The organism is Paenisporosarcina sp. TG-14, assembly GCF_000297555.1.
In the GTDB taxonomy this organism is placed as follows: Bacteria; Bacillota; Bacilli; order Bacillales_A; family Planococcaceae; genus Paenisporosarcina; species Paenisporosarcina antarctica.
On sequence record NZ_AMGD01000006.1, the window covers coordinates 1 to 57,671 of the forward strand.

The window sequence follows — 57,671 nt, forward strand, 5'->3', positions numbered from 1 at the left end:
TTATTGTGTGGGCGATTATTTATGAAACCAATACCGAATTGAACTATTGCTTACATGCCCCAGTTTCCGAAACAATCGTGAAATTAGATACATTCATGAGAGTTCAAACTAACATATTTGTTTTTGACACAAGGACGCTAGGTTTAAAAAGCGGTATTCTCTTTACCTACCAATCAATGTGATTATTTTAGATACAGTGTCAATTTAACTAATAACATAAAAAATATTCATGCTATTCGACAAGAAAATACAAAGTATTAAGAATAATTGTGTTAGTTTACAAGTAAGGAATGTCAATTCATTGTGATAAAAAAAGATTTAATTGTTAAATAAACAAATGTGTAATTATGATTATAGTGATAAAGATTAACTAGCTATATTTTCATCTATCTATAAATATTCAAAACTATTTGAAGGGCTTGTGAAGAAATTGAATACTAATCTGCCTAATCATGTGTTGAAATTCATTCAAGATTGTATTGCATTAGTCCCTGTTATCGTATTAGGAAGTGGAGCTTCAGCGGCATACGGAATTGCCGGAATGACGGAACTAGCCGACTATTTAATTAAAAAAATTGTTCCCAGTGATTCTGAAAAAGACCAATGGGAGTTGTTTAAAGGTGAACTCAGGAAAGGAACAGATTTAGAACAAGCGCTACATCTTATTGATCTATCTTCCAATTTAGAAACAGAAATAATATTAATAACAAGGGAATTAATAAGTACTAAGGATTTAGAAATACGAAGACAAGTTGCTATGAATGAAATTGATCTACCACTTAGCAGATTGTTAAACTATCTTAATGTTACTACTTCTCCTTGCATCAAATTAGTAACTACGAACTATGATCGATTAGCGGAATATGCAATTGATCAAGCTAGTCTTAATCCTTATGCTGGATTTGAAGGACATTATATAAAAAGATTTAATGGACAGATTAGAAGAGAAGTTAGAAAGACAAATACGGTTGAAGTTCTTAAAGTGCATGGGTCAATTGATTGGTATCTTTCCTCCGATTTACGAGTGATGTCGTTACCAGATGACTTTCATGGCATAAGTGAACTCACCCCTGTAATGATTACGCCTGGGAAGGGGAAATATCAACATACGCACGATGATCCTTTTAGAAGTCTCATAACTAGGGTCGATGAATTATTTGCTAAATCCAAATCAATTTTGATAATTGGATTTGGTTTTAATGATGCGCACATCCAACCAAAGTTACTAGATAAAATGAGGACAACCCAAACACCTATTTTAATAATTTCGAAGGAATTAACTGTCAAAGCGAGAGAATTTATTAAAAGTAATATACACGCAAAAATTTTGGGAATTGAAGAATATAAAACGGGTTCAAAAATAGTTTTTCCAAATACTGATGATATTGAAGTAGAAGACTCTATTTGGGATTTAAACGAATTACTGAAATTTATTTTATAGGAGGAGAAAATTTGGGGATATTTGATTATCAAGAAAGAGATTCCTTAGGGAAAGTTTTCGCTGTGGATACGGCTAGTGTGATTTTAAATGTTGATAATATTGAAAAATTACGTAGTATGCAAGTGAATCGTTTAGTAGCACTAAGAAGTAGTAGGGCAGGACAACATCTAATTGGAATGGTAAATAAAATCGTACGTAAATCTGTAAATGAATTACCAGCGGAAGAGACTGATGAAGAAGAAGAAATATATCCAAATGAGAGCAATTCAGTAAGAATTACTTTAATAGGTACTTTTTTTGATAGAGTTTTAGAACAAACAAATGTTTTTAGAAGGACACTTGAAACTGTTCCAGAAATTGATGCGAGTTGCTTTCCTATAGATGGTGTAAAGTTAACTTCTTTTATGACTGCTATTTCTTTTCAATCTGGTGAAGAAAGGAATGCATTAAGTCTAGGGAATTATACATTAGATGATAATGCAATTGCATATTTAGATGCTAACAAATTCTTCCAACGTCATGCTGTAATTGTTGGGAGTACAGGGTCAGGGAAATCTTGGACAACGGCTAAGCTTTTAGAGCAAGTTGCAACTTTAGATAATTCTAATGCAATTCTTTTTGATTTACATGGAGAGTACAAGACGCTAATAGATGATGGTATTAAGCATTATAGAATTGCTGGACCAGGTGATATCGAACTTGGAAAAGATATTGAAGATGGAATCTTATGTTTTCCATATTGGTTATTAGGCTATGAAGATATGATGGGTATGCTAGTAGATCGAAGTGATCAGAATGCCCCAAACCAATCAATGGTATTATCAAGGACTGTTATAGAAGCTAAAAGAAAATTTTTGGAGGAAATTGGAGAAGAAGAAATTCTTAACAATTTTACAGTAGATAGTCCAGTTCCTTATAATTTAAGTGAAGTGCTAGATGAATTAATAAGGTTAGATACTGAGATGGTACCTGGGGCGAAGAAAGATACTGTTAAACAAGGTGAATTCAATGGTAAATTAAGCCGATTCATTGCTAGATTAGAAAATAAAGTTTCGGATAAGAGGTTAGCATTCATGATGAATCCTCCAGAGAGTGTTAATGAATGGGGGTGGATGAATCGACTTTCGAATGCATTGTTGTCGGGCCGAGATCATCAATACTTAAAAAAAGGTGGGGTAAAAATAATCGATTTGTCTGAGGTACCTTCAGATATATTACCAATGGTAATTGGAAGAATAGCGAGTTTAATCTTTTCACTCCAACAATGGACAAAAAAAGAGGATCGTCATCCTATTGCTTTATTATGTGATGAAGCACATTTGTACATTCCCGAAAACGCAAGATCATCTGGAATTACAGATTCTGCACAAAGAAGTTTTGAGAGAATTGCGAAAGAAGGAAGAAAATATGGTATTGGTTTAGTTGTCATTAGTCAACGACCCTCTGAAGTAAATAAGACAATATTGAGCCAATGTAACAACTTTATTTCTATGAGACTATCTAATGCAGAAGACCAAAATGTCATTAAACGACTTTTACCTGATAACTTAGGCGGATTTACAGATTTGCTTCCTGTACTAGATCGAGGAGAGGCATTAATCGTGGGTGATGCAAGCTTATTACCAAGTCGTGTAAGAATATCAGAACCAAATAATCGTCCAGACAGTGGCACCATAGATTTTTGGGATGAATGGATGAAAGTCGATAAAAATAATTCTGTTGAAGAATCTGTAAAATCATGGCGTATGCAAAGTATGATAACTAGAAAATTGGTGGAAAATTGATTATTAGTTATTCAAAAGAAAAGACGGACTTCGTTTGAGGAAGTCTGTCTTTCTTATTGCAAAATAAGTGAGAAAAATTTTACTAATAATTAAAATTTATGAATTATATGGAGGTATTTTATCATGGCGATGCTAAGTTGGAATGAAATTAGAGCTAGGGCAATTAGTTTTACTAATGAATGGAAAGATGAAAAAAATGAGAATGCAGAAGCGAAATCTTTCTGGAATGATTTTTTAAACGTATTTGGTATATCTAGAAGGCGTGTTGCGACATTTGAAGAACGAGTTAAAACTTTAGATGGACGAAATGGTTATATCGATCTTTTGTGGAAAGGCGTTCTTGTGATCGAGCATAAGTCTAGAGGCAAAGATTTAGAAAGAGCATACAAACAGGCTAAAGATTATTTCCCAGGCTTGAAGGAATCTGAATTACCTAAATATATATTGGTTTCTGACTTTGAAAAATTTGTACTATATGATTTAGAAACAGATGCTAAAAGAACATTTTCCATTGAACAGTTTCATCAAAATATTGAACTATTTGGATTCATAGCTGGTTATCAAAAGCAAGATTACAAAGAACAAGACCCCGTTAATATTAAAGCAGCTGAGAAAATGGGAGACCTACATGATAAGTTAAAAGCAATCGGATATGTAGGGAATAATCTCGAAGTGTATTTAGTTCGATTACTTTTTTGTTTATTTGCAGATGATACAGGTATCTTTGAAAAGAATTTATTTCGAGATTATATAGAACAGGATACAACTGAAGATGGTAAAGACTTAGCGTTACATATTGAAAATATTTTCAGCACATTAAACACACCTGATGCAAATCGTTTTAAAAATATTGATGAAAATCTTAATAAATTCCCTTATGTAAATGGAGGACTTTTTGAAAAACATCTACCCCTTGCATCTTTTGATTCTGAAATGAGAAATTTGTTATTAGATTGCGCCGCTTTGGATTGGGGAAGAATTTCCCCTGCCGTATTTGGCTCATTGTTTCAAAGTGTAATGAATAAACAGCAGAGACGTGAGTTAGGTGCTCACTATACAAGTGAAGAGAATATCTTAAAGGTTATTAAACCACTATTCTTGGACGAGCTGTGGAGAGAGTTTGAAAGTGTAAAAGGGAATAGAAGGAAGCTTGAAGATTTTCATAAAGGGCTAAGTACATTGAGTTTTCTTGATCCTGCGTGTGGTTGCGGTAACTTCCTAATTATTGCATATAGGGAGCTGCGACTGTTAGAACTTGAAATATTAAGAAAGCAATTAAGTGGACAAATGGTTCTCGAGATTGATTCATTAGTCTTGATTGATGTAGATCAATTTTACGGGATTGAAATTGACGAGTTTGCTTCTCAGATTGCTTCTGTAGCATTATGGCTTATCGACCATCAAATGAATATGGCAGTAAGTAATGAGTTTGGAGAATATTTTGTCCGATTACCATTAAAGAAAAAACCCAATATTATTTACGGAAACTCATTAAAAATAGATTGGAACGAAGTAGCATCAAATAAAAAACTGAGTTTTATTTTGGGTAATCCTCCGTTTATTGGTTCATCTATAATGACTGATGAACAAAAAGAAGAAATGAATCCTATTACTGGTGTGATTAAAAAATCGGGTTCTCTTGACTATGTTGCTGCCTGGTACATAAAAGCCGCCGATTATATTCAGCACACAAAAATTAAGGTAGGCCTTGTGTCGACAAACTCGATCGTTCAAGGAGATCAAGCTATTATCTTATGGCATTATTTATTCAATACAAAAAGAATCACTATTCACTTTGCCCATCAAACATTTAAATGGACTAACGAAGCAAGAGGAAAAGCTGCTGTTTACTGTGTCATTATTGGTTTTAGTAATCATAATGATTTAACAAAATCACTTTATTCTTATCCAGATATAAGTAGAGATCCTACAGTTTTAAGTGTGAAGAACATAAATCAATATTTGTTAGATGCACAAAGTATATTTATAGAAAAACGTTCAAATCCAATAAGTGACGTACAACCAATGCTATATGGGAGTAAGCCGGCAGACGGGGGGTATTTTATTTTTACTGAAATAGAAATGGAAGAGTTTATTAAACTTGAACCGTTATCTGCTAAATATTTTAGACCATGGGTTGGAGCTAGGGAATTAGTAAATAATATTAAAAGATTCTGTTTATATTTAGCTGATTGTCCACCTCCAGAGCTTAGAAAAATGCCGTATGTAATGAGAAGAGTTGAAGGAGTTCGGAAAATGCGATTGGAGAGTAAGAAAGAATCTACGCGTAAATGGGCTGATGCCTCAAGTAGTTTTACTGAAGATCGAGTTACCAACGGGAATATTCTCATAATTCCAAGGGTTACATCTGAAAACCGAAAATACATACCAATTGGATACTTTGAACCACCAACTGTTTGTAGTGATGCTGCTTTTCAAGTTGTTGATGCTTCGCTGTATTTGTTCGGTAAATACACGGAATGTTCGAGTCATTCAACTTTCTGAATATCACAGAATCGATAAAAGTAAAAAAGCTCCTAACTGATGTATTTTCTGTTGCTGCAGTTGTGTAATTCAGTTAAATAATTCAAAAAAGGGGAACTTAATATATGGGCTGGTTAATCATTGGTGTGATTGCATATTTGCCGATTATATATAGAATAAATAAACGACTGAATTATTTAGAAAAAGAAGTGAAAAGATTAAATGGAGATAATGAGGATATTTAACTAGTGATTTTTCTATGCATTTTGAAAATAACCAATCACATCCAGGGATGAAAACGACTCAATTCTGTATATGAGGTGAAAATCGATTCCCATTTGGATTCTAGTTATGCTATTCAATAAACTCCGCATGAATAGAAAAGCGTTTTAATTGGGCTCAGTCTTTTTAGTTTTAACAGGACTTGTGCCATCCCCTTTTGCTAAAATGATCGGGCTATATGAGCTTTTAAATTAATATATTGAAAAAATTAGAAGACACCCCTAAAGCTACTATTAGCTTTAGGGGTGTCTTCTGTTTACAAACTCGATTAACGAAATAGTAATAATTGTTCCTTTCCTAGGAATGGGGAAATACAAGAGCAGCTGAAGTGTATCTTCCTAAGCTGAATATATTGCGCTGTGTTGGATACTAGTAGCAACCTTGTTAAACTCATTTCCAACAACCTAGCCTGTTTTCATTTCGACTTCTAAATTAGTCATTATCATAGTCTTTATCGAGAAAGGAAGGTTTCTTATCTTCCTTAATTTCTAACTTTGCCTTTATTTCAGATAATTCTTTTAGGATAATCTGAGTATTCAACCATGCTGCAATTGAAGAAAAAATAGCCAAAACTAAACCAAGTGTGATTAAAACATTAATTAACAGTATACTCACCTCAATAGATATTATTTTTACTAATATTACCATAAAAAATAAAGTGATATACGATATATAAGCAATTTCCGAAGAACCTTATGTTGATGACTTAGTCATTGAATCCTACGTTCTTTTGTTTGATTAAGTAAACCCTAACAAAGAGAAGACTTGTACCATCAAGCGATATTTTCTAAATAACCTACACTTGCACAAGTAAATAATAACACAAGACAATTTCTTCAATATTAGAAAGAAAGTTGCTATATACCTAACCAGTATCTAAAATAGATATAAGAAGAAAGTCCCTGATAATTAATAGAATGGAGGTGGCAAGATGAAACTAAATATGGAGCAAAGAAGGATTGTAGAGCTCGAACCAAACGGTCATATGATGGTTAAAGGTGTTGCAGGGTCAGGCAAGACGACTGTGGCAATTAGACGCATTTCCTTTTTGCAAAATCATTATAGTCATGAAGAAGATGATACGATACTTCTCGTCACTTACAATAAAACATTACTACAATACATAAAATATCAATATCAAAAACTTGCCGATGAAGAGCAGGAAAAATATGAACAATTATTCGCCAAGGATAGTGAGGTTGAAATTGTAACGATTGATAGCCTCATGTATAAATATTTTACACAGCACATACGCCGTTTGAACCTTTCATTGAAACCCTCTAATAGTATGTTAGATCATAAGGTAATGATAAAGGCGATCCACCATGTGCAACACAAATACCCGAAGAGTAAAATAATATCTCCCAAAAATAGTCTGTTCTTATTGGATGAAGTAACTTGGATTAACGCCTGTCAGATTGAAGATGTAGCCACGTATCAACAAATTGATCGAACAGGCCGAGCATCGGGTGGGAGTGGGGCACCTCAAAAACTTTCGAGAAACTCAGATCTTCGTGCAGGAATCTTTGAATTGATGGAGACATTTAACGAATTACTTGCCAAAGAAGGTTATTTAACCTTTAAACAAATGAACTTATTGGCTTTGCAAGAAGCCCAGCAAATGAATCACGGGAAGTATACGCATGTGATCATAGATGAAAGTCAAGATTTGACGAAAGTGCAGCTAGAGTTTCTAAAATGTATATATCAGGAGAAAGCATATTCGTCGATTATGTTTGTTGCAGATAATACACAGAGTATTTATTCGCAATCATGGCTCGGAAAAGGAAGACCCTATACATCAATAGGGTACGATATGAGTGGGAAATCCAGAATTCTTAGTAAAAATTATCGTACGACGACTGAAATTTCAAAGGCAGCCTATCAGCTCATTGAAAATGATTCTTCTATTAATACGAATGTAGACTTTGTAAAGCCTTCATTAATTGATCGGCATGGTCATCCACCTATATATCGTTTTTTTACGTCAAGCCAAAATCAAATCAACTTTTTAATTAAAGAAATACAGACGCTTACAAATGATTATCGATTTGCTGAAATATGTATTGTAGCTAAAGAAAAACGAATTATTGAGAGCGTGAGCCAAGGATTGAAGAGTGGGGGAATTGCATGTGAAATCCTTCAGTCTTCGGAAGCCAATTTCGAGTCTGATAAAGTGAAATTGGTGACCATGCATTCGATTAAAGGGCTAGAATTCAAAGTCATCTTTTTGATTGATTTGAATGAAGGCGTCATCCCGAATACGCGACTTTATGATTTGGATGAAGAAGAGTTGATGGATTCAGAAGATCGTAAATTGTTGTATGTAGGGATGACGCGGGCAAATGAATTGTTATATATGTCTTCTGTTAATAAGCCAACTAAATTTATTAAAGAAATGAATATGGAATATCTTCGGATGCAAAGAGATTGTCAATTGCGTCCTTTCCAATCCATTGGAATTCAAGGGTATAAGCTAACAAACCAAGTGACTGATCTAAATTCTAAAGAAGAAGTTGTCCGTCAATGGCTGATACGTGAGCTTTATCAAACGTATGGATATCCACTTGATTTATTGGAACTGGAGTTTCCGGTACAGCAGTTTTCAAAAAAAGGCTATATTGATATTGCTGTGCAGATCTATGCCAAAGGTGAAATAGTTCCGTATATCTTCGCTGAAGTGAAACGGTTCGGAAGTGGAATTCAAGATGCCACCCAACAATTGAAATCGTATCTAGAAGCAAATTCACGTGTCCGTTATGGAATCGTTACGGATGGCATCGATGTGATTTGTATGGATCGCTCAGGTGAGGTTCTCAATGACCTGCCGAAATGCCAACCGCAATTTCTACCTGAAACGAAAAACAGAAAATTGTATGTAAACTTGAAAAACAATAAAAAATATAGCATGTCCACAGAGTTAGACAATGAAAATATTGTTGAAATTACGGACGTAGAATCAGGCTTATTGGTGAATCTTGATATGAAATGTAAGATTCCCCTTATTGGCGATGTGGCAGCAGGCGTTCCAATATCCGTCAATATTGTTTATGATTCTGTCCTTACTCTGCCTAAAGAATGGGTTGTATCTGAATCAAACTCATTTGCACTCATTGTTACAGGCGATAGTATGAAGGATGCAGGTATTGATAAAGGGGATGTCGTCATCGTCAATCGTCAGCAATCTGCTTCCAATGGGGATATTGTCATTGCCATTATTGACGAAGAAGCGACCATGAAGAAATTCATGCCGATGGGTGACTCCATCTTACTACTTTCTGAGAACGCGAAATACGAACCGATCCAGATGAAGAAAGAAGATGTGTTAATTAACGGCAAGGTTATTGGATTTATGAAGAATCAATAAGTCTCATTTGCAGAAATTGATTAAATTAATGAATAAAGCGACTGAAATTAAATTTCGGTCGCTTCAACTTTTTTACGGGTTTGAAAACTTTTAAACAAAAAATATGGGTGGCACTTTTTCGTCAAAAATGCACAGGTACCAACAAAGGAAAAGGTGCCACCCATAGAAAAGGGACAATGATAAACTATTTATAGAGGGAGGTTATCATAATGAAGTTTCAGATTGAAGAGGCAATTGAAATACTCGAACGTACACCAAAAGTACTTAGTAATTTGCTCTTTGGATTATCGAATTCATGGACTGTTTGTGATGAAGGAGAAGAAACTTGGAATGCCTTTGATGTAATTGGTCACCTTATCGAAGGGGAAAAATATAACTGGATTCCTCGAATAGAAATAATTATTTCAAAGGGAGAAACGGAAACCTTCCCTGTATTTGATCGCTTTAGTCAACTTCACCAAAACTCAGAAAAAACTATTGAACAATTACTTAGTGAGTATACAGAGCTCCGTGTGAATAGCCTAGAAAGGTTAAGTAGTTTAATTAATGCTCTTACAGATTTAGAACAAACGGGTTTACATCCGGAATTTGGACGTGTAAAACTTAGAGAACAAATATCAACATGGGTTGCCCATGATCTTGATCATATATCCCAAATTGCCAGAGTGATGGCAAAAAGGTATAAAGAAGATGTTGGACCTTGGAAGGCTTATATTCGTATCATGAATCAATAAACTCTTGAAAAACTTTTAATAGGACCAGAATGCTAGATGAGATAGATTAATTGCATGAACAAAGTAGGAATCTAGCAACTAAGCTAGTAGCTGGATTTTTATAATAATGGTTATTCAAATGATGAAAAATACAAGGGAAGACACCTATAAGCATCGCAGATTATTGTAAATTCCATACATACGATACTCAAGTAATGAAATGCTCCTTCCCAAAGGAAATAATATTTCAAACTGAAGTAACGTACTACAACTGCCGTCTGCAAGTAACACTCTGACATTATCAGTATTTTATAAAAATAAGAGAGGACGATCCTATAAGTCAGTAAATAATGACTTATAGGATCGTCCTCTTTTCTATCCGAAAATAGCTTTTGTCATTAAATACAATACAGATGGAGCCAATAAGACGCCGAGACCTGTATAAAATGTTGCAGTGACAGCACCATAAGGTACTAATTTAGGATCTGTTGCAGCAAGACCGGCGGCAACACCGCTTGTTGTTCCCATCAACCCTCCGTAAACCATGGCTGAGCGAGGATTATTTAAACCAATGTACTTAGCAATAAACGGGGTGCCAATCATTGTTAAGATTGATTTCACAAGTCCGGCTGCGATACTGATCGTAATAACTTCAGAGCTCGCCCCAATTGCAGCCCCAGTAACGGGACCGACAATATAAGTTGCTGTGCCTGCACCAATAGTTGTGAGACTGATAGGATCCCTATAGCCGAAAGCATAAGCAATAGCGACACCGACAACAAAAGACAATATGACACCAATGAACAGAGCTGCAACACCGCTCTTTCCAGCTTTTTTAATTTCATCGAAACTTGCGCCGAACGAAGTAGCGACAATTGCAAAATCTCGAAGCATTCCACCGCCCATTAAACCGATTCCAGCAAAGATGCTAATATCCGATAGCCCTTTTTCGCCCCCTGTTAGCACTCCTCCTATATATGCCAGTAATAAACCGAGAATAATGGCAATTGCTGACCCGTGGATTCGTCCTTTTGTTAATTTATCAGAAAGAACGTATGCGACGTACATCGTTATACCAATGACTGCGAATGAAACTATCAGTGGATTATTTGAAAAAACTTTACTTAATGTTTCGAGCATTGTAATCTTCGCCCCCTATAATAATAGTTTTTTCTTCTACAGTTTTATCAATTGCTGTCTCAGATCCACCCTTACTTAAAAGAGGAACAAGCATCCAACTAATTACAACAGCTACAACCCCTGCCATAATGGCGAGCGGGCCGCCGTCAAGTGCACCAGCAACATTTTGATTAGCCGACATGGCAATGACAATTGGAATGTACATGGCACTCCAAAAACTGAGACCTTCTTGAGCCGGCTGACTAAGTTTGTCACGTTTTTTTAAATAATCAACGAGTAGAATGAGTATTATCATCGCAAGCCCTATACCGCCTACATTTGCTTCAATACCAATGGAGAGACCTAATATTTCACCCAAAAAAACACCGATTAGCATACAAATTGCCAGTAATGCTACACCAAAAATAACCATATTTACACCTCACTGTTTTATTTTTATTAAAGTAGTTAACACCGAAAGAAAAGAAAATAGATATTAAAGCAAGCGCTTACATTTAAAGAAATATACAGTCGACTGTATTCTGGATTTATCATAAAGGGAAAAAAATAAAAAAGCAAACAATTATTTTAATTTTCTAAAAACATTGAATAATTTTTTGTTTGTTTGTATAATATAGTCGACGGTCGACTATATTCTAAATTCAAGAGAGGGGCTTCAACATGAAATTCATGAATAACGCATTATCTACTTTAATTGCAGAACATATAACAGAACAGATAATTACCGGTGTACTTAAGTCGGGTGACAAGTTAGTTGAACACATCTATGCTGAAAAATACAGTACTAGCAGGGCACCAGTTCGTGAAGCAATCTACTTACTTGCAATTGCAGGGCTAGTTGAAAGAATTCCACGAAAGGGAGCGATTGTAAAAGATTATACCGAAGATGAAATATACGATCTTCTTGAAATTCGAAATATGCTTGAAAATATGGGGATGGATAGAATTAAAAAGAAGGGGATAGATAACGTTTTATTAAAAGAAATGAATCAACTTTTTGAAGAAATGAAAAAAGTTGAGGATGTCTATTCCTATACTCAATTAAATCACTCTTTTCATATGTGTCTTATTAAGATGAGTAAAAGTGAAATGATTAATGATATGTACTCTCGTCTAGGCTGGCCGTTGTTAAAAATTCAAAGTAACTCTTTTACTAACGAAGGGAATATAGAAAAATCCATTTTAGAACATGAAATCATAATAAAATTGTTAGAACAACAAAACTTTACAGAATTGTCAGTAGTTTTATCGAAACATAATAGAGACGTGATAAGTAGTATCCAAAAAAAGACTCGTTCATAGTTTATCAAATCTAAGGAGGCTAACAATGTGAAGCTTGCTTTTTTGTTTCCTGGGCAGGGTTCCCAGAAGCCAGGACTTCTACATGATTTGCCGAAATGTGCTGCAGTGGAAAATGTGCTAAATACAGTTACCGAATCATTAAATGAGAGCGTTTTCAATTTCCATTCGAAGGAGGCTCTTGTTTCAACAAAGGCTGTTCAGCTTACACTTTTGACTGCGGGAGTAGCTACTTTTAAAGCATTTGAAGCTGAAGGAGTAAAACCTGATTTTGTCGCTGGTCATTCTGTCGGTGCTTTTAGCGCAGCGGTGGCTGCGGGTGTCATTGAACTTAAAGACGCAGTGAAAATCGTCAAGTTACGTGGAGAGTTAATGGAAAAAGCATACCCAGAAGGATTTGGTATGGGCGTTGTACTAGGGATGGAATTTTATAAACTTCAATCGCTTGTTGCTTATTATTTCGATGAAAAAAATCCGGTATTTATGGCGAATCAAAATTCCCAAGATGAAATAACGATCTCGGGTGCTTTGCCAGGGCTACAAAATGTGCTCGATCATGCACGGCAGAATGGTGCACGTTGTGCCACAATGCTAAATGTTAGTACACCATCACATTGTCCACTTTTATCATCTGTTTCAGATGATCTAACTGGAGCGCTTCATGATATTTTATTTTATAAGCCAGTTATTCCATATGCGGGAAATCGAAGGGCACGTCTTTTGTATGACCCTGTCGACATTCGACAAGATCTCGCTGAGAGTGTTTCTTCTCCTGTTCAATGGCATGATGCTTCCAGGGTTCTGTATGAAAAAGGAGCAAGACTGTTTATCGAAATGCCACCGGGATCAGTGCTGTCACGTTTAGCAACAAAGGCATTTCCAGAGGCTAGAGTTTTATCAGTAGCGGAGAATGGTTTTGATGATTGTCAGTTTGTAGCAAAACAACATTTATTGAAATGATGAAAGGGGAATGAGTAATGGGATCGACAAAACAGTTTGGTAATAAAAAGCGGATATGGACGACACGGCTCGATGCGAAAAATAGACGAATAGATAGTGTCAAAGGTTTGGTAAACGGGATGGTGATCCCAACTGATCAAATTGTAGATGTAATGGAAAAGTTAATCAGACCTGGCGATCGTGTAGTTCTAGAAGGTAACAATCAAAAGCAAGCTTCGTTTCTTTCAGAAGCACTTGCCCAAACGAATCCTAAAAACTTGTATGATTTGCACATGATTATGTCTAGTATCTCAAGACCTGAACATCTTGATCTGTTCGAGCGTGGCATTGCGAAGAAAGTGGATTTTGCCTACGCAGGTCCGCAAAGCCTCCGGATGTCTCAAATGCTTGAAGATAAGCAATTGATGATGGGTGAAATTCATACGTATCTTGAACTTTATGGGCGCCTTTTCATAGACTTGATTCCGTCTGTTGCATTGGTCGCAGCGGATAAAGCGGATCGATTTGGAAATCTGTATACAGGACCGAACACGGAAGAAACACCGACACTTATTGAAGCTACCGCATTTAGTGATGGGATTGTCATCGCACAGGTGAATGAATTAACGGATGATTTACCGCGAGTGGATATACCCGGATCGTGGATTGACTATATTGTTGTTGCTGATAAACCGTATGAACTTGAACCGTTATTTACACGCGATCCCCGTCACATTACCGATATTCAAATTTTGCAGGCGATGATGGTTATTCGCGGTATTTATGAAAAGCACGAAGTACAGTCGTTGAATCATGGTATTGGGTATAACACTGCAGCAATTGAATTACTACTACCGACATATGGAGAATCACTCGGATTAAAAGGGAAGATTTGCAAACATTGGGCATTAAATCCTCATCCTACATTGATTCCTGCGATTGAGAGTGGCTGGGTCGAAAGTGTCCATTGTTTTGGTGGGGAGGTTGGCATGGAGAAATATGTAGCCGCCCGCCGTGATGTGTTTTTCACTGGACGTGATGGCAGCATGCGCTCAAATCGGACCCTTTCACAAATGGCAGGACAATATGCAGTTGACTTGTTTATCGGGTCCACTTTACAAATAGATGAGGAAGGAAATTCCTCTACCGTAACGAGAGGTAGATTGTCTGGTTACGGAGGGGCACCTAATATGGGACATAATCCCGGTGGACGCCGTCATTCAACGCCTGCCTGGTTAAACATGATAACGTCAGAAGATCCATTAGCTCGTGGAAAAAAACTGGTTGTGCAAGTGGTAGAGACATTCCAAGCTGGAAATAAGCCTGTTTTTGTCGAGTCCCTAGATGCAATTGACGTGAAAAAAGATTCTGGACTTGCTACAGCACCGGTCATGATTTACGGTGATGATGTCACGCATGTTGTAACTGAAGAGGGGATTGCCTATCTGTACAAGGCTGACAGCATGGAAAAACGACGGGAAGCCATTGCAGCCATAGCTGGTGTTACATCAGTTGGGTTAAAGCATAATTCTAATAAAACAGATAAATTGCGACGTGAAGGATTGATCGCATTTCCGGAAGATTTACAAATTCGCAGAACTGATGCAAAGCGGTCACTACTGGCTGCAAAAAATATAGAGGAAATTGTCGAGTGGTCAGATGGGCTATATGAACCGCCGGCAAAATTCAGGAGTTGGTAAATAGGAGGAGCGAAATGTTTAACGAGAAGAAATCTTTTAGTATCACAGCAGCTAAATTAGCCGTTCATTCATTAATAGAAGAAGTTGAACTTACACCGAAGCCAGGACTTGTTGACAAAAGAAATAATGGTGCACACCATGATATAACTCTTCAATTGATGAGAATATCAGCGGAATCACTAGCAGAAACTTTTGAAAAAATTGCATTCATTAGCTATGGACGCAGTCCTTCACAATCTCTAAGAGAAGAAATTGCAGAGATTGGTCGTGCTGGAGAAAAAAGAATGTTTGAAGTAACTTTCGGAGTGAATACGCATAAAGGGGCTATTTGGGCTATCGGCCTGCTCGTATCATCTTCTTCGATGGGAAAAGGAATGTATAACATAGAAGAAGTTGTTACACTGGCCGGTGAATTAGCGCATTTTACTGATAGGTATTGTCCGCAAACTAATACAAATGGTAGTAATGTTACTGCAAAATATGGTGTAGGTGGAGCAAGAGGGGAAGCTCAACAAGGGTTTCCAACTATTATGAAATTTTCTCTCCCTATGTTAAATCGTTCAAGAGAGTCAGGTTTTACGGAAGAGGATGCCAGACTTAATGCGCTTCTTTCATTAATTGCCCAGCTGGATGATACGTGTATTTTACATCGTCAAGGACTTGAAGCCCTATCGTTTGCCAAACATCAGGCACATTTTTTACTTACTAATGGCAATTTGGATTGGCTAAATACACTTGACGAGAATTTCACAAAACGAAATATTTCACCAGGTGGCAGTGCTGATCTGCTAGCTGCTACGCTGTTTTTAGATAAAATCCAAGCAAATAAAACAGAAAATATAACTCGGAAAGATTATGTATATACAAATTAAATGGGGGTGCTTCATTTGGAAAGTATGACATTCACGTTTCCTGCAACGAAAAAAATTAATAACCTTGCACATGTAGGTGTCGTCGGATCGGGTGATCTAGAAATTATGATGGAACCTTCTGGTAGTTCTCAAACGGAAGTGACGATTCGAACAGGAATAACTGGATATAAAGATACTTGGGAATCTGTTGTTCAACGTTTTTTCTCACAGTATGATGTTGCAGTGAAGGTTAAAATAAACGACTTCGGTGCAACACCAGGTGTAGTGAAACTCCGTCTTGAACAGGCACTGGAGGTAATCTCTAATGATTAGAACACTAAAAACCAGTTTTGTAGAATCTAACGGACGCGAGCGAGTTCATGGGATATTAGATAATGGTACCTATAAAGAATTGCTTGGCCCATGGGATGATCTAGAATCCCCTCATTTGGAGCCACAGGGAATCGTACCGCAAAGTGATGATGGAGTTATTATTGCTAAAGGAACAATTAACAAACAGCTAGCCGTTGTCATATCAATAGAGGCAAACTTCCTGGGTGGCGGGATTGGTGAAGTATCCGGTTCGAAAATTGCTGGTGTACTTGAAATGGTGCTAAAAGATTGTAAAGCTGGTACAAAAACGATCCCTGTGTTGGTGTTAGATACAGGAGGCGTTAGACTTCAAGAAGCAAATTATGGTGTGCTATCAATCGCTGAAATCTGTGCAGCCATTGTGGAGTTAAGACGTTATGTCCCAGTTATCGCAGTTATTCCTGGGAAAATCGGAGCATTTGGAGGAATGTCCATTACTGCTGGTCTTTGCAGCACAATCATTATGACTCGTGGAGGACGTCTTGGGCTAAACGGTCCGGAAGTAATAGAACAGGAAGCTGGTATCCGTGAATTTGATTCGAAAGACAGGCTACTCATCTGGAGAACGATTGGAGGAGAACAGCGGACCGCTGCTGGTTTTGCTGATGTTATGATCGAAGATGATATAGAATCTATCATAGAAGTGATTTCATCTTATATAAACGACGATACGATTCTTGTTCCTAGGACAGAGCAGGTAAGGCGATACGAAACATTTTTAAGTTTGGTCGATCCAGAGCATCGGTTGTCATCTGAAAAAGTACGGTTGCTTTGGGCTGAGTCTAAAAATGCAGTGGTTAAGGAGGAAAAATCGATTATTTTAGAGAGTGAAGAAGCCATGGGGCGTGGGAGAAAATGGTTTGATTTGCTACGTGAAGATGCTTTAGAAATAGGGGATATACCATCTGTTCGAGTAGCAGACAGAATGATTGGAGAGAAAGCAGTCCGATTTATTGCCGTAGTTCCTGACTCTCAAAATCGTTTTCCGCGTGCGAGAAAAGGTGAAGTTGGTTTACAGGAAGGTTGGTCAATCGCAAAACATGTTCGAGAAGCCATGGAAGTGGATCAAAATAGTGAAAAGCGTACCATTGTAGCAATCGTCGATGTTCCGGGTCAGGCTTACGGCTACCATGAAGAACTTCTCGGTATTCACCAAGCTTGTGCAGCCGCGGTGGATGCTTATGCTTCAGCAAGACTAAATGGTCATCCAGTAATTGCATTCATACCGGGAAATGCGATATCAGGTGCATTTTTGTCACATGGTATGCAGGCGAATCGACTGATTGCACTACGTGATGATGGTGTGAATGTACATGTCATGTCAAAACAATCGGCTGCTAGGATTACTCAGAGAAGTCTTGAAGAATTGGAAGCTGCTACGAAAAAAGTACCGGCAATGGCGTATGATGTTGAGTCATTCGAAAAGTTAGGTGCCCTGTCCTCGTTAGTAGATGGAGTAGAAGCAGACACTCCTGGGAAAAAAGAGAGGGACATCATATATAAAGAGATAGACCTTGCCATTGAAGACGTATGGATGGATGGTTCAATTGATTTAAGTGTACGGTTAAAGTCTAATTTTGCTCAATCTGGCAGGGCAGCATCAATTTTAGTCAGAGAAAAGTTGAGTGAGCAGTGGAACTAAATACACATGACTTGTTAGAATTTGAAAGTGTTACGGATTTGATCAGTAATTCACCATTGCCAGAATGGGTTGAAACGTCAATCGCCAATGCACCTTTTGTAGTAGTGAGGCGTGCCAAGGTAAGTGAAGGACTTGTGCCAGTTGGAGTACGTGGTCCCAAGAGAAATGAACGGTTCGCCGCCTTCTTGTCAGTAGAACAAATTGTGAGGCGGATTACACCGGAACAGCTAGCGCAAGAAAGGAAATGGAACGATAATTCTAAAGAAATTTTTAATTATTTGGAACGAGTTAGCAAATTAATGAATAATCATTCACTCAATTGGGGACCAGTTGGAAGTGTTGGGTTTGAACTGGCGAGTGGGAAAGAAACGACAACGAAATCGAGTGATATTGATATTGTTATTCGCTTTTCGAAGGGGTTCACTACTAGTATTGCCAAAGAAATAGAAGCGGAATTGAAAAAAAATCAGGTTCGTGTAGATGTTCAGATGGAAGCGATGAAAGGTGCTTTTTCATTAAGTGAATATGCTACATCGGAAGGACAACCAGTACTATTTAGGACAGTGGATGGACCTATGTTAAAGAGAATAAGTATACATGATTTAAGGTAATAAGCTAATGACAGGAGGAAAAATATTTCTTCATTCCCGATATTCACTACAATTTCATTTAACAAAAAGACCCCCCAATCTACTATTAGTTTGATTGGGGGTGTCTTTTGAATGAAGGAAGTTGAAAAGTCTGTATTGCAATCTTTTCTCACCTGATAATCATTTAGAAATGTACGGTTCTGAAGTCATCTTCTGATCACGAGGTAGTGCAAGTCCAACAAGTCCTAGTATTGGTAAAAATGAAATGATGATCATCGTCGTATAAATACCAATATGATCCATTAATATACCGATCACAACTGCCCCAATAGCCCCCATACCAAAAGCTAGTCCAACTGTTAGTCCCGCCATCGTCCCAATCTTACTCGGCACAAGTTCCTGTGCATAAACCACCGTGACCGAAAAACTTAGCATGATGAAAAATCCAATAAGTATTAGCAGAACAATGACTGCTGATAATGGTACATATGGCAAGAGAAGGCATAATGGTACTGGGACTAAAAGCGATAATACGATGACATTTTTCCGTCCGAATTTGTCTGCCCAAGGGCCTCCGAAAAATGTGCCGACTGCTCCTACTGCTAGAAATAAGAAGATGATGAGCTGTCCTTTTTGAATCGTTAACCCGTAAGATTCTATTAAATGAAAGATATAAAAGCTTGTTATATTCGTCACATAAATGGAGCGGGCGAAGATAATCATGAGTAACAGACCAAGTGCGACACCTATTTGTTTTTTCGTTAAATTAGCCATTGAAGACAATAGCACTCTTTTACGATTCAGTAATTTTTCTTGTTCTAACTGTGCCTTATACCAAGCTGAAATCTTCATTAGTATAAAAATGCCAAGAGCTGCGACTAGCAAAAATAGAGCAGCGCCTCTTTGACCAAGAGGAACTAAGATAAATGCGCTGATAAGTGGGGCTAATGCTTGCCCTGTATTTCCTCCCACTTGGTAAATGGATTGTGATAGACCTCTTTTATGTCCTGCTGCCATAAAAGACACGCGGGAACCTTCTGGATGGAAAATGGCAGAGCCAAGGCCAATAAAAATGACCGAAACTAGAATCATCCAATATTCCGGGGCAAAAGCTAGTCCTAAAATCCCTAGAAATGAAGCTGTCATTCCAAATGGAAGTGAATATGGTTTGGGTTTCAGGTCACTAAGATAACCGACGACCGGCTGTAGCACTGAGGCGACCATATTCAACGCAAATGCAATTAACCCTAACTGTGTAAACGTAAGCCCAAGATCTTTTTCAAGGACAGGGAACATCGCTGGAATGACCGATTGGATTGAATCATTCAATAAGTGAACCCCACTAATCGCAAAAATGATTGGATAGACTGGATTGGAAACCATTGAAGATGAAGTTGTTTTTGCTGTTGTCATAATACATCCTCAATTCTCGAAATAAATAGATGAATATAGTATAACAATCAATTAGAAAGAAAAATGACATTATTATAAATATTACTGATGTCATTGGCTGCTTAAGTATGAATTGATCCTTTTCCAAGGACATAATAATGATGATTACTTCCTGGCTAGTTTAGGGAAGCTTAAGGGAAATTTAAAATATAGTATTTAAAAATCATATGTATCAACATTAGGTTACAGAGTAAATTGGATTTATTTGACTGTTATTTAACTAAGATGGGTATCTTAATGTAGTAACACCATACATTTTGTTTTGAAAAGGAGTATAAAATGTTAGATACAATTGCTTGGTACACACCGTTTTTTATTACTGTATCACTCATATTTGTGGCCTGGCGTTATAGTGATTGGAAAACTTGGAGAAATTGGAGAAAATACTATCCAACTATTCTTTTCATTAGCGTATTTAGTCTTCTTGCCTACATCTTAACTATTGATTATCCGTTGTGGTTATATAATGAAACTTTCTTGTTTCATAATCGAATGATGCACGAACTTCGATTGATTTTCTTTCTATTCCCTTCAATCATCTTACTTTTTTTAACCTTTTATCCAAAAACATCTGTTATGTTACGACAGCTAGTTTATATATTCATATGGGTCATTATCTGGTCAATAGTAGAAACTTTTTTGGTGTTCTTAAAAATCATAACGTATCATAATGGCTGGAACTTCCCTTGGTCAGTCGTGGTTTGGTTTATTATGTTTTCCGTGATAGCTATCCATCAAAAAAAACCAATTTGGGTGTGGCTAATTTGTATGATATTTAGTGCGATTGTTATAATTTACTTTAATATTCCTCTCGTAAAATGATTGAAGTGACTTATTCACTTTGATCATTTTTTTGTTCACTAAGTACTGTGCTCATAAGGTAGATAAAAGGACCTCGGAAACCTATAGATATTAAAGACATTAACCGGAAACCATTGAATGAATAAAATAAATATTTCTCTTCTACTCACAGAACAGGTTAGTTGAAGAAGGATTATGCTATGTCTTTCAAGAATATTACAGTTATACAAATAATATTTTGTGAAAACACTAAGCAGTAATTCAAGGGGGAGGGGTATTGTTTTTAAAAGTAATTATTTTTTTAGTTATAGTGGTTCCTTTCCTATATGTCTTGATAATGGATTATAAAGTTATAAAAAAGGAATTAAAAAACAATGCAGTATCTATTTTAATGGAACTTCTATTGTTCTTAAGTCTTTTAGTCTTTATTGCTGGTTTATTTAGTGATTACAAGATACTTTCAAATGTAGCTGCAATATTTTTACTTTTACTTACTTCAAAGAAGTTATTAGATCTTTGGAAGACGAAGAAGATAAGTGTAATTTATACTTTGGTTCTTTTTATTTTATTTTTTTCCCTATCCTATCTCTTAAACTAACGGATACTTAAAAGGTCAAATATAACTCATTTTCGGAAGTATATTGAAGTAGTAATATTATAAGTTTTTTTAAATAAGGGGACAGTTTAACTTTCAGACAGTGAGGTGTGAAAAATGGAGAATTATTTAAAAGAAAATAAAGTGAATTGGATGCAGTGGAAATTAAGAATGCCGTTGGTTTTATTCTTGTTAGGCTTAATGGCAGGAATATATCAATCATTTCCTAAGTTATTTCTTATCCCAAATAGTTACTTAATCAGCAGTATTCAGTATTTAGGCGGAGTTGCTTTACTTATTTGGCTGTTTGAAAAAATAGGTTTAAATGATAAGAAAGTCCATTTCTCTCTAGGAATTTTATTGATTGCTTCAGGGTTTCTACTTGATTTTATCTTTGTGGGGTATAGATAACAAACCTTATTGGTATAAACTTTATGATTGTAGAAGTAATGATGTAATTACTTTTAATGAAGAATATATCAAAGATGATAATAATAAAGTCCTGAATACTGGTGAAGCACTAATAAAACAAGGTGATGTAAAAATACTTGAAATGGATGAAAAAAAACGTTTAATATATATCAGATTTGCTGTTAATAAATAGAAAAAGCTGCCTTAACATGGCAGCTTTTCTTTGTTTGAACACTTCCGAGTCCGATTGTTATTAGTTCGTCAAAGTTGTGTGCTTAATAATTCACTACATTGATTTCAAATGATTTGGAATCGAAATGGTTTTAGTAAATAACTTTATTTGCTATTTGTTGTATTTTTGGTTAAAAAACTTAAAGACAAACAGAACTATTAAAAACGACTCAAAAGAAAATACAATGAGGTTGATAATAAAATTACAGGTACTATTCCTACACCGGCACGTGCTACATATAGTTTAACGCTACTTGATTGATATCTTGCAAACTCTAGGTTCTGCACATAATAATAAACTACAAGAATTGAGACTACTGTACTAAAAATGGCGACAGTACTACTTAACATTGAGACCAAACCTTTCTTAGAGCGAAGTTTCTATAGAAATTAAAGAATTCGCATTCTTACTGTTTGTACTTAAGTGTGTAGACAGTGCTCCTAAAATACATTCGCAAAAACCTAACTAGCAGCAGGAATTAGTGCAATTAGAAATCCAACAGCTGCTGAACATTCAACAGCTAAGATATGAATTTTTCTAAACTTTAGTTACAACAGAACCATCAGCTGGTTGTTTTATATTGAATACGACTGTTTTTTTAGGGAAAATGATGGCCCAACCGATAATAGTTGCAATGAGTAATGTGAACAGGTAAATGTAGATGCCATAAGGAATCGCTAAAGCTAACAGATGCCCTCCTACAAATAGTCCGGTGATTAATAGAAGTAGAAAATTTTTAGCTGTTTGTGTTTCTTGTGCAAATTCAAAGGATTGAGAAAAAGGATAGAATTCATTGTTAATGATCTTATACGTAATCAGTACTTGAACAATCCCTGACAATAAGACAACGAATAACTCTGGAACAATTCTAACTGAAAAAATCCAAAGAAATACAATGCTGATGATTAGGAATACAGGTAAATACAATTTCACTAAAAAAGCTTTGAGTGTTGAGCTGTAAATTGCGGATACTTGGCTTATAGGAGCAGCTCGATAGATCCAATTTCCTTTATAACTTCCTGAAAACTTCAGCATATGAACGATAGATGGAATCATGAGATTGCAAAAATATAGTGATAAGTACATTTTCCCCTGAGAAAGATCTGTGAATGATTTAATTCTAAGCTCATTAAAGACAAAGATAATGGGCAACACAATTGATAGTCCAAGAGCTGGGTATACTTTTAACTTAAATTGTCTTTCTTGTTTCATCATTAGTGTAGCGAACCGAAAAAATAAACGTTCTTCTTTGCTGTAGCAGGTAATTTTTGCCCACAAGTCATCTATTCCTCGCCACTTCTTTTTACTTGTTCCGGTATCGGTTAACAACTTTTGCAAATTGCTTTCAAATGAAGGCATTAAACGATAATAAATGAAAAAAGAAAGTAATGGCACACAAATGGCGAGCATTGAAAAACCAATCATCGGACTTGAAAAATTTTGATGGAGAAATAATTCAAATGGTGCTCCGTACCAAAATGCAGGGATTAGGGTGTGCCACCAACTGAAAGTGTATGAAATATCTAGATTTACTAATTCAAAAGATCTGGCTAGAAGCTGATAACCAATCAAAATGCTCACAGATAAAATTATTTGCACATAATTAATGATATCTTTTAATCGTTCACCATTAAAAAAACGCAAGATAAATAAGTAGGTTAAAGCGGTAAAAACGACTACAAAAATACAGACAAATAGTAACTCCACCAAAAAAATAATAGCAAATAGTATCCCTTGACTCACTATGCTGATAACGAATGGTATGGTCACAAGCGCAACCGTTAATAGAGACATATAAATCATTACGTGAAGCGTTTTTGCTGTACTAATGGTTCTCTTACTAACAGGTTTTGTGTTTAGTATATCTTTATCTTTAAGGTCCAATAATACTGATGAAAAATCAGAAATCATCGATGTCATTAAAATGAACATAATCATTCCAAATACAAGACTCATTTGAAACATATAATTTTCGCCTAACAGGATAAAAGGAATTAATATCAAGCCATAAAAAGCATATAAACCTAAGGATTTAAGAAATTGATTCCCTTCCGATTTCTTCGCTCCATTGAAAATGGTGGGCACACGTCTTTGATCCATAGTCAGCTTTATCTGAAGAATTTTTCTCATTACTTCGTAATCAATCCCGAACATAATAAATAAACGTTTAAATAAGTCTAGAAATCTTAAAGACTTGAAATCATTCATTATTTTGTACATCCCTAATAGTCGAAACAAAGTTTTCCGCAATACTTTTGTGTTCATTAAAACCAGTTAACTGATTAAAAATTTCCTCAAGTGTTCCTTCTTTACTTTGGAGTTTTAATTCTTCAAAACTTCCGTCAGCTACAATTTTTCCGTCTACTATCAAAATAATTCTACTGCTTATTTTTTCGACCACATCCATAATATGAGAGGAATAAAATATCGTTTTTCCTTGTGCAGCGAGCAGTGACAACATCTCTTTAATAATCATCATGCTATTAGCATCTAATCCACTAAACGGTTCATCTAAAAACAATAAATCTGGATCGTGCAATAAGCTAGAAATAATTAAAACTTTTTGTTTCATTCCTTTTGAATAAGAAGAAATTCTGTTGTGATACATTTTTCCAAGTCCAAATTGATTCATCAGTTTGAATGCTTTCAACTCTGCATATTTTCGGTCTAACCCGTATAGTTCACCACTGAAAGTTAAGTATTCACTTGCCGTCAGATTATCATAAACTTCCGCATTTTCAGGTACATAACCGATTCTTCGTTTATATGTATGATCGCCTATTGCAATGTCTTGTCCAAAAATTTCAACTTTACCTTCATATCCATCAATTAAGCCAAGCATAATTTTAACCGTGGTGCTTTTACGCGCACCGTTTGGCCCAATATATCCAATAATTTGTCCTTGATAAACTTCTAAATTTATACCATTTAATACATTTTTCCCACCATAACTCATGGTTAAATCCGTAAGAGCAAGTACCTTTTCAGAACCTCTATTCATTGTGTTCACCTCTAAAAATTAATAGTAATACTATTCTAACATATACAAATGGGAAATTTGGTTTTAATTCCCTGTTATGTCCATCCTGCCATTTTCAAAAAACTTTAGTATAATTATAAAAAATAATAGGAAGGGAAACATACATGAGCATCGCAGATTATTCTAAATTCCAAACATATAAAAATCTGATCCAGTCTATACCTGTCCCCTTTGATGATGATGCATTAATCAATGACCAATTTTTACTCGAGAAAGATGACAAGAAGAAGCTTGAAATTTATTATGCTCCTTTTGAATACGTTAACGAGAACGCCAAAGTGGTGATTGTTGGAATTACTCCAGGTTTACATCAAATGAAGAAATCCTACTCAACGGTGTTGAATGTGATGGGTCAGCAGTTATCGGATGAAGAGATTCTTCATGAAGTGAAGAAAAACTCTAGCTTTGAAGGTCCGATGCGGAAAAACCTAATTCAAATGTTGGACGAACTTGGATTGAACCATTATTTGGGGTTATCATCTTCGAGTGAACTTTTTGGTGTAGCTAGTCATATGGTTCAAACGATGTCGGTATTACCTTATCCTGTTTTCTATAACGGCAAAAACTACAGCGGGTCCACACCCGATATACTAAAAACAGAAGTACTAAAAAGGCATATTATTGATTACACAGCAGGTGAGATTAATAAGTTAAATGATCCACTCATCATTCCACTAGGAGTTAATGTATCGAAGGTATTAATGTATCTTGCTGAGAATGGCCATATTAATAAAGAATCGATTTTAAATGGATTTCCTCATTCATCAGGTGCGAATGGTAACCGTCATAAGCAATTTGCGACACATAAAGAGAACATGCAAAGGAAACTACAGGATTATTTTGAGTGAAAGAGCTGTTGTAATGAAGTTTGGATAGATGAATGATAGCTATCCATCATAAAATAAATGTAGGTTACTCTTTTCCAAATTGGTCGAAGTGATTTATTTACTTCGACTATTTTTTTGTTCACCACGAACTAAAGAGCAGGAAACCTTGTTAAGGTCTGCAGGGTGATTACTATGGAGAAGGATATCGATGCAATTTATTGAAGAGCTTATAATTAGAAATTGTTGTTTCATCTTCAAGAATTCATACTTTGATTTTTAATCAAACAAAAGAAATAGATTACATAGAAACGTAGAAAGTACAGCGTATAAGTATATGGACGATATTAACTAGACATACCAAATAACTTTTGTTATCTTTATATAGTTACCTAGGGTAATAATTATCTTTGGTAACTATTTTAAAAGGAGTGTTTATTATAACTACATATCGAAAGTTCTTTCATCAATTCATGCTTTTATACCGACCTTTTGAGCTTCATCTTAATTTACAACTGCGCAAGCATGATTTGTACAGAGCGCAATGGACTACATTGTACTACTTATTTAATTATGGTTCGTCAACGCTTGTGGAGCTTTCTAATTATCAAAGCGTGGAGAAACCCACAGTTACCCGGACCATTAACCGTTTAGAAAAACAGGGTTATGTAGAGCATATTCCCAGCAAAGATAAACGGGAAAAAAGAATGCATCTCACAGAACTTGGAAGAAAATTATATATGGATGTCCGGTTGACAATTGATCAATTTGAAAAAGACATCTTAAAGGGGATCTCTGAAGAAGAACAGCTTGAAACAATCCGCATTATGGAAGAAATACGTATCAATCTAAAAGAGTAAGGGGGTATTTAATTGAATCATTCAAGACCAAGACTATGGACGAAGAACTTTATCGTTGTTTCTTCCGTCAATTTCTTATTAACGCTAATCTTTTATTTATTAATGGTGACCATCGCTGTCTATGCTGTGATGGAATATGGAGCTTCCACAAGTGAAGCTGGGCTGATTACAGGAATCTTTATAGTCGGAACCTTATTCGGGCGGCTATATATAGGGAGTGTTATTGATGTGATTGGTCGCAAGAGAACCTTGATTATAGGGTTAATATTTTTCACCTTGACGACATTTTTGTATTTTATAAACCTAGGCCTTCCTTTCCTGCTGCTTAACCGTTTGATTCATGGAATGGCACTCGGGATGGCGAGTACAGCATCTGGAACAATTGTGGCACAGATTATCCCTGCAACACGAAGAGGGGAAGGGATTGGTTACTTCAGCATGAGTGCGATGCTTGCTACCGCCATAGGTCCCTTTATAGGACTTTATATGAGTCAAATTACTAGCTTCCAAATGATATTTGCTTTCTGCCTGTTTCTTGGAGTCATCAGTTTGATCGTTGCATTCTTCGTACATGTACCTAAATTAGCAGTAGTATCAAAAAAAGCGGATACAAAAGTTGAAGAACCTAAAAGATTCAAGATATCTAATTTTATCGAGCCTAAGGCTTTGCCCATAGCATTCATTACAATGATGGTCGCTTTTTGTTACTCTAGCATCCTTTCTTTCATCAATTTCTATGCTATTGAAATTGACTTGGTGGAAACAGCGAGCTTCTTCTTTGTCGTATATGCGGTTGCCGTCTTGTTAACTCGTCCATTTACTGGTCGCTTACTGGACGGTAAAGGCGCAAACTTCGTCATGTATCCTGCTTTCGTAATCTTTGCAGCGGGAATGTTTTTACTTAGTTCAGTAAGCACAGGTATTACATTTCTCATAGCGGCAGCCCTTATTGGTATAGGCTTTGGTAATATGCAATCAAGCACCCAAGTAATAGCTATTAAATTGACTTCACCACATCGCTTAGGTCTTGCAACCTCAACATTTTTCATAGCTCTTGATGCTGGACTTGGTTTCGGACCATACTTACTCGGGTTCATCGTGCCAATCAGCGGCTACAGAACGTTGTATGTCATTTTGACCTTCGTAATTCTAGCAACTGCTGTGTTTTACTATTTCTTGCATGGCAAAAAAGAAAGCACAGAAAGAGCTAGTATCAATGCTTCAAAAGTAAGGTTAATAAATTAATTTAGTGGACTTTATAAATGCTCTCTTTTTTACACATATCTATAGGAACTATTATGAAAGAAAGATAACCAGAAAAAAATGGAGGAGAACAAGTTCTTCATGATGTATAGAAAAAATTTAACTTTGAAGGACCGATGCGTGGTGTAAGGTAGGAAAAATAACTCCCTATAGTCAAAAGCACTTTGCCTAGCTCGTCTTGTTTGAATTGTCTATTCAATCGATTCGGAAATTTTAGGTGTTTCGGCCTCAAGGTATTGGATTCGTACTTCTGCCTTCTATAACTTCTTTTCTGCGCAGCCAAACTTTAGTAGAAGGTCGACCGGCACTAGCATTTCCGCTGCGCTCCTCCTGAAAATTCCCCATGATTATATATTTTTCTCCAACGAGCTAATAATGATTGAACCTTCTTGGTTCCAATAACCTCAAGGTCAAAGCCATTTTCAGTAAAGATTTGAACAGCCCTTTTCTACCCGAATTTTTTTCACTGCACGAACTTTGAAGTCATAAGTGAATTGGATTGTACGATCAGACAAAGAGGTCACATTAGGATTTAATTCAATTTGTCTTATTTGATGTTCATTGAATCTAATTTTGCTCATCTGAAAAGCTCCCGTCCATAATAGTTATCTTCAAGTATAACGGGTCTATAAATGGAAAAAAACCTGGATAGAGTCACTTTTTTTAAAGTGTCCACTATTCGGGGTTCAGTTCATAGCATTATTGGAGGTGTCTTTCTATTTATGTTACTTTGAAGTAGATGATTAAAGTTAGTAATTCAAACTAATTGAATTTATTTGAAATCAATAACGCGGTTTCCTTAACATTTTCAAAATATAGATTTAATTTTTGCTCATCTACCCGGGCGGTGGGGATGATTATGGTTACTCCAGCAATTACTTCGTTTAATCGATTTCTTATTGGAGCAGACACCGAAAATGCTCCTTTGACTCTTTCTCCCCAACTCACTGCATAGCCTTCCTTGTAAACTTTTGTAAGTTCTTTCATTAAATCTTCCTTATTCATGATTGTATTTTCTGCTATTTTTGTGAATTCTAATTCATTTAACAAATCTGAAAGTTCCTCAGAAGGTAAGAATGCCATTAATAGTTTTGCTGAGGCACCAGCGTATAAAGGAGAAGTCTGCCCAATATAGGTTATTGTCGTTAACTCATGGCCTCCTCCTACATAACCTATGCATTTTCTTTTCTTTTGGTAAATGATATTTAATGAAACTGACTCCCCAAATTCATCTCTTAGTTTTTCCATAAATGGTTTAGACGTTGATAGTAAATGAGAGTTTTTTTCAACTAACTGACCCAAAAAATAAAGTTCAAATCCTAGTTGATATGTTTTTTTCTTTTCATCTTTATCTATAACTCCTTGAAGAACAAGGGTATTTAATATTCTCTGTAAACTTGATTTCGACACTCCTAATTTACGATGTAGATCAGCTAACGATAATTCAGAATCATTAACAGAAAAAGATTTAAGAATTTTCATTGCTCTATCGATAGTTTGCATTGAATCTCCTTTAGACATGATTTAACCTCTCCTATCACTTTAATGATAAATATAGTTAACAATACCTGACATAAAAAAATCTAACTTTCACAGTAACAATAAAACAGTGTGATATATATTAATAATAAAGAGCCGTAAACTCTTTTGACCTCGGTAGACTGGTCAAGAAAGCTTACGGCGATTAGATATAAAAAATGAAAAGGTTACTTAACCCTGTCAGTATGCAGACAAATTCAAGTATATAGCCAAACTATTAAATACTACATTACTAGATTAATAGCTATCAATCAACAAGTAATGCTCAAATTCATTTTTTAGGATAATTTGAATTTATTTTATATGTAAAAATGGATGTGCGGTTGAAGTGGATTAACTATGTACTTAATAACTTCAGTCAATAGAGTAAATTCATTTGTGATCATAATTTTTAAAATAATTATTTATATAAAGAATATTCAAAAAAAACAGAAAAAAGGTTGATAAACAAATATTGTTAATGTTAATATAAAACAAACATACTGATAATCAGTATGCCGTACCGATTAACGGTATTATGAATTTAAAGCTAGTATTATTAGTTAAAATATTGTCAAAAGAGAGGGGGAGGAATTATTTGTATCCAATATTAAATAAAGGAGGAGAAAGAATGAATTTAAGAAAAAAGCTTTATATGATTCTAAGTTTGCTTTTAATTTCGATTTTGATTTTAAGTGCTTGTGGTGAAGATGAGAGTACAAATGAAAGCGTAAATGTAAGCGCTGACAAAGGAGAGGTCATTGAATTAGATATAAACAATTGGACTTCATCAACTCATCACTATGCTTACAATGTTTTCGAACCATGGAAAGAACTTGTAGAAGAAAAAACTGATGGACGTGTGATAGTAAATATATACCACGGTAGTGCTTTAGGTAAATCAAGTACAGTTTATCAGGATGTAAGTGGTGGGTTATACGATTTAGGGTTGATCGTTGCGAATTATTTTTATGACACTGGATTCTTCCCATATACAATTGGGAACTTACCTTTTGCTTTCGAGGGACCAGAAGAAGCAGAAAATATATTACAAGAATTTGGAGACAAATATGCAAAGAAAGATTTAACAGATATTGTTGTATTGGGGCCCACCGCAACGGATGGATATGATTTGTTTTCTACTAAACCAATCAAATCAGTAGCGGATTTAGAAGGGTTGAAAATGCGTGTAAATGGAAAAAGTGAGATTGCTTTTGTTAAATCATTAGGTGGTGTTCCAGTTAGTTTGGCTACGGAAGATACTTATGAAGGACTTCAAAAGAATACAATTGATACTGCTTTCTATACGCCAATTGGAGCAGTAGGTTTAAAGTACTATGAACCAGCACCTCATATTACAAAACTTGCGGTATCAGTAACTCCTATAATACCGATTATTAATAAAGATTTTTATGAAAGTCTTCCAGATGATTTAAAAATTATTTTTGATGAAGAATTGAATCCGAAGTTAACAGAATTAATTACTGCGAGTTATGAAACGGAACTTCAATCGTCTCATAAGAAGTTAGAAGAACTTGTTAGTGAACGAGGAGAATTTATTAATCTTTCAGATGAAGATATAGAAAACTTTAAATTACTTGGAGAAGAAGCTTGGACAACTTGGATTAAAGACGCAAATGAAAAAGGATATCCAGGAGAAGAAATGGCTGAATATCTATTTAAACTTTTAGAAGAAGCTGGTTATCCAATTCCGTATTAAGTTTAAAATATGTACTTCTAACCTTTTTTATATAAGGTTAGGAGTATCCGTTTTACAATATAACAGAGGTGATAAAATTGAAAATATTTATAAGTGTCATTAACACTGCGACACGCTTTACCAGGTATATCGCTTTATTAGTAATGGCTTCAATGATGCTTTTTATTACGTTTGGTGTTATTAACAGATGGTTATTTACTCCTATAATCGGAGACATAGAACTTGTGCAATTAGGTATGGTCGTATTAATTATGTGTGGTTTAGCGTATACGGAACAGGCTGGTAGTCATATTGCTATTGGAATAATCGTAGATAGATTTCCTCTAAGAGTACAGAAGATTTTTGACTTTTTTGCTAATTTATTGACGACGTTGGTTACGATAACAATTGGTTATATTTACATTGAAGTTGCATTAAACCATCAAAATCATATGCAGTTAAGTACAGGTCTTTTGAATATCCCTTATTATCCAATTGATTATATTATTGTTCTAGGTTTTATAATGTGGGGGTTACAAGGACTATTGAAACTAGTCATTCTTATTGTTTCAATCTTTCAAACAAACCAGGATTCGCGGAAGGAGGTCTAGAAAATGTCAGTTGAGATAGTCGGTTTACTCGGGATTATATTAATGTTAATTCTAATGTTTCTAAGATTTCCTATTGCTATTTCAATGGTAGTACCAACATTTCTCGGAATTCTTTACTTAAGAGATTGGAATACATTAACGACTGCTGTTGAAACAATTATTTGGAATCATAGTTTTAGTTACACGTTAAGTACAATTCCAATGTTTGTTTTGATGGGAGAATTATTATATGTCTGTGGAATAAGTGGAGAATTATTTACAACTTTTAGAACTTGGTTAAGTAGATTAAGAGGCGGTTTAGCTATGGCAACTATTGGTTCATCCGCTTTATTTGCTGCAGCATCAGGATCTAGCTTAGCAAATACAGCTACCATGGGCGTTATTGCATCTAAAGAGATGCTTAACTCAGGCTATAACAAGTCTCTTACCGGCGGCTCTATTATTGCAGGTGGGACATTAGGAGTTTTAATTCCTCCTAGTACTCTTTTTATCATTTATGGAATGATGACAGAACAATCAATTGGTCAATTACTAGTAGCGGGTATCATTCCGGGTATCCTTCTTATGGTGTTTTATCTTGCAACTGTCTACATTGTTGTATTAATCAAACCACAACTAGCTCCTTCTATAAAAGAAAGAGTAACTTGGAAGGAAAAGTTTATCTCATTAAAAACCACAATATGGATACTTCTATTATTCGCAAGTGTAGTAGGCGGTATGTATATTGGTTTATTTAATCCAACAGAAGCAGCAGGTGTGGGAGCATTTTTAACTTTAATTATTGCTTTGATAAGAAGAAAACTCACTTTGAATTCATTTATTGAAGCACTATCTTCAACTTTAAAAACCACGGGATTTTTATTTGCCATTATTATAATGGCGTTTCTATTAAATTACTTTTTAATAATTACTAAAATCCCATTTTTATTATCAGATTTCCTTAATGGATTGTCTTTGCCGCCATTTGCTCTTTTCGGAATAATTGTCCTAATGTATGTTTTACTTGGTGCCATAATGGATTCTCTTGCCATGGTAGTAGTAACATTACCAATTATTTTACCACTAATTATTTCTATGGAAATGGATCTAATTTGGTTCGGAGTAATAATAGTTTTAGTAATGGAACTTGCTATGATTTCACCTCCTATTGGAATGAATTGCTTTGTTCTTAAAGGTGCGGCACCTGAATTATCTTTAGAGGATATATTTAAAGGCGCGGCTATATTTATGATTCCAATCGTATTGCTAATAGTAATTTTATATCTATTTCCAGAGATTGCACTATATTTGCCGAATAATATGTATTAATCGAGTAAATAAAATGGATATTGGTGTCGTCTATTTTCGAGACTTCTCCACCATCGAGGGAAAATACATACCTTATAAAGTTGTTTTCGATAGTAAAAGCAGCTAAATAAAATGAGAGTGGTGGAAAAAGTGGACATTAAATTTTCAGAAGAATTAGAAAAATATAGAAATCAGACAAGAGAGTGGCTGAAAACAGCTATACCTGATTGGTGGCATCATTATGCTAATCGGAGATCGGATGATGAACGGTACATTGAATTTTCGAAATCGTGGGACAAAAAATTGCACGAAGGGGGTTATTCAGGTATCTCCTGGCCAAAAGAGTATGGCGGCAGAGGAGAAAGTGTCTTGAAAGAAATGATCTTTGAAGAGGAGGCTGGAAGGATAGATGCTCCTCGTGGGTATAATTTTCTTGGGAAAATTTTGCTCGGACCGACGTTACTTAATTACGGAACGGAAGAGCAAAAAAAATACTTTCTGCCACGGCTTGTGAAAAGTGAAGATATCTGGTGCCAAGGTTTCTCTGAGCCCAATGCAGGTTCTGATCTGGCTGCTCTTCAAACGAGGGCTGAACTCGAAGGCGATGAATGGGTAATTACAGGGCAAAAAGTGTGGACAACAGAAGCACAAAATGCAAATTGGTGTTTTGTCTTGGCGCGCACGGATTTTTCCGCACCGAAACATAAAGGAATTACTTATTTTCTTGTCCCTATGGAAGCTGAAGGGGTCTCTGTAAGACCAATCAGAAAGATAACAGGTGAAGCGGATTTTAATGAAATCTTTTTTGATAATGTAAGAATTCCAAAGGATCACTATATTGGTGAATTAAATAATGGATGGAAAGTTGCAATGACCACTCTTTCATTTGAAAGAGGAATTTTGGCTTTGGGAAGACAGGCAAGATTTCAAACTGAGTTTGAGAAAGCAGTGGAATATGTAGAAGATAAAAAACTACCTGGAGGTGATGAACTTCAAGGCAATCACTATTTCAGACAGAAGTTTGCTCAATCATTTTTAGAATTAAGAATCATGCGATATCACAGTCTGAAAACAATTAGTGACTATATAAATAACAATGGGAAACTGGGGCCTGAAATGTCACTGCAAAAGCTTTATTGGTCTGAAATGCGCGCTCGAATAGGCAACTTGCTCATGGAAGTACAAGGCGAAAATGTTTATTTGGCGGAAGAAGATTCTCCATCTGCTGATCATTTTACAAACATTTACTTTACGACGAGAGGCGAGATCATCTATGCAGGTACTAGCCAAATACAAAGAAATATCATAGCGGAAAAAGTCTTGGGTCTACCTAGATGAAAGGGGTTGAAAAGATGGAGAAATTCAAATTCGAACTGGAGTTTGAAGAGAGTTTAATGCAAAGTACCATCAATAAAGCGTTCAAGAAATTCTATCCATCAAGTGTGCTTCGAAAGGCTACAGAAGAAAGAAAAATAAATGAACAAGTCCGAAAATTTCTGAGTGATCAAAGTTTATTAGGAATGCTGAATCCTGTTAAACAGAGGGACGTAAATTTAATGCTTTGTACTATTTTGGTAAGTGAAGCAGGAAGGCGGTTGCTTTCATTTCCTCTAATTGAACAATTGATGGCTTTATATGTTTTGAAGGAAACAACAGCAGATTCTAAAGATATTGATGATTTGGAGTCAGGTGAGAAAATCGCAACAATTGGATGGAAAGAGGATTTGGATTTTAAAGTTGATCATGAAAATCAGTATGTAGATGGTGTTATTAAATCTATCCCATTTGCCGATGAATCAGATCAAATACTCGTTCCAATAAAGAAAAAAAGAGAAGATGAAACAGATCAAGTATTAATAATTAAAACAGATAGTTTCAAATCCAAGTTAAGAAATACGAAAACACAGGATTTAACTTATCCATTATTTGAACTGAATCTCAAGGGCACAAAAATTGATGGAGATTCCATCCGATTAATCAAATTGGATTTACATGATTTTTACCGTGTAGCTGATTTGCTTATCGCAGCAGAACTGCTAGGGATTTCTGAAGAAACATTGGAAATGACATTGAATTACACGAAAGAAAGAAAACAATTTGGTGTAGAAATAGGGAAATTCCAAGCTCTTAAACATATGTTGGCGGATATGCATTTGCTGTGTGAAAGCTCTAAAGTTTCTATCGAGTATGGTGCATGGACAGTCGAAAATGAGGGAGAAGACCATGAAATTATCTCTACAATTTCAAAGGCATATTCTTCGGATGCTGCGATTCGAATTGTAGAGAATTCAATTCAAATTCATGGGGCTGTTGGATTTACTTGGGAGCATGACCTGCATTTCTATTTAAAACGTGCGTATCGTCTGGCCAATATGTGTAAGACTCCTTACGAAGAACGTGAAAAAGTTGCATCCTATTTAATAGACGGAAAGACTGCAATAATTAGTGGAAATGTCGAGAAAGTTTATAGTTAACTGCACAATTTAGGAGGAGGTTAGATGAAAAATATTAGCGTGAATTATTCAGTAGAAAATGGTGTTGGATTAATAAAATTAAATGAGCCAAAATCTCGCAATGCTCTCTCCACAGAAATAAAAAAAGGGTTGCTAACTTCATTGGATTTGGCAGAAGAAGATCCGGAAGTGAAAATCGTAATTATTTCCGGAGAAGGCACTACCTTCTGTGCTGGAGGAGACATAAAAGGCATGGGAAGTCGGACAACGTTGGAGTCGGTCGAAAAAATCAATATTACCAGTCGGATTGCAATCAGGATGGAAGCGTTTCGAAAGCCGATTATTGCATCAGTTACTGGTTATGCCGTTGGAGCAGGATTCAGTTTGGCATTGGCGTCGGATATCATATTTGCTGATGAAGAGTCAAAGTTTGGACTTAGTTTTTCAAAAGTCGGATTGATACCTGATTGTGGTGCACTATATTATCTTCCCCGAATGGTAGGACCTTGGAAAGCAAAAGAGTTAATTTTCTCAGGGGAAATGCTTTCCTCTAATCAAGCACAAAATTTAGGAATTGTGAACCGGATATTTCCTAAAGGACAAGTTTTTGCAGAATCAGTTCTCTTTGCGGAAGGTTTAGCAAAAGGACCAGCGCAGACCATGCAATTTGTGAAAACCATCATTTCGAAAACGGCTAATCAAAGCTTGGCAGGAACGGTGGAATATGAAAATTACGCACAATCTATTTTGCAACAGACAGACGATCATGCTGAAGGTATTCTAGCATTTAAAGAAAAGAGAAAACCTGTTTTTGAAGGAAAATAAGTAATTCTAAAATATATTGAATCGAGGAGAGATAGGATGTCAAGTAGAGAAGCAGTGATTATTGAAGCGGTGCGATTGCCAATAGGAAGACGCAATGGTGTATTTTCTGAAACTAGACCTGAATATATGTTGACTGCGGTGCTTAAAGGATTGATGGAGCGAAGTGGAATTTCGTCGGACGCAGTGGAAGATGTCATTGTGGGATGCGTTACTCAAAATCAAGAACAAGGTAACAATATTGCGAGACTAGCAACGTTGATGGCAGGTCTTTCCGAACATACACCGGCTATGACCTTGAACAGGAAATGCAGTTCTTCGCATCACGCCGTACATCAAGCTGCTCAAGGAATACTTGCAGGTGATTACGATGTTGTCATCGCAGCGGGAATCGAAAATATGAGTAGACACCCACTTGGTACTGACAAAGTGGAAGAGCCAAAAGAATTAACTAATTTATATGAGATTATCCCGCAAGGTCAATCAGCTGAAAGAATTGCAGACAAATGGGGAATTTCACGTAAAGATTTGGATGAATACTCATATCGAAGCCATCAATTGGCGGAAAAAGCAAGACAAGCTGGACACTTTCAGAGAGAAATTATTCCAATTGAAGTAGATAAAGATGGGAAGAAAATTCAAGTTGCTTTAGATGAAGGAATTCGATCTCAAACAACGATAGAAAAATTAGCGGAATTGAAACCGGTTTTTCTTTCGGAAGGTAAAGTTACTGCTGGAAATTCAAGTCAGATCAGTGATGGAGCTGCCGCTGTTTTAATCATGTCCAGAGAAAAAGCGGAATCTCTCGGATTGAAGCCAAGAGCAAGAATCATTGCCCGTGAAGTTATCGGGTCAGACCCGACGATGATGCTTACCGGACCTATCGCCATTACAAAGAAAATACTTGATAAAATCGGTTTAACTGTTGACGATATTGACGTTTTTGAATGTAATGAAGCATTTGCGGCTGTAACGCTTGCTTGGATGAAAGAGCTTGGAGCAGAAGAGAGTAAAGTGAATCCGCGCGGCGGCGCAATTGCGCTTGGCCATCCTACAGGGGCAAGTGGAGCTAGACTCATGACGACTTTGCTGCATGAACTTGAAGACATGGATAAAAGATATGGACTTCAAGTGATGTGTGCGGGTGGAGGAATGGCAACCGCAACGATTATAGAAAGATTTTGATTAGGAGGAATCATATGCAATTCGATAATCAAGTAGCCATTATAACAGGATCAGGACGAGGGATTGGCCGTTCATTGGCATTAGAAATGGCTCGAGCTGGAGCAAAAGTGATAATTAATGATTTAGATGAAGAAGTCGCTAATTTAGTTGTCGAGGAGATAAAAAAAGACGGTGGAGAAGCATTAGCTGTTATCGGAAGTGTAGCCGAACGAGAGACAGCAGAACAATTGGTCAAAAAGGCGGTACAACAATATGGAACAGTAAATATTCTGGTCAATAATGCCGCCGTAACGAGACCTGCGATGATTGATAAAATGACAGATGAACAATGGGATCTTGTCGTGGATGTAGGAATGAAAGGTGTTTTTAACTGTATACGGGCAGTGGCACCTATTTTTAAAGAACGCGGAAAACAAAATCCTGATGCATTGTCTAATGGTAAAATTATCAATATTACTTCTGTTGCAGGTTTGACAGGTTCAATCGGTCAAATTAATTACTCAGCTGCAAAAGCAGGTGTTGTCGGCATGACTATGTCGACCGCAAGAGAATGGGGGAAATACAGAATCCAATCCAACGCTGTTGCATTTGGGATTGTTGAAACAAGAATGACTGAAATCATCAGGACAGAGAAATTTGAAGATGTCTATAAAAATAAAATCGTGTTAAATCGATTCGCGCTAACAGATGATGTTGTACCGGGTATTATGTTTCTTTCATCTCCAGGTGCGAATTACATAACTGGTCACGTATTGAATATTTCTGGGGGCTATCATATCGGAGTTTAGAAAATTCTCCACTGCAGGCGTTCCTACTTTATCAAAAGAGGTGAAAAAATGATCGATCGAAATATTATTGGAAAAGAAAATGAACCTGAGTATCACGAGGTTGAAAAAGGGGCTATCCGCAAGTTTGCAACAGCGATTGAGGATGACAATCCTGTTTATCACAATGAGGAATATGCAAAGCAAAAAGGATATCCTTCACTTCTAGCTCCACTGACATTTCCGACGACATTCAGAGGTAAGATACAGGAATGGTTTAAAAATCTGGATAAAAACCGGCTACTACACGGAGAACAGGAATATCATTATGAACGCCGTTTTTATGCTGGCGAACGAATAAAGCTAGTTGAAAAAGTGGCAGATGTATATGAGAAAAAAGGTAAGAACGGCATGATGACTTTCATTATCAGGGATCGAGAAGGATACGATGAAGCGGACAAAAAGCTATTTACGGAAAGGTCAACATTCATAGTAAGAGAGGATAAGCGGACATGACAACGTTCAAAAAGGTTTACGAGAAAACTGCTGTTCCTGAGTTAATAAAAAGTCCTATTACTCGTGTTCAACTTGCACAATATGCAGGGGCATCCGGTGATTTTAATCCAATTCATATTGATGAAGAATTTGCAGGGATATCTCCTCTTGGCGGAGTTATCGCTCATGGCATGCTCTCGATGGGATTTTTGGGACAATTTGCAGAAAAAATTGCTGGAAATCTAGGGGATGTAAAGACGTTAAAAGTACAGTTCAGGGCAATAGTTAGGCCTGGAGATACAATCTCATGTGAAGCGGAGCAGAAAGAATTAATGAATAACGAGGTCCAATTCAATATAACTGCGAAAAACCAAAATGGAGATATAGTCGTTAAAGGAGAAACAAGGATTGAACAGAAATGACTGATAATCTAAGAGGAGGGTTTATTTTGCCCGAACAAACTCATTCACTAAAACCAATGTTTTCACCGAAATCGATTGCCATTATAGGAGCATCGGGAGACACAAGCAAAATCAGTCACAAGCCGGTCTCAAATTTAAGAGAAGTCGGTTATGAGGGAGAAGTATACTTAGTCAATTCGAAATATGAAGAAATCGCTGGATATCCTTGTTATAAAGATATTCAAAGCCTACCTTCAAATATTGACCTTGCACTTATTTCAGTAAACTCGTCCAAAGTGCAAGGAATACTAGAAGAACTTCATGCAAAAAAAGTGAACAGTGTTGTAATCCTTAGTTCGGGTTATTCGGAAATTGGTGAAAAAGGAGCACAGTTGGAAAAAGAATTATCCGATTTTTCCAAAAATAACAACATACCAATTTGTGGTCCCAACTGCCTAGGGTTAACAAATTTTAAAGAAAAGACGATTGTTTCATTTTCAAGTTTGAAGTTTGGCGATTATGATCCCGTCGCATTCATTACACAAAGTGGCGCATTGGGTTCCCTCACGTATACCCTCGCCAAAGAAACGGGACTAGGATTTCAATATTTCGTTTCCAGCGGCAATGAAACCAGTGTCGATTTCTTTGACTACGTAAACTATTTCGCTGAGGAAGAAGAAGTAAAAGTAATCGGTGGTTATTTGGAAGGTGCAAGAGACTTCTTAAAAATGGAAAAAGCAATCAAAGTATGCCAGGAGAAAAATAAACCTTTAGTGTTGATGAAGGTTGGAAATTCAGCAAAGGGTGCGGAAGCAGCCAGTTCCCATACGGCATCTCTTGCAGGTAATGCAGAAGTTTATGAAAACTATTTTAAAAATAACAATGTAGTACGTGTATTAAATGAAGAAGAGTTGACCGATACATTAAATGTGTTTACTAAAACTTCAAAACCCAAAAAATCCGGGGGTGTAGCCATTGTCACTCAATCAGGTGGAGCAGGAATCATTATGGCTGATCAGTGTGAAGTAAGGAATATTCCTCTGGCAGAATTATCGAGCGAGACGAAAGAAGCATTGTTAAAAGCACTCCCGAAGTTTGCATCAGTAAAAAACCCGGTGGATACTACCGCTCAAGTCAATCAAACTCCCGATCAAATTGTGGATGCTGTAAAAATTGTTCTTGAAGATGATGGTGTGGAGTCAGTATTGATCTATTTGCAAATGACAGACGATCGATTCTTGCCGATCTTGTCAGAATTAGAGAAGCTGTCTCAAAATGCAGATAAAATATTGGTACTCTGCTGGTCGGGCATACAATCAAGCACTAAAGAAATTTTGTTCAAACATAAAGACATCTGCTGGATTCCGAATCCTACGAGAACCATCGATGCTGTAGCAAATGTCATGCATTACTATAGAAAAATAGTACAAAAAGTTTCAGTAAAAGACAGTAATCCAAGAATAACCAAAGAACATACGACGAAAATCACGGGCATCATGAATGAATGGGAAAGCAAGTCATTGCTTAAACAATATGGTGTTGCTGTTCCTATTGGAAATCTTGTTCACAGCGAAGCCGATTTAAAAGATCTTGATCTTAAGTTTCCTGTTGTCATGAAGGCTGTTTCTTCGGATATTGCGCATAAAAGCGATTATGGATTAGTTAAATTGAACATCAATTCTTTGGAAGAAGCAGAACAGGCCTATAAGGATATTTTAAACAATAAACAAAACTATTGTGATGACAAAAAGCTAGAAAGTATTTTATTAGAAGAAATGTCGCCGAAAGGCGTTGAAGTCATTATTGGCGCAGTGCAAGATGAAGTTTTTGGCCCATGCATCATGTTTGGACTTGGAGGGATATTTGTGGAGGTGATGAAAGATGTCGTTGTCATGCCAACTCCACTGACGGAGGAAACAGCATTAAAGATGGTTCAGTCAATCAAGAGCTATCCGATTCTAGAAGGTGTTCGAGGTAAAGTGAAATATGACATAAAAGCATTGGTAGAAACGATGGTCCGCATTTCTGAACTTTGTGTAGATAAAAAAGATAATTTGATAGAGTTTGATATCAACCCTTTAATTGTCCATGAAGAAGGTATGGGAGTAACAGCAGTAGATGCATTGATAGTGGGTGAACAAAAAAGTGAAAAGGAATTGCACTTAATTAATTCGTTTGAAGTCAATTAAGTATAAAAATCGTACTTTTTCTTTACTAAAATGAATAAGGAGAACAGATTCCATGACAAAAAAAAAGATAGATAATCTTAAAAATTCTTTGGAGTTACCGGTTATTATGGCTCCAATGTTTTTAATTTCAAATCCACAAATGGTAATTAAAGCTTGCGAAGGGGGAATTGTCGGCTCATTTCCGGCTCTAAATGCCCGAACAAAAGAAGTTCTAGAAGAGTGGATGATTCAGATTACCACTGCACTGGATGAATTAAAGAAAAATAACCCGAATAAAAACATCGCACCATGGGCGGTCAATTTTATTAGTCACCGTACAAACAAAAGATATGTAGAAGATCTTGAACTGGTAAAAAAATATCAACCACCCATTGTCATCACTTCACTAGGAGATCCGAGTCCAGTCGTGAAAGTTGTACATGAGTATGGAGGTACTGTTTTATCGGATGTCATAAATATGAAATTTGCTAAAAAGGCTATTGAAAAAGGGACGGATGGCCTGATTCTTGTCTCCAACGGAGCGGGTGGACATGCGGGGATTTTGAATCCTATTTCCTTTATTCATGAAGTCAGAGAATTGTGGGATGGACTCATTATTTTGGCTGGAGGAATATCAAAAGGTCAAGACATACTAGCAGCTGAAGTATTAGGAGCAGACTTTGTTTATATGGGCTCAAGGTTTATTGCATCTGAAGAAAGTATGGCAGCGGATGCATATAAAGATATGGTCATTAACTCGACGATTGAAGATGTCTTATACACCGATGCATTCAGTGGGATTAAAGGGAATTATCTGATTCCAAGTATAGTAAGAGCAGGTTTAGATCCTTGTAATTTAGAAGAAAAGAAGGAAATCAATTTTTCTTCTGTTAATAACCCTCAAGCAAAAGCTTGGAAAGATATTTGGGGAGCGGGCCAAGGTGTTGGAGATGTAAAGAAAGTAGAATCCGTATCAAAAATTATTAAAGAACTTCGCTGTTCTTATAATGAAGCAAAGGCAGCTATTGCTCATGCTAAAGAACCATTATTGAGTGGAAATTGAAACAGAAGGTGGTGAGTATGGTGCAACCGATCATACAGGATATACGTGAAAGCTTCGAAAAAAGTAGATTCTTTTCATATATAGGTTATGAAATCATCGAATTCCAAGAAAATATGGTTTTATTGAAACTACCAATAAATGAAGAGTTCTTGAATGTGAATAATACCTTGCATGGAGGGGTTCACGCAGCCATGCTGGACCAGGTACTCGGAATGGTGACAAGAGTGACTTCTAAAACTCGATGTGCAACCATTAATTTAAACATTAATTATCTTGCTCCTTCAATGAGTGGATCTATATATGCAAAAGCCAATATCGTTCAACATGGATATCGAATTGCCACTGCAGAAGGCGAAATATATGATGAACAAGGAAAAACGCTAGCAAAAGGAATTGGAACTTTTAAGTTATTTAGAGATTAATATATTGTCTTTTAAAAGAATTTCTCTTTATTTCACTTTTAGCATTTGCGATTTCAAACGTTTTAAAATTAAAAATTCTTAATAATAAGGAGTAAAGAAATGAAGAAACTAGATTTACCTGTTGTGACTTTTACACGTGCCCAAAATCAATTTAGAAAAGAAGTAAGAAATTTTTTAGAAAGAGAACGAAGTATGGGTTCTTTCATAACTCATGCAGATTCCTGGATGAGTGGATACTCCTCTGAATTCTCTAAAAATCTGGGTAAACAAGGGTGGATTGGGATCACATGGCCTAAAAAGTATGGTGGGCAAGAACGTTCCGCACTCGATCGTTACATAGTGACGGAAGAATTACTAGCAATAGGTGCACCAGTTGCATCGCATTGGTTTGCGGACCGACAATCTGGTCCACTTTTTTTGAAGTTTGGGACTGAAGAACAAAGGAAATTCTTCTTACCAAAAATTGCAAAAGGAGAGTGTTATTTCTCTATTGGACTTTCTGAACCAAACTCTGGCTCGGATTTAGCATCTATAAAAACAAAAGCTGAAAAAGTTGAGGGAGGATGGATTATAAACGGCATGAAGACTTGGACTTCTGGTGCACATCATTCACACTATGCGATTACACTTTGCAGAACATCCCCACCTGATGCAAAGAATCGTCATGCTGGAATGAGCCAATTCGTCTTAGATCTTTCTGCTGAAGGTGTAACAATCCAACCGATTCAATTTTTGACTGGAGAGCATCATTTCAATGAAGTTTTTCTTGAAAATGTTTTTGTACCGGATGAATATGTCGTGGGAGTAATTGGGAATGGTTGGAAGCAAGGAATGGAAGAGCTTGCTTATGAAAGAAGTGGACCTGAACGGGTTATGAGTACGTTTCCTTTATTGCAGGAAGCGGTCGAATATTTGAAAGAGCAAAATGACGTTAATGGACTTGCCCAGGCACTTCAACTCGTTTCTAGAATGTGGTCGTTACGGAATATGTCAATAGGTGTTGCACAGATGCTTGAAAAAGGTGAAGACGTTAGCTTAACGGCTTCTTTAGTAAAAGATCTCGGCACAATATTCGAGCAAGCAGTTGCTGAAATGGTCCGTTTATTAATCGATTCAACACCTTCAGTTACTTCCGAAAAATTAATGGATCGATTGATGGCAGAATCAGTTCTTCACGGACCTGGATTTACATTGCGCGGAGGAACGACTGAAATCCTTCGAGGAATTGTAGCAAAAGGAGTGTTAGCAAAATGAGCGAAATGCTGGAGTATATAGTAGACGCAACAAATAAAATCTTAAAAAAACATGTCACAAAAGAATTGGTTGACGCATCCGAAAAAGGTGAATGGTCAGATCAACTTTGGGATGTACTCGTGGAATCAGGACTTGTATCTGTTGGAATTGAAGAAGATTTAGGTGGAACAGGCGGAGATGCAACTGATGGATTTGCGATACTTCGTTTAGCAGGTAAATATGCCGCTCCGGTTCCAATCTTTGAAACCATTATTGCAGGTTGGTTATTGGCTGAATATAAGGTTGAAACGACATATGAACCCATATCATTTATTATAAATTTCAAAAATGATTTGAAATCAAGTGATATCGTGTTAAAGCAAGTTCCTTGGGGCAGACATGTCAAAAAAGTCGTTTATATCGGTAAAATTAATGGTGTAGCCAAAATCGCTATTCTACCTACTGAACATGCTACAGTTAAACCCAACCAAAACTTGGCGGGAGAACCACTGGATAATTTACATTTCAATGGAATTAACTTAGAAAAACTTACTCAATTCGATGTTGATCAACAGGAAATTTTCAAAAAAGTAATGACGTTAGCTGCTCTCGGAAAATCAGCGATGATGTCTGGTGCGATGGAGCAAGTTCTTGATATGTCTGTATTTTATGCAGGTGAGCGACAGCAGTTTGGCCGTCCGATTGGAAAGTTTCAAGCGGTCCAACATCACTTGTCAGCACTTACAGCCGAAACGGCAGTTGTATTAGCAGCTCTTAATTATGCAATCGTGGCTTTTCAAGAGGGAACTATAAAAGAGGAATTGCCTCTAGCAAAAATGAAGATTTCCGAGTCTGCAGGAATAGTAGCAGGAATTGCACATCAATTGCATGGAGCAATCGGAATGACACATGAACACCAACTTCATCAACTTTCCAGAAGATTGTGGGCTTGGAGAGAAGATTATGGTAATGAATCATATTGGGCAAAGAAATTAGCTAAAACTTATATTGAAGACAATAATTTAACACTTTGGGAATTCATAACGAATGAGAAAAGAGGGAATGTAAATGTCTGATTTATTATTTGACGTTGAAAATGGAATTGCAACAATTACACTAAATCGTCCCGATTCAATCAATGCATTTAGTGGCGAAATGATAGACCTTTGGATCAAAGCCCTTGAAACGGTTCGCGATTCTGAAGACATCCGCGTACTTGTCGTACAAGGAAATGGACGTGGATTTTGTTCAGGTGGGGACATAAAAGAAATGATTGCAGGTCGAGGGTTTTATAAGACGGATGAAGACCGTATTTCTACAGGTCTTAAACGTAAGAACTCATTATGGCAAAAAGTCCAACGCGTGCCTCTATTGTTACAAGAAATCGATCAACCAGTCATTGCGAAAGTTCATGGTATTGCATTCGGGGCAGGTCTCGATATGGCATTGATGTGTGATATTCGTATTGCCGCTACATCTACAAAACTTTCTGAAAGTTATGTAAAAGTAGGACTTGTACCTGGAGATGGAGCAGCCTATTTCTTGCCTCGTTTAGTGGGAACTGATCAAGCGTTGCATATGCTTTGGACGGGAGAAATTTTTGAAGCGAAAGAAGCAAAAGAGATGGGGTTAGTGACTTTCGTAGTTGAAGATGATGAGTTGGATGCTTATGTTCAGAAATACGCCGAGCGTCTCGCTGCGGGACCACAGCAAGCAATGCGTTTAACAAAACGTGCTGTTTATCAAAGTAAGGAAATGCCACTTCGCTCTTCGCTTGACTTTATATCGTCCAAAATGGGCTTGGTAATGGAATTAGATGACTTTAAAGAAGGTGTACAAGCAGTTACAGAAAAACGTAAGGCTAAATTCAAATAATATGTAATGCAAGAACTGTAGGAGTGAACAACTATGACGAAACCATTAGAGGATATTCGTGTCCTTGATTTATCTCGTGTATATGCTGCTCCTGCTGGTGCTGTGATGTTAGCAGATCTAGGGGCAGATGTAATAAGAGTCGAACAACCAGGTGGCACGGATAGTATGCGAGATTGGGGACCGTTCTTAAACGGCGAGAGTACTTATTATATTAGTGCAAACCGCAACAAACGTTCAATCACTTTAAATTTAAAAGAACAACAAGGAAAAGAAATGTTCCTTGAGCTTCTGAAGAAGTCAGACGTTGTTGTTGAAAACTTTAAAACAGGCACGATGGAAAAACTCGGTCTGGGTTATGAAGAATTGCGTAATGTCAATCCGCGAATAGTACTGTGCTCTGTTACCGGGTTTGGTCATACTGGACCGTTAAGTAAAAATCCGGGTTTTGATCCGGTTATACAAGCAATGAGCGGGTTGATGGATGTGACGGGAGCGAATGACGGCGAAGCGACTAGAGTAGGAATTCCGATTGCTGATATTTTAACTTCATTATATGTAGCTTTAAGTGTGACTGCCGCACTTCGTCAAAGAGATCTAACGGGAGAAGGACAAGCGATTGATTTATCACTTCTAGATGTACAGGTAAGTAGCATGGCGAATGTAGCAAGTGCATACTTGAATACTGGTATGATTTCAGAACGTCTTGGTAATCGACATAATAATGTAACTCCATACCAATTGTTCCAATGCAAAGATGATCCAATTATGATTTGCGTTGGAAATGATGGCATGTTCAAGAAATTTGCTCTGTTACTTGGCCATCCAGAATGGGGAACTGATAGTCGTTACGTAACCAATAGTGTACGTAAAGACCACGAAGTGGAGTTGGTTGAGCAAATTACGCGAATAATAGAAAAGAAACCAGCACATGAGTGGTTAGTTAAGTTAGAAGAATCTGGTGTGCCAGCAGGTCGAGTGAATAATATCGCTCAAGCCCTCGAACAAAAGCAAGTGATTGCCCGCGACTCGGTGGAAACAATGGAACATTCAGTTGCTGGGAGCGTAAAGTTAATGAAGAATCCCATGCGATTTAGTGGGCTTAATATTGAAACCACATTACCTCCGCCTTATTTGGGGGAACACACGGAGTCAGTATATAAAGATTTATTAGGGTTAAATGAAGAGCAGATAAAAAAGTTAAAAGAGACACATGTTATATAGATATTAGCTTTCCTTCATCGTTGTTTGTAGGATCCACTTCGTATGTGCGGTGGGGCTGTCAGAATTAGAATCAAAGAATTAATGTTTACAATATAGTAATTAGCTTTAATCGTGTCAATTCTAATCTTTAATCATAAAAAAACTATCACTGAATAAGATGGTTTTACTCTCATTTAGTCACTTCATTTGACGGTTATGCTTTTATTTTGATCGTTTGGTTTACTACCAAACGGTCTTATTAGTTTTCCTTAATTTCGAGGTGGAGAAGATATCTTATATTTATAATGTTGTATACAACGTTTTTACCTTTAAAAATGTCCGCTTAGATCCAAACCCGATAATGGATATACCAGTAAATGTCCAAATTTATTATTGGGTTTCCAATTTCAAAATACTAGTGCCGAAGGTAGAACTTCTAGTTAACCAAATAACCACTGCCACTCCAAAAAAATGAGCGATGACTTAGTCACCGCTCATTTTTTCGATTTCCAGTTTATCGTGCAATCAATTATTGTCCTAATCAATCAGGAATGATAAAAATATCAAATATTACTAATCACCTCAGGAGGAGTAGTGGATAATAAGGTGTCAATTGTTATATATGCGTGCTGTTTATCATTTTCCCTTGTTACCTTTTACCTTGATGAACCAATAAGCTACATAAATGATGTAGATGGGGGTTGCTATGTAAATTAAATAAGGGAATCTTCCATAGGATTCAATATTGACTAAGACTAAAAGCGCCCCTAAAAATATCGTTACAATGGTTCCATACTTAGGTAAAGGAACCTCTTTTAAGCTAGGTATTTTAAGTTTACTTACCATTAAGAAAGATAAAGCTGTAAAAATAACAGTCGTTACGATACTTGGGATTTGATTATTAAATAACGTTAATAATGCTAATATACCACCAGCAGCTGTGATGGGTACACCGGTAAAGTGAGAACTGGACTCGTCTTCGGGAGCAGTATTAAATCGTGCTAACCTATAAGCTCCAAATAGAGGAAATAACCCGGAAATAGCGAGACCAAGAAATCCATTATTGAAAAATATCGTGTAGTATACCAAAAAACTTGGAGCCACACCGAAAGTTACGATATCGGCCAAAGAGTCTAATTCTTTCCCTAAAGGGGTTTCAGCATTTAACATTCTTGCAATTCTGCCATCCATACTGTCTAACATCATACCAATGAGAATTAATACTGCAGCATTTGTATATTGATGGTTTGCAGCATAGCCAATAGACAAAAATCCACAAAATAAATTTCCTAATGTAAAAAGATTAGGTATCTGTTTTTTTATATTCATATTCCACCTCACTTACATAGTCAGTTGTACACAGTTAGTTTACTCATTGAAAAAGAAATCTAACAATTTTTATACTAATATCGTGTATTGCTTGTCTGATTATAACATTGATTACTTCAGCTAGGTAAAGGTTAGTATAGGGTAAAGCTTAAGGAAATAATAGTGGAGGAATATATATGTATGATCCAACAATTTTTGAAAATTTAAAAGTAGCATTTGAAAATCATGTGTATGATTTAGATAATATAAATCACGAAATTAATATTACGAACCGAGTGGATCGAATGAATTTTTCCATTATGGCTAGGGATTTTGCCATTCGATTTACTCTAGTCGATCAACAAGACGTTACAGCAGAAATTGTATTAGAAGCTTCTGTAGAAGAACTAGCAGCGGAGATATTGGAGCAGCCTGATAAAAATCCTGGTTGTTCTTTATTATTACGATTTTATAAGCATGTTCAAAATGTACCTAAACAGTGTAATGAGATAGAGCAAGCACTAACAGATATCTGGGAACTTGACTCTAAGTTAACTCAGACACTGAGCTTCGTGTATGAACAAGGAGCGACAAGTTACCTAGACATTATTGAAGTGACATTTGACCATAAAATTAATGAGCAGCATATGGATGACATTGCAGATTTTCTAGATTATGTTTTAGAAACGCTGGAAGTATTAAATGATATATGAAAATATTTATGAACCTGTGAAGTTAAGTTGCTTAAAAGTGAAGGTATGAAATCCACTCTAATGAAAATTCAATTTCTTAACATCATGGAAATAAATTGTGAAAAGGTGATTAGCATGAAAGATCCCCAAAAATACGAAGCGATTAAATTCTTAGAGGGTAAAAGAGTTTATCTTAGACCAATAGAAAATGAAGACCTAGACTTGTTCTATGCTAAAGCTCTTTGGGACAAGGAGGTTAGGAGACTAACAGGAACACAAACTGTATTTAGTCGATTAGGAGTTCAAAAATGATTTGAGAAAATCTCAGAAGACAGTAGCAGGGTAGATCTAATAATTTGTTTGCAGGAAAATGATCAACCTATCGGAGATATAGCCATGTTGGATATCGATCACAAAAACCGAAACTCTGCGGTTCGAGTCTCTATATTCAATCGTGAATTTTGGGGCAAAGGTTATGGTACAGAAGCGATGTCATTGCTACTAGAATTCGGATTTGAAATATTAAATTTACATAGGATAGGTTTAAACGTCTATTCTTACAATACTAGAGGAAAGAAGTCTTATGAAAAGCTAGGATTTAAACAAGAAGGAATCGTCAGGGATGAAATATTTTATAATGGACAATATTATGACTCCATTTTAATGGGCGTTCTGAAAGATGAATTTAATCAGAATTAACTCTCCTCTGCTTCATACTAAATTCAAAAGCAGCCGAAATTAAATATTCGGCTGCTTTTATTTTGTTTAATATCAGGAAATCCGTAGAGTAACAAGAGGTGAAAGCATAAAAATGAATTGGTATTTAAAGGGATATAAGCATTTTTAGCGAATGTAATAATTATTGAACATACGGAGAAAAGGAGGAATGGAGTGAAAACAGCATTACTAAAAACGATAATTCATGAAGAATCGGTTAAGTACTTTGATCGTGTACATAGGTCTGATTGGAAGCAGTTCCTCTATATGGGACGGAATGAAGAATGGTACCAATTTGAAGAGACAAAAGATTTGGATGGCATTGCTTGTCCTGTTCTATTTATTGTTGGTGAAGGAAATAAAGATTATTTGGAAAACGAAGTGGAAAGACTAAATAGAGAAAAAGACATTATTTAACTAGTAATCTTTCATATAATTACTCGAACAAAGTGAAAGGAAAAAGGAGGGGGTTTTTTGAAAACGTTTAAGGAGTATTTGCTAATTAATATCCTTTTAATTTTCTTCCACTTTGTGATGTTATTCATCGCCGTCATGGGGATTGGTGGAGGAACAGGCCATCCCCCTAAAAGTGAAATGATTAAATTTATACTGTTCTTTTCTAGCGTTGGAGCGTCTCCTAACCTATTGGTATTTCTGTTTTCTTTGATAAGGAGAAAAAGCATAAGAGAAAATGCACTATGGGCATCTGTATTTTCATTGATTGTAATGGTAGGTTACTTTACTTTATATTGGAATCTGCTTAATGTGTCCTAATATTGGTTGAAACAATCAGGACAGGCTGTATAAAGAGTTTACATAGAAAAGAGTTAATTTTTCCTCTAATTATTAACATAGTGAAATGAAAAAGGAGGAAGACTTTTGAAAACGTTTAAGGAGTATTTGCTAATTAATATCCTTTTAATTGGGTTTCATTTTATGATGTACTTTACTGCTGTCATGGGATTTGGCTCAGCAACTGGTCGCCCCCCTAAAATCGAAATAATTAAATTTTTATTATTTTTTTCAGCAATTGGAGCTTCTCCTAACCTATTGGTTTTTCTGTTTTCTGCGATAAGGAGAAATAGCATAAGAGAAAATGCACTATGGGCATCTGTATTTTCCTTGATTGTGATGGTAGGTTACTTCACTGTATATTGGAATTTACTTAATATGTCCTGATATAAGAACTGAATCTGAATGCCAATAAGTAGCAGGAAATGATTTATGAAAATAAAATAATACGATTAGTCCCTTAAATAGAATTTAGGTTTATTAATAAATATTTCAAGACGGAAAATTTACTGATATCCTCTTACTAGTTCAACTTGATATGTTTGATTATTCATTTTTTTTGAAGTAGTAGTGATATAATCAGTTTAATTGCATAAAACCGGTTAGGGTTACTTCCAAATAAACAAAATTCAGAAGGTCAATCCTTATACACTATTCGTTGAATTGAAAAGAAAGAAAAGGTAGGGATGATTTGGTATAGTATACAACCGGATAGTGATAGCGCCTGCTTATATCTATCATATCTATATTAAGGAGAGTTCAGAAAGATGTATGCCAGTTCTGTGCTTCAAAACAAGAAATAATGGTGAAAATTTCACGAATAATATCCCTTGGATTAAGTGTTTTTGGTGGAAATTAATATGCTTGCACTCTATATAAAAAATTGGATATAAGACCAACTCTATTTCAATGGGAAAAAACTTATAAGGATGGGGATATGATGAGTAGTCAACGGAAATTAATATCGTTTATTGCTACAAGTTTAGATGGATATATTGCGACAAAAAATGAATCATTAGATTGGTTGTTTAAAGTTGAAGGCGAAGATGATAATGGGTACTCAGACTTTTATGAAACTGTGGATACCATATTAATGGGGAGAAAAACGTACGATTGGATTTTGAACCAAGAAACAGAAGATTTTCCATATAATAAAGAATGTTTCGTTTTTTCGAGATCTGTAAACGGTGAAAACAAGAATGTGAAATTTGTTAATGAAGATATAGTTGATTTTACAAATAAACTGAAGAATGAAGAAGGGAAAAATATTTGGATTGTTGGTGGAGGAGAGTTATTACATCCTTTTATAAAGGAAAAATTAGTGGATGAAATTATTCTTACAGTTGCACCTACTTTAATTGGAACAGGTATTTCCTTGTTTAAAGAAGACAATTATCAACTAGAACTTTCTTTAAAAGGAACGAGGCGTTTCAATCAATTCGTCGAACTTCATTACGAAGTTCAAAAGTGACAAACTTTGTTCAGCTTTTTTAATGCTCGATTTGCATCAAGGTAAAGCAACTAAGTGACTAAGTCACTTAGTTCGGCTTTTTTTTAGGAAATGCTAGAGAATGTTTTAGTAAGCTCCATTTGAGTATGTTACTTCATAACTATGGCTGTATACTTCGAAAATGATGCCAAAGGGATCTTCTACATAACACATTCTGTATGGCTTTTCTCCAGGATAATATTCTCTGATCGGCATTCTTTGCTTTCCGCCAGCTGCAACTATTTTTTGTACCATTCCTTCTATATCCGGATCTTGGATACTAAAGTGGAAGACGCCACTCTTCCAATATTCAAAGTTATCTTCTGGTTTTTGACTATTTCTAAATTCAAATAATTCTATTCCGATTCCATCTGAAGTAACCATGTGAGCAATATTAAATGTTTTCCATCCTTCTCCAAAAACATCTATGCACATTTGACCTATAGCTGAATCTTTTTCTTCAACTACTTCCGATGGTTCCATTACGATATACCATCCCATTACTTCGCTATAAAATTTAACAGCCTCTTCTAAATTTGTAACGGATAATCCTATGTGTGAAAACGCTCTTGGATATGTCATTTCTAAACTCTCCAATCTCTGTGTTTGTATTTTCTTGATAAAAATTAGTATACGAAGTACCCTTTATTTAAGCAATACGGCACTATTTTGTGCCATAGGTACGAAAACCATACTATTGATGAATCTAGGGAGGACAAAATGAGTAAAGTTAAGAAGGAATATGTTTGTGCTTTAGGGCTTACCATAGATTTAATCGGTGGGAAGTGGAAGCTTATGATTTTATGGTATTTAATAAGTGAGCCTAAAAGATTTGGGGAACTAAAGAAGTCTATACCAGGTATTACTCAGAAAATACTAACTGAACAACTAAGAGAGCTTGAAGAAAGAGGAATTATTTCTAGAGAAGTTTTTGCTTGTGTTCCGCCTAAAGTAGAATATTCAATGACCGAATCTGGAACTAGCTTAATCCCCTTAATCAATCATTTATGTACTTGGACTGAAGCATATGCTAAAGAAAACGATATAAAATTAAATTGAAAAAGATGTAAGCCGTGGTATAACAATAAAAAATAGGCATCCAATCGTACTGCTAATTGGGTGCCTATTTTGGTTTTTATTTAAGGGAAAGTGAATCAATACTGAACGGCTTATCATCTGATAATAAGTGTATTTTGTATGAATACTTAAGAAATGGAATCCATATTTCTCTTCATTTCTGGGAGGAATAATCATCTCAAATTTAAATCTCTACTATTGAGTAGCCTTTGTTTTTAATAACTTTATACTCATTGCAATAAAAACGATTCCTGTTAATTTAGTTAAAATGAATTGAACGTTCTTATTTCCCCTTAATTTATTTGTGGATTGAGAAGAGAAATTAGCAATAAAAAAGCCCCATATGCCGCCAGTTACGCAAAAAGTAAGACCTAAGAGTAGAAATGGGAGAGGGCTTGAATTTTCTGGACTGATAAACTGAGGTATAAAAGCAATAAAGAATAGTGCCACTTTAGGATTTGTCACGTTGACTATCATCCCTTGGAGAAATATCTTTCTATGTAACATTACTTGAACTTGTTTTGGTTCAGGAGCAGTGGTCTTTCTAGCTAGGATCATCTTGATGCCTAAAAAAGCTAAATATACAGCACCTACTATTTTAACGGTATTAAATAGAAAAATAGAATTCATTAAGATGATAGATAAACCAAAGGCTGCTAACAAAGTATGAATGATAGACCCTGATGTAATCCCGAGCGCAGAATAAACACCTGTTTTTGTTCCTTGAGAAATACTTCTACTTATTATGTACATGGTGTCGGATCCTGGGGTTAGGTTTAAAAGAATAGCGGTCATAATAAAAATTTCAAAGTTTACAATGCCGAACATTTTCATTCTCCTTATATAAATTATGTATTCACCTATGTATTTTTCTCCCTAAGAAAAAAGAGGACAATTAAATTTGTCGTGTCCAACTTTTAGGAAGAATGATTTTACCTTGGACATTTATGATGAGAACACCCGAGAGTGCAATAATTCCTCCAATTAATGAAAGAGTTGTAGGCCATTCACTTAGCCAAATCCATGCAACCAAAATCGCAACTGCCGGTTCGAGGTACATCATACTTGCTACTGAACTTGCATTACCTAAAGAAAGGGCAATGGCCCAAGTGACATAAGCAATGGCAGCTGGAAAAATTCCGACATAAAGGGTAGATAAATGAGCTTCAATTGTGGCGTTTTGAATGGATGTAAAAAGTCCGGGCGAAAAAAAGAAAAACGGAAGCGTCCCTGCCCAAGTAAAATAAGCTGTCAATTCGATCGGATTGTAACGAGTTAACAATGTTTTTTGAAATACAAAGAACACGGATGTTGCAACTGCGGCAATTAAAACTAAAATCGCTCCATTAGACAATGTGAGGGATGGGAATTGGGTACCTTTTATAATAATCTAGCAAATACGTGGTGAATAAAATATATAGGCAGGTTAAAGATTACCTTAACATTACAGCTTTTTGCGATTTTGTACACAATAAAAGTGTACTCTTTTTGCTAATCGAACCTGTTTAGCGAACTTGGAAAAGGATAATACAGATGGTTTTGTATGACAAGGGATTGAAGAGCGTTAAAATCTGGATTCAAATAACTGTTCAACCCGTTACTGTTTAATTTTTATAGTAAAATATCAACAGTAACAGGGGAGTGGATGAAAAGTTACTCTTTTGGTAAGTGAATACTGATTGTTGTTCCTTCTTGAAGTCCAGTCTTAACTGTGATGCTACCTTTATGCAAATGAATAATATTCTTTACTATAGCGAGACCTAGCCCCGTTCCTTCTGTTTTGCGACTTCGTGCTTTATCTACCCGATAGAATCGATCGAATGCCTGATTTAGCTGTTCTTCAGACATTCCGATACCCTCATCGTGGATAGATATAGTGATTTGGTTATCATCGTTAAATGTTTCAATGTAAATATTGCCATTCTGCTCGCTATATTTAATCGCATTACTCAATAGGTTCTCCCACACAGTTTGAAGCAATGGCGCATTTCCCATTATATTGTCAGCTTTTAAGGAATGTGAGAGGCCCATTTCTTTTTCTTCTAACTTCCATCGAAATCTTTTAATGGTTTCTATCCATTGTGTATTAATAGAAAGTGGTTCTAAATCTTGAAGTTTAGTTACTTCATCCAAAGTAGTTAATGAAAGTAATTGCTTGGTTAATTGGGAAAGTCGAGTAGTCTCTATATGGACAATATTTCGGTAATCAGTTTGTTGTTTTTTGGATAGGTCGGGCTGATCTAATAATGTAAGATAGCTTTGAATATTATGGAGTGGAGACTGAATATCATGAGAGACGTTGTTCACAAATTCTTTTCGCTTTTTTAGTAGCTCTTTTAATTGACCACGCATAAGCTGAAAACTTTCTGCTAACTGACCTATTTCATCTTTTCGATGGATATTTATTGGTTCATCAAAAGATTCAATGGCCATTTTTTTGGTTACATTGGTTAAGTGAGTGATAGGATGAATGAGTTTTCTAGCTACCAAGATCATCCCTAAAATACTTAACAGCATTAGACCGATGCCAAGACCTCCGAATAAAAGACGAAGTTCCCCAAACAACATGTCGATGTTTGGACGAATAAAAAGTGCATGTTCTATGCCATCAACTGTCAAAGGTACACCTACGGAATTTTTCAATTCATTTGCAAAAAAACCTGTCACAAACGTTTTTCGAGGGAAATTAAGCATACCGTGATATACATCACCAGCTATAACAGTAGAGATTAGATCCTTTGATAATATTTTTTCACGGTACTCTCCTCCATAAAATAAACCAATACCATTTTCATCCTCAATATAAAGTTGATAACCTGATGCACCTAACATCTTTAACGCTGGGCTAAGCTGTGAAGAATCAAGACCTTCCAAGTATGTCGCCATTTCAGTTGCTATAGCTACGTTCTTGGCATCATTATCTTCTTTAACAAATTGGTGGTAATACGTATTCATTACATAAAAGGAAGTCACGCTACTTATAAGCATAGTTAAAAGGGTAAACCATATGAACTTAACATAAAGGGAGTGTGTCATGTTTCTTCCTCGAGTTTATATCCAACACCCCGTACTGTTGTGATTTGAAGATCTGGTGCCCATGTTGAAAGTCTATTACGAATCCGTTTAATATGAACATTCACGGTTTGATCATCGCCTGCGTAGTTGATGCCCCAGACACTCTCAATAATTTGATCTCTGGTGAAAACAGACTTAGGTCGAGAAGCAAGGAGACGTAAAACTTCGAACTCTTTAAGAGGAAGCATCAGGGTTTGGCTAGCAGTCTGAACTTCATAGCTTCTACCATCAATTTTTATTGAGCCAATACATATAATCGCATCCTGATTTTTATCATATCTTCTCAAAATGGCTTGAATTCGGAAGAGTAACTCCTTAAATTCAAACGGTTTTACTATATAATCATCAGAACCTGATTTAAATCCTTTTTCTTTGTCCTCAATTTGATGTTTTGCGGTTAATAAAATAACAGGTATCTCGTAAATCTTTTTAAGTTCTTTTGTAACTTCAAATCCATTTATTCCAGGCATCATAATATCGATTACGGCTAGATCTACTTTTTGTGTTTTCATCAATAAGAGAGCCTCATTACCAGAATATGCAGAGACTACTTCATAGCCATAGCGATTTAATTCAATTTGCACAAATTTCACCATGTTTTGATCATCGTCCACTACTAAAATTCTTGTCATATTCTCTTCCTTTCATGATATAAACAGTAGCAGGTTCTAATTGCTTAAGTGGTTCCTAGGTATGTGAATGTTTCAAGTCTATAGTTAGTATTATAACCACAAGTGAAGTTAATCAAAATAGGCTCCGTAAGCCAAACTAAAATTGGACATATGGAAACTAGTATCTATCATTTATTATTTTACAATTACTTAATTAAACCATCTCTCATGGTAACTATGTTATCTGCATATAACAGCATTTCTTCATCATGTGTTACCATCAACGTTGTAATTTTCATGGTTTTAGTTAAGTCTTTAATTAAGTTCATTATGTCTATTGATCTTTTAGAATCTAAACTTGCGGTTGGCTCATCTGCAAATAACATTTTTGGCTTGTGTATCAACGCTCTAGCAACGGCTACTCTCTGCCTTTCTCCTCCTGATAAAGATGCTGGAAAAGCGTCTTTGCGATGATACATGTCTACCAACTTGAGTAACTTTTCTACTTCTTTTATTTGTTCTTGTTTTTTAAGCTTTACTTCAGAGATTTCGAGCATGAGTGTAAGTTGGTCTTCAACTGAAAGAAACGGAACAAGATGAGAGGACTGAAATATGAAGCCAAACTGCTTTGC

The 57,671-nt window shown here is 36.0% G+C and carries 60 protein-coding genes (1 of these 60 running past the window's edge); 45 read left to right on the plus strand and 15 right to left on the minus strand.

All coding sequences use genetic code 11. The features are described from left to right. The 4 genes from C406_RS20930 to C406_RS0102615 form a co-directional block, all read left to right on the plus strand. Nucleotides 1–182: hypothetical protein (locus C406_RS20930; RefSeq protein ID WP_036654036.1), on the plus strand; the 182-nt coding region annotated here is incomplete at its 5' end. A 239-nt stretch (nt 183–421) separates the two neighbouring features. Then, complete coding sequence (locus C406_RS19245; protein ID WP_155966684.1) at nt 422–1,441, plus strand: SIR2 family protein; 1,020 nt, start codon at nt 422–424, stop codon at nt 1,439–1,441. After that, a complete protein-coding gene (locus C406_RS0102610) occupies nt 1,405–3,225 on the plus strand; it encodes an ATP-binding protein (RefSeq protein ID WP_202802077.1) in 1,821 nt (606 codons plus the stop codon). The genes C406_RS19245 and C406_RS0102610 overlap by 37 nt, the downstream gene beginning before the upstream one ends. A gap of 123 nt (nt 3,226–3,348) precedes the next feature. Then, nucleotides 3,349–5,730 carry a DNA methyltransferase gene (locus tag C406_RS0102615; RefSeq protein ID WP_017379029.1) on the plus strand — a complete coding sequence of 794 codons (2,382 nt, stop codon included), beginning with the start codon at nt 3,349–3,351 and terminating at the stop codon, nt 5,728–5,730. Between the two features lie 693 nt (nt 5,731–6,423). On the opposite strand, the gene C406_RS20630 is transcribed toward C406_RS0102615, so the two are convergent. Next, a complete protein-coding gene (locus C406_RS20630; RefSeq protein WP_017379031.1) occupies nt 6,424–6,639 on the minus strand; it encodes a hypothetical protein in 216 nt (71 codons plus the stop codon). Between the two features lie 283 nt (nt 6,640–6,922). Between C406_RS20630 and lexA the strand changes: the two genes are divergently transcribed. Beyond that, complete coding sequence (gene lexA / locus C406_RS0102630; RefSeq protein ID WP_017379032.1) at nt 6,923–9,358, plus strand: transcriptional repressor LexA; 2,436 nt, start codon at nt 6,923–6,925, stop codon at nt 9,356–9,358. Nucleotides 9,359–9,567: 209 nt separating this feature from the next. Beyond that, nucleotides 9,568–10,092: a DinB family protein gene (locus C406_RS0102635; RefSeq protein WP_017379033.1), complete on the plus strand. Its 525-nt coding sequence runs from the start codon at nt 9,568–9,570 to the stop codon at nt 10,090–10,092. Between the two features lie 354 nt (nt 10,093–10,446). On the opposite strand, the gene madM is transcribed toward C406_RS0102635, so the two are convergent. Both madM and madL read right to left on the minus strand, forming a co-directional pair. Further along, entirely contained in the window at nt 10,447–11,211 is a 765-nt protein-coding gene (gene madM / locus C406_RS0102640) for a malonate transporter subunit MadM (protein WP_017379034.1), read from the minus strand. After that, on the minus strand, nt 11,192–11,623 hold the full coding sequence (madL, locus tag C406_RS0102645) for a malonate transporter subunit MadL (RefSeq protein WP_017379035.1): 432 nt from the start codon (nt 11,621–11,623) through the stop codon (nt 11,192–11,194). The genes madM and madL overlap by 20 nt, the downstream gene beginning before the upstream one ends. Before the next feature lie 248 nt (nt 11,624–11,871). Between madL and C406_RS0102650 the strand changes: the two genes are divergently transcribed. The 7 genes from C406_RS0102650 to C406_RS0102680 are packed head-to-tail and all read left to right on the plus strand — an operon-like array spanning nt 11,872 to nt 18,625. Beyond that, nucleotides 11,872–12,513, plus strand: coding sequence for a GntR family transcriptional regulator (locus C406_RS0102650; RefSeq protein WP_017379036.1), 642 nt, complete (start codon nt 11,872–11,874; stop codon nt 12,511–12,513). A gap of 27 nt (nt 12,514–12,540) precedes the next feature. Continuing rightward, the gene (locus C406_RS0102655; protein ID WP_017379037.1) at nt 12,541–13,470 is read left to right on the plus strand and encodes a malonate decarboxylase subunit epsilon; all 930 of its coding nucleotides are present in this window, start codon (nt 12,541–12,543) and stop codon (nt 13,468–13,470) included. A gap of 17 nt (nt 13,471–13,487) precedes the next feature. After that, the gene (gene mdcA, locus C406_RS0102660) at nt 13,488–15,149 is read left to right on the plus strand and encodes a malonate decarboxylase subunit alpha (RefSeq protein ID WP_017379038.1); all 1,662 of its coding nucleotides are present in this window, start codon (nt 13,488–13,490) and stop codon (nt 15,147–15,149) included. A 14-nt stretch (nt 15,150–15,163) separates the two neighbouring features. Beyond that, complete coding sequence (locus tag C406_RS0102665) at nt 15,164–16,021, plus strand: triphosphoribosyl-dephospho-CoA synthase (protein WP_017379039.1); 858 nt, start codon at nt 15,164–15,166, stop codon at nt 16,019–16,021. A gap of 15 nt (nt 16,022–16,036) precedes the next feature. After that, nucleotides 16,037–16,333 (plus strand): malonate decarboxylase subunit delta, encoded by a 297-nt coding sequence (locus tag C406_RS0102670; protein ID WP_017379040.1) that lies wholly within the window; start codon nt 16,037–16,039, stop codon nt 16,331–16,333. Continuing rightward, nucleotides 16,326–18,014, plus strand: coding sequence for a biotin-independent malonate decarboxylase subunit beta (mdcD, locus tag C406_RS0102675; RefSeq protein ID WP_017379041.1), 1,689 nt, complete (start codon nt 16,326–16,328; stop codon nt 18,012–18,014). Before C406_RS0102670 ends, mdcD begins: the two co-directional genes overlap by 8 nt. Beyond that, nucleotides 18,005–18,625, plus strand: a complete 621-nt coding sequence (locus tag C406_RS0102680; RefSeq protein ID WP_017379042.1) for a malonate decarboxylase holo-ACP synthase — start codon at nt 18,005–18,007, stop codon at nt 18,623–18,625. The genes mdcD and C406_RS0102680 overlap by 10 nt, the downstream gene beginning before the upstream one ends. Before the next feature lie 159 nt (nt 18,626–18,784). Here the strand turns inward: C406_RS0102680 and C406_RS0102685 are convergent, their stop codons facing one another. Next, nucleotides 18,785–20,017, minus strand: a complete 1,233-nt coding sequence (locus C406_RS0102685; RefSeq protein ID WP_017379043.1) for an MFS transporter — start codon at nt 20,015–20,017, stop codon at nt 18,785–18,787. Between the two features lie 318 nt (nt 20,018–20,335). On the opposite strand from C406_RS0102685, the gene C406_RS0102690 reads away from it, so the two are divergent. The 4 genes from C406_RS0102690 to C406_RS0102705 all read left to right on the plus strand — a co-directional run bounded on the left by C406_RS0102690 (nt 20,336) and on the right by C406_RS0102705 (nt 22,056). Further along, on the plus strand, nt 20,336–20,878 hold the full coding sequence (locus tag C406_RS0102690) for a CBO0543 family protein (RefSeq protein WP_017379044.1): 543 nt from the start codon (nt 20,336–20,338) through the stop codon (nt 20,876–20,878). A gap of 256 nt (nt 20,879–21,134) precedes the next feature. Next, nucleotides 21,135–21,455, plus strand: coding sequence for a hypothetical protein (locus C406_RS0102695; RefSeq protein WP_017379045.1), 321 nt, complete (start codon nt 21,135–21,137; stop codon nt 21,453–21,455). A gap of 114 nt (nt 21,456–21,569) precedes the next feature. Continuing rightward, nucleotides 21,570–21,863 (plus strand): hypothetical protein, encoded by a 294-nt coding sequence (locus C406_RS19250; RefSeq protein ID WP_017379046.1) that lies wholly within the window; start codon nt 21,570–21,572, stop codon nt 21,861–21,863. Beyond that, nucleotides 21,847–22,056, plus strand: a complete 210-nt coding sequence (locus tag C406_RS0102705; RefSeq protein ID WP_192812572.1) for a hypothetical protein — start codon at nt 21,847–21,849, stop codon at nt 22,054–22,056. The genes C406_RS19250 and C406_RS0102705 overlap by 17 nt, the downstream gene beginning before the upstream one ends. A 576-nt stretch (nt 22,057–22,632) precedes the next feature. Here C406_RS0102705 and C406_RS0102710 read toward each other — a convergent pair. After that, a complete protein-coding gene (locus tag C406_RS0102710; RefSeq protein ID WP_017379048.1) occupies nt 22,633–24,303 on the minus strand; it encodes a hypothetical protein in 1,671 nt (556 codons plus the stop codon). Continuing rightward, nucleotides 24,296–25,096 carry an ABC transporter ATP-binding protein gene (locus tag C406_RS0102715; RefSeq protein ID WP_017379049.1) on the minus strand — a complete coding sequence of 267 codons (801 nt, stop codon included), beginning with the start codon at nt 25,094–25,096 and terminating at the stop codon, nt 24,296–24,298. Before C406_RS0102715 ends, C406_RS0102710 begins: the two co-directional genes overlap by 8 nt. Before the next feature lie 143 nt (nt 25,097–25,239). Here C406_RS0102715 and C406_RS0102720 point away from each other — a divergent pair, with 143 nt between their 5' ends. The 3 genes from C406_RS0102720 to C406_RS0102730 all read left to right on the plus strand — a co-directional run bounded on the left by C406_RS0102720 (nt 25,240) and on the right by C406_RS0102730 (nt 28,064). Further along, nucleotides 25,240–25,983, plus strand: a complete 744-nt coding sequence (locus C406_RS0102720; protein WP_017379050.1) for a hypothetical protein — start codon at nt 25,240–25,242, stop codon at nt 25,981–25,983. Nucleotides 25,984–26,432: 449 nt separating this feature from the next. Next, nucleotides 26,433–26,819: a MarR family winged helix-turn-helix transcriptional regulator gene (locus C406_RS0102725; RefSeq protein WP_036654050.1), complete on the plus strand. Its 387-nt coding sequence runs from the start codon at nt 26,433–26,435 to the stop codon at nt 26,817–26,819. A gap of 12 nt (nt 26,820–26,831) precedes the next feature. After that, on the plus strand, nt 26,832–28,064 hold the full coding sequence (locus tag C406_RS0102730) for an MFS transporter (protein WP_017379052.1): 1,233 nt from the start codon (nt 26,832–26,834) through the stop codon (nt 28,062–28,064). Between the two features lie 440 nt (nt 28,065–28,504). Here C406_RS0102730 and C406_RS21370 read toward each other — a convergent pair whose 3' ends face one another. Together C406_RS21370 and C406_RS0102740 are read right to left on the minus strand one after the other, a co-directional pair. After that, a complete protein-coding gene (locus tag C406_RS21370) occupies nt 28,505–28,663 on the minus strand; it encodes a hypothetical protein (RefSeq protein WP_017379053.1) in 159 nt (52 codons plus the stop codon). A 181-nt stretch (nt 28,664–28,844) separates the two neighbouring features. Further along, nucleotides 28,845–29,603, minus strand: coding sequence for an IclR family transcriptional regulator (locus C406_RS0102740; protein WP_017379054.1), 759 nt, complete (start codon nt 29,601–29,603; stop codon nt 28,845–28,847). A 628-nt stretch (nt 29,604–30,231) separates the two neighbouring features. Here C406_RS0102740 and C406_RS0102745 point away from each other — a divergent pair. From C406_RS0102745 to C406_RS0102825, 17 genes are all read left to right on the plus strand, one after another. Continuing rightward, nucleotides 30,232–31,320 carry a TRAP transporter substrate-binding protein gene (locus C406_RS0102745; RefSeq protein WP_017379055.1) on the plus strand — a complete coding sequence of 363 codons (1,089 nt, stop codon included), beginning with the start codon at nt 30,232–30,234 and terminating at the stop codon, nt 31,318–31,320. Between the two features lie 68 nt (nt 31,321–31,388). Beyond that, entirely contained in the window at nt 31,389–31,910 is a 522-nt protein-coding gene (locus C406_RS0102750; protein ID WP_237740497.1) for a TRAP transporter small permease, read from the plus strand. A gap of 3 nt (nt 31,911–31,913) precedes the next feature. Further along, a complete protein-coding gene (locus tag C406_RS0102755) occupies nt 31,914–33,218 on the plus strand; it encodes a TRAP transporter large permease (RefSeq protein WP_017379057.1) in 1,305 nt (434 codons plus the stop codon). A gap of 111 nt (nt 33,219–33,329) precedes the next feature. Next, nucleotides 33,330–34,535: an acyl-CoA dehydrogenase family protein gene (locus tag C406_RS0102760; protein ID WP_237740498.1), complete on the plus strand. Its 1,206-nt coding sequence runs from the start codon at nt 33,330–33,332 to the stop codon at nt 34,533–34,535. Nucleotides 34,536–34,549: 14 nt separating this feature from the next. After that, entirely contained in the window at nt 34,550–35,671 is a 1,122-nt protein-coding gene (locus C406_RS0102765) for an acyl-CoA dehydrogenase family protein (protein WP_017379059.1), read from the plus strand. 24 nt (nt 35,672–35,695) lie between these two features. After that, the gene (locus C406_RS0102770) at nt 35,696–36,475 is read left to right on the plus strand and encodes an enoyl-CoA hydratase/isomerase family protein (protein ID WP_017379060.1); all 780 of its coding nucleotides are present in this window, start codon (nt 35,696–35,698) and stop codon (nt 36,473–36,475) included. 36 nt (nt 36,476–36,511) lie between these two features. Next, entirely contained in the window at nt 36,512–37,657 is a 1,146-nt protein-coding gene (locus C406_RS0102775) for a thiolase family protein (RefSeq protein ID WP_017379061.1), read from the plus strand. Nucleotides 37,658–37,671: 14 nt separating this feature from the next. After that, on the plus strand, nt 37,672–38,445 hold the full coding sequence (locus tag C406_RS0102780; protein WP_017379062.1) for an SDR family NAD(P)-dependent oxidoreductase: 774 nt from the start codon (nt 37,672–37,674) through the stop codon (nt 38,443–38,445). Between the two features lie 48 nt (nt 38,446–38,493). Beyond that, entirely contained in the window at nt 38,494–38,937 is a 444-nt protein-coding gene (locus tag C406_RS0102785; protein WP_017379063.1) for a MaoC family dehydratase N-terminal domain-containing protein, read from the plus strand. Further along, nucleotides 38,934–39,338, plus strand: a complete 405-nt coding sequence (locus C406_RS0102790) for a MaoC/PaaZ C-terminal domain-containing protein (protein WP_017379064.1) — start codon at nt 38,934–38,936, stop codon at nt 39,336–39,338. Before C406_RS0102785 ends, C406_RS0102790 begins: the two co-directional genes overlap by 4 nt. Before the next feature lie 26 nt (nt 39,339–39,364). Next, complete coding sequence (locus tag C406_RS0102795) at nt 39,365–41,506, plus strand: acetate--CoA ligase family protein (protein ID WP_017379065.1); 2,142 nt, start codon at nt 39,365–39,367, stop codon at nt 41,504–41,506. A gap of 52 nt (nt 41,507–41,558) precedes the next feature. Further along, nucleotides 41,559–42,548: an NAD(P)H-dependent flavin oxidoreductase gene (locus C406_RS0102800; RefSeq protein ID WP_017379066.1), complete on the plus strand. Its 990-nt coding sequence runs from the start codon at nt 41,559–41,561 to the stop codon at nt 42,546–42,548. Between the two features lie 17 nt (nt 42,549–42,565). Beyond that, the gene (locus C406_RS0102805) at nt 42,566–42,970 is read left to right on the plus strand and encodes a hotdog fold thioesterase (RefSeq protein ID WP_017379067.1); all 405 of its coding nucleotides are present in this window, start codon (nt 42,566–42,568) and stop codon (nt 42,968–42,970) included. Nucleotides 42,971–43,069: 99 nt separating this feature from the next. Continuing rightward, nucleotides 43,070–44,224, plus strand: coding sequence for an acyl-CoA dehydrogenase family protein (locus C406_RS0102810; protein WP_017379068.1), 1,155 nt, complete (start codon nt 43,070–43,072; stop codon nt 44,222–44,224). Further along, nucleotides 44,221–45,279 carry an acyl-CoA dehydrogenase family protein gene (locus C406_RS0102815; protein WP_017379069.1) on the plus strand — a complete coding sequence of 353 codons (1,059 nt, stop codon included), beginning with the start codon at nt 44,221–44,223 and terminating at the stop codon, nt 45,277–45,279. Before C406_RS0102810 ends, C406_RS0102815 begins: the two co-directional genes overlap by 4 nt. After that, on the plus strand, nt 45,272–46,078 hold the full coding sequence (locus C406_RS0102820; RefSeq protein ID WP_017379070.1) for an enoyl-CoA hydratase/isomerase family protein: 807 nt from the start codon (nt 45,272–45,274) through the stop codon (nt 46,076–46,078). Before C406_RS0102815 ends, C406_RS0102820 begins: the two co-directional genes overlap by 8 nt. A gap of 33 nt (nt 46,079–46,111) precedes the next feature. Further along, complete coding sequence (locus C406_RS0102825; protein WP_017379071.1) at nt 46,112–47,299, plus strand: CaiB/BaiF CoA transferase family protein; 1,188 nt, start codon at nt 46,112–46,114, stop codon at nt 47,297–47,299. Between the two features lie 615 nt (nt 47,300–47,914). Here the strand turns inward: C406_RS0102825 and pssA are convergent. Next, nucleotides 47,915–48,607, minus strand: a complete 693-nt coding sequence (gene pssA, locus C406_RS0102830) for a CDP-diacylglycerol--serine O-phosphatidyltransferase (protein ID WP_017379072.1) — start codon at nt 48,605–48,607, stop codon at nt 47,915–47,917. Between the two features lie 176 nt (nt 48,608–48,783). Here pssA and C406_RS0102835 point away from each other — a divergent pair, with 176 nt between their 5' ends. The 7 genes from C406_RS0102835 (at nt 48,784) to C406_RS0102860 (ending at nt 52,258) form a co-directional block, all read left to right on the plus strand. Then, nucleotides 48,784–49,299, plus strand: a complete 516-nt coding sequence (locus C406_RS0102835; protein WP_017379073.1) for a hypothetical protein — start codon at nt 48,784–48,786, stop codon at nt 49,297–49,299. A 114-nt stretch (nt 49,300–49,413) separates the two neighbouring features. Continuing rightward, the gene (locus tag C406_RS21320) at nt 49,414–49,590 is read left to right on the plus strand and encodes a hypothetical protein (protein ID WP_337471338.1); all 177 of its coding nucleotides are present in this window, start codon (nt 49,414–49,416) and stop codon (nt 49,588–49,590) included. Nucleotides 49,591–49,599: 9 nt separating this feature from the next. Beyond that, nucleotides 49,600–49,977, plus strand: coding sequence for a GNAT family N-acetyltransferase (locus C406_RS19260; protein ID WP_337471351.1), 378 nt, complete (start codon nt 49,600–49,602; stop codon nt 49,975–49,977). 192 nt (nt 49,978–50,169) lie between these two features. Then, the gene (locus C406_RS0102845; RefSeq protein ID WP_017379076.1) at nt 50,170–50,412 is read left to right on the plus strand and encodes a hypothetical protein; all 243 of its coding nucleotides are present in this window, start codon (nt 50,170–50,172) and stop codon (nt 50,410–50,412) included. A 57-nt stretch (nt 50,413–50,469) separates the two neighbouring features. Continuing rightward, the gene (locus tag C406_RS0102850; RefSeq protein WP_017379077.1) at nt 50,470–50,769 is read left to right on the plus strand and encodes a hypothetical protein; all 300 of its coding nucleotides are present in this window, start codon (nt 50,470–50,472) and stop codon (nt 50,767–50,769) included. Between the two features lie 105 nt (nt 50,770–50,874). After that, nucleotides 50,875–51,174: a hypothetical protein gene (locus tag C406_RS0102855; protein WP_017379078.1), complete on the plus strand. Its 300-nt coding sequence runs from the start codon at nt 50,875–50,877 to the stop codon at nt 51,172–51,174. 553 nt (nt 51,175–51,727) lie between these two features. After that, a complete protein-coding gene (locus C406_RS0102860) occupies nt 51,728–52,258 on the plus strand; it encodes a dihydrofolate reductase family protein (protein WP_017379079.1) in 531 nt (176 codons plus the stop codon). Nucleotides 52,259–52,363: 105 nt separating this feature from the next. Here the strand turns inward: C406_RS0102860 and C406_RS0102865 are convergent, their stop codons facing one another. After that, nucleotides 52,364–52,858 carry a lactoylglutathione lyase family protein gene (locus C406_RS0102865; protein ID WP_017379080.1) on the minus strand — a complete coding sequence of 165 codons (495 nt, stop codon included), beginning with the start codon at nt 52,856–52,858 and terminating at the stop codon, nt 52,364–52,366. Nucleotides 52,859–52,996: 138 nt separating this feature from the next. Between C406_RS0102865 and C406_RS0102870 the strand changes: the two genes are divergently transcribed. Continuing rightward, the gene (locus C406_RS0102870; protein ID WP_017379081.1) at nt 52,997–53,335 is read left to right on the plus strand and encodes a winged helix-turn-helix transcriptional regulator; all 339 of its coding nucleotides are present in this window, start codon (nt 52,997–52,999) and stop codon (nt 53,333–53,335) included. Nucleotides 53,336–53,548: 213 nt separating this feature from the next. On the opposite strand, the gene C406_RS0102875 is transcribed toward C406_RS0102870, so the two are convergent. From C406_RS0102875 to C406_RS0102895, 5 genes are all read right to left on the minus strand, one after another. Next, nucleotides 53,549–54,181 (minus strand): LysE family translocator, encoded by a 633-nt coding sequence (locus C406_RS0102875; protein WP_017379082.1) that lies wholly within the window; start codon nt 54,179–54,181, stop codon nt 53,549–53,551. A 67-nt stretch (nt 54,182–54,248) separates the two neighbouring features. Next, nucleotides 54,249–54,707, minus strand: a complete 459-nt coding sequence (locus C406_RS19265) for a DMT family transporter (RefSeq protein WP_017379083.1) — start codon at nt 54,705–54,707, stop codon at nt 54,249–54,251. 299 nt (nt 54,708–55,006) lie between these two features. Beyond that, nucleotides 55,007–56,308, minus strand: coding sequence for a sensor histidine kinase (locus tag C406_RS0102885; protein ID WP_192812573.1), 1,302 nt, complete (start codon nt 56,306–56,308; stop codon nt 55,007–55,009). 77 nt (nt 56,309–56,385) lie between these two features. Further along, nucleotides 56,386–57,060, minus strand: a complete 675-nt coding sequence (locus C406_RS0102890; RefSeq protein WP_017379085.1) for a response regulator transcription factor — start codon at nt 57,058–57,060, stop codon at nt 56,386–56,388. Between the two features lie 185 nt (nt 57,061–57,245). Beyond that, nucleotides 57,246–57,671, minus strand: the 3' portion of a protein-coding gene (locus C406_RS0102895; protein ID WP_017379086.1) for an ABC transporter ATP-binding protein. 249 nt of this gene lie beyond the right edge of the window; only the last 426 of its 675 coding nucleotides appear in the window; the start codon falls outside the window, past its right edge; its stop codon occupies nt 57,246–57,248.

Bases quoted from the DNA above. Each gene is read 5' to 3' on its own strand.
- C406_RS0102615 (WP_017379029.1), top strand. From the start codon at position 3,349: ATGGCGATGCTAAGTTGGAATGAAATTAGAGCTAGGGCAATTAGTTTT.
- C406_RS20630 (WP_017379031.1), bottom strand. From the start codon at position 6,639: ATGGTAATATTAGTAAAAATAATATCTATTGAGGTGAGTATACTGTTA.
- lexA (WP_017379032.1), top strand. From the start codon at position 6,923: ATGAAACTAAATATGGAGCAAAGAAGGATTGTAGAGCTCGAACCAAAC.
- C406_RS0102635 (WP_017379033.1), top strand. From the start codon at position 9,568: ATGAAGTTTCAGATTGAAGAGGCAATTGAAATACTCGAACGTACACCA.
- madM (WP_017379034.1), bottom strand. From the start codon at position 11,211: ATGCTCGAAACATTAAGTAAAGTTTTTTCAAATAATCCACTGATAGTT.
- madL (WP_017379035.1), bottom strand. From the start codon at position 11,623: ATGGTTATTTTTGGTGTAGCATTACTGGCAATTTGTATGCTAATCGGT.
- C406_RS0102650 (WP_017379036.1), top strand. From the start codon at position 11,872: ATGAAATTCATGAATAACGCATTATCTACTTTAATTGCAGAACATATA.
- mdcA (WP_017379038.1), top strand. From the start codon at position 13,488: ATGGGATCGACAAAACAGTTTGGTAATAAAAAGCGGATATGGACGACA.
- C406_RS0102665 (WP_017379039.1), top strand. From the start codon at position 15,164: ATGTTTAACGAGAAGAAATCTTTTAGTATCACAGCAGCTAAATTAGCC.
- mdcD (WP_017379041.1), top strand. From the start codon at position 16,326: ATGATTAGAACACTAAAAACCAGTTTTGTAGAATCTAACGGACGCGAG.
- C406_RS0102685 (WP_017379043.1), bottom strand. From the start codon at position 20,017: ATGACAACAGCAAAAACAACTTCATCTTCAATGGTTTCCAATCCAGTC.
- C406_RS0102690 (WP_017379044.1), top strand. From the start codon at position 20,336: ATGTTAGATACAATTGCTTGGTACACACCGTTTTTTATTACTGTATCA.
- C406_RS19250 (WP_017379046.1), top strand. From the start codon at position 21,570: ATGGAGAATTATTTAAAAGAAAATAAAGTGAATTGGATGCAGTGGAAA.
- C406_RS0102710 (WP_017379048.1), bottom strand. From the start codon at position 24,303: ATGAATGATTTCAAGTCTTTAAGATTTCTAGACTTATTTAAACGTTTA.
- C406_RS0102715 (WP_017379049.1), bottom strand. From the start codon at position 25,096: ATGAATAGAGGTTCTGAAAAGGTACTTGCTCTTACGGATTTAACCATG.
- C406_RS0102720 (WP_017379050.1), top strand. From the start codon at position 25,240: ATGAGCATCGCAGATTATTCTAAATTCCAAACATATAAAAATCTGATC.
- C406_RS0102725 (WP_036654050.1), top strand. From the start codon at position 26,433: ATGCTTTTATACCGACCTTTTGAGCTTCATCTTAATTTACAACTGCGC.
- C406_RS21370 (WP_017379053.1), bottom strand. From the start codon at position 28,663: ATGAGCAAAATTAGATTCAATGAACATCAAATAAGACAAATTGAATTA.
- C406_RS0102740 (WP_017379054.1), bottom strand. From the start codon at position 29,603: ATGTCTAAAGGAGATTCAATGCAAACTATCGATAGAGCAATGAAAATT.
- C406_RS0102745 (WP_017379055.1), top strand. From the start codon at position 30,232: ATGAATTTAAGAAAAAAGCTTTATATGATTCTAAGTTTGCTTTTAATT.
- C406_RS0102755 (WP_017379057.1), top strand. From the start codon at position 31,914: ATGTCAGTTGAGATAGTCGGTTTACTCGGGATTATATTAATGTTAATT.
- C406_RS0102760 (WP_237740498.1), top strand. From the start codon at position 33,330: ATGAGAGTGGTGGAAAAAGTGGACATTAAATTTTCAGAAGAATTAGAA.
- C406_RS0102765 (WP_017379059.1), top strand. From the start codon at position 34,550: ATGGAGAAATTCAAATTCGAACTGGAGTTTGAAGAGAGTTTAATGCAA.
- C406_RS0102770 (WP_017379060.1), top strand. From the start codon at position 35,696: ATGAAAAATATTAGCGTGAATTATTCAGTAGAAAATGGTGTTGGATTA.
- C406_RS0102775 (WP_017379061.1), top strand. From the start codon at position 36,512: ATGTCAAGTAGAGAAGCAGTGATTATTGAAGCGGTGCGATTGCCAATA.
- C406_RS0102780 (WP_017379062.1), top strand. From the start codon at position 37,672: ATGCAATTCGATAATCAAGTAGCCATTATAACAGGATCAGGACGAGGG.
- C406_RS0102785 (WP_017379063.1), top strand. From the start codon at position 38,494: ATGATCGATCGAAATATTATTGGAAAAGAAAATGAACCTGAGTATCAC.
- C406_RS0102790 (WP_017379064.1), top strand. From the start codon at position 38,934: ATGACAACGTTCAAAAAGGTTTACGAGAAAACTGCTGTTCCTGAGTTA.
- C406_RS0102800 (WP_017379066.1), top strand. From the start codon at position 41,559: ATGACAAAAAAAAAGATAGATAATCTTAAAAATTCTTTGGAGTTACCG.
- C406_RS0102805 (WP_017379067.1), top strand. From the start codon at position 42,566: ATGGTGCAACCGATCATACAGGATATACGTGAAAGCTTCGAAAAAAGT.
- C406_RS0102810 (WP_017379068.1), top strand. From the start codon at position 43,070: ATGAAGAAACTAGATTTACCTGTTGTGACTTTTACACGTGCCCAAAAT.
- C406_RS0102815 (WP_017379069.1), top strand. From the start codon at position 44,221: ATGAGCGAAATGCTGGAGTATATAGTAGACGCAACAAATAAAATCTTA.
- C406_RS0102820 (WP_017379070.1), top strand. From the start codon at position 45,272: ATGTCTGATTTATTATTTGACGTTGAAAATGGAATTGCAACAATTACA.
- C406_RS0102825 (WP_017379071.1), top strand. From the start codon at position 46,112: ATGACGAAACCATTAGAGGATATTCGTGTCCTTGATTTATCTCGTGTA.
- pssA (WP_017379072.1), bottom strand. From the start codon at position 48,607: ATGAATATAAAAAAACAGATACCTAATCTTTTTACATTAGGAAATTTA.
- C406_RS0102835 (WP_017379073.1), top strand. From the start codon at position 48,784: ATGTATGATCCAACAATTTTTGAAAATTTAAAAGTAGCATTTGAAAAT.
- C406_RS21320 (WP_337471338.1), top strand. From the start codon at position 49,414: ATGAAAGATCCCCAAAAATACGAAGCGATTAAATTCTTAGAGGGTAAA.
- C406_RS0102860 (WP_017379079.1), top strand. From the start codon at position 51,728: ATGAGTAGTCAACGGAAATTAATATCGTTTATTGCTACAAGTTTAGAT.
- C406_RS0102865 (WP_017379080.1), bottom strand. From the start codon at position 52,858: ATGACATATCCAAGAGCGTTTTCACACATAGGATTATCCGTTACAAAT.
- C406_RS0102870 (WP_017379081.1), top strand. From the start codon at position 52,997: ATGAGTAAAGTTAAGAAGGAATATGTTTGTGCTTTAGGGCTTACCATA.
- C406_RS0102875 (WP_017379082.1), bottom strand. From the start codon at position 54,181: ATGTTCGGCATTGTAAACTTTGAAATTTTTATTATGACCGCTATTCTT.
- C406_RS0102885 (WP_192812573.1), bottom strand. From the start codon at position 56,308: ATGAATACGTATTACCACCAATTTGTTAAAGAAGATAATGATGCCAAG.
- C406_RS0102890 (WP_017379085.1), bottom strand. From the start codon at position 57,060: ATGACAAGAATTTTAGTAGTGGACGATGATCAAAACATGGTGAAATTT.